General features: G+C 34.8%; 55 protein-coding genes and 1 riboswitch (2 of these 56 running past the window's edge). Of the genes, 39 read left to right on the forward strand and 16 right to left on the reverse strand.

Annotation, left to right across the window (positions count from 1 at the left end):
- A protein-coding gene (locus EKM63_RS00845; protein ID WP_125702773.1) for an AraC family transcriptional regulator crosses the window boundary here: on the reverse strand, positions 1-778 show its 5' portion. 191 nt of this gene lie to the left of the window's left edge; 778 of the gene's 969 nt are visible here — the first part of the coding sequence; it begins with the start codon at positions 776-778; the stop codon falls past the left edge of the window.
- Positions 779-1,200: 422 nt separating this feature from the next.
- Here EKM63_RS00845 and EKM63_RS00850 point away from each other — a divergent pair, with 422 nt between their 5' ends.
- The 17 genes from EKM63_RS00850 (at position 1,201) to EKM63_RS00930 (ending at position 16,293) form a co-directional block, all read left to right on the forward strand.
- The gene (locus tag EKM63_RS00850; protein WP_125702775.1) at positions 1,201-2,064 is read left to right on the forward strand and encodes a CvfB family protein; all 864 of its coding nucleotides are present in this window, start codon (positions 1,201-1,203) and stop codon (positions 2,062-2,064) included.
- A gap of 48 nt (positions 2,065-2,112) precedes the next feature.
- Entirely contained in the window at positions 2,113-3,000 is an 888-nt protein-coding gene (gene xerD / locus EKM63_RS00855) for a site-specific tyrosine recombinase XerD (RefSeq protein WP_125703436.1), read from the forward strand.
- Between the two features lie 9 nt (positions 3,001-3,009).
- On the forward strand, positions 3,010-3,390 hold the full coding sequence (locus EKM63_RS00860) for a RibT protein (RefSeq protein ID WP_125702777.1): 381 nt from the start codon (positions 3,010-3,012) through the stop codon (positions 3,388-3,390).
- On the forward strand, positions 3,390-4,115 hold the full coding sequence (locus EKM63_RS00865) for a segregation and condensation protein A (RefSeq protein WP_125702779.1): 726 nt from the start codon (positions 3,390-3,392) through the stop codon (positions 4,113-4,115). The genes EKM63_RS00860 and EKM63_RS00865 overlap by 1 nt, the downstream gene beginning before the upstream one ends.
- A gap of 20 nt (positions 4,116-4,135) precedes the next feature.
- A complete protein-coding gene (gene scpB / locus EKM63_RS00870) occupies positions 4,136-4,681 on the forward strand; it encodes an SMC-Scp complex subunit ScpB (RefSeq protein ID WP_125703438.1) in 546 nt (181 codons plus the stop codon).
- The gene (locus EKM63_RS00875; RefSeq protein ID WP_125702781.1) at positions 4,668-5,390 is read left to right on the forward strand and encodes a pseudouridine synthase; all 723 of its coding nucleotides are present in this window, start codon (positions 4,668-4,670) and stop codon (positions 5,388-5,390) included. The genes scpB and EKM63_RS00875 overlap by 14 nt, the downstream gene beginning before the upstream one ends.
- 29 nt (positions 5,391-5,419) lie before the next feature.
- Positions 5,420-5,539: riboswitch (FMN riboswitch) on the forward strand.
- A 71-nt stretch (positions 5,540-5,610) separates the two neighbouring features.
- Positions 5,611-6,162 (forward strand): ECF transporter S component, encoded by a 552-nt coding sequence (locus EKM63_RS00880; protein WP_125702783.1) that lies wholly within the window; start codon positions 5,611-5,613, stop codon positions 6,160-6,162.
- Between the two features lie 93 nt (positions 6,163-6,255).
- On the forward strand, positions 6,256-7,293 hold the full coding sequence (locus EKM63_RS00885; protein WP_125702784.1) for a hypothetical protein: 1,038 nt from the start codon (positions 6,256-6,258) through the stop codon (positions 7,291-7,293).
- A 61-nt stretch (positions 7,294-7,354) separates the two neighbouring features.
- Positions 7,355-8,014 (forward strand): (d)CMP kinase, encoded by a 660-nt coding sequence (cmk, locus tag EKM63_RS00890; protein WP_125702786.1) that lies wholly within the window; start codon positions 7,355-7,357, stop codon positions 8,012-8,014.
- Positions 8,015-8,027: 13 nt separating this feature from the next.
- On the forward strand, positions 8,028-9,341 hold the full coding sequence (der, locus tag EKM63_RS00895) for a ribosome biogenesis GTPase Der (protein WP_125702788.1): 1,314 nt from the start codon (positions 8,028-8,030) through the stop codon (positions 9,339-9,341).
- A 188-nt stretch (positions 9,342-9,529) separates the two neighbouring features.
- Complete coding sequence (locus EKM63_RS00900) at positions 9,530-9,805, forward strand: HU family DNA-binding protein (RefSeq protein WP_010623460.1); 276 nt, start codon at positions 9,530-9,532, stop codon at positions 9,803-9,805.
- 60 nt (positions 9,806-9,865) lie between these two features.
- Positions 9,866-11,113: a tetratricopeptide repeat protein gene (locus EKM63_RS00905; RefSeq protein ID WP_125702791.1), complete on the forward strand. Its 1,248-nt coding sequence runs from the start codon at positions 9,866-9,868 to the stop codon at positions 11,111-11,113.
- Positions 11,114-11,117: 4 nt separating this feature from the next.
- Complete coding sequence (locus EKM63_RS00910; RefSeq protein ID WP_125702793.1) at positions 11,118-12,314, forward strand: CCA tRNA nucleotidyltransferase; 1,197 nt, start codon at positions 11,118-11,120, stop codon at positions 12,312-12,314.
- Positions 12,315-12,374: 60 nt separating this feature from the next.
- Positions 12,375-12,839 (forward strand): hypothetical protein, encoded by a 465-nt coding sequence (locus EKM63_RS00915; RefSeq protein ID WP_125702795.1) that lies wholly within the window; start codon positions 12,375-12,377, stop codon positions 12,837-12,839.
- Between the two features lie 93 nt (positions 12,840-12,932).
- Complete coding sequence (locus tag EKM63_RS00920; RefSeq protein WP_125702797.1) at positions 12,933-14,831, forward strand: ABC-F family ATP-binding cassette domain-containing protein; 1,899 nt, start codon at positions 12,933-12,935, stop codon at positions 14,829-14,831.
- A 9-nt stretch (positions 14,832-14,840) separates the two neighbouring features.
- Positions 14,841-15,791, forward strand: a complete 951-nt coding sequence (locus tag EKM63_RS00925; protein WP_125702799.1) for a thymidylate synthase — start codon at positions 14,841-14,843, stop codon at positions 15,789-15,791.
- Positions 15,792-15,801: 10 nt separating this feature from the next.
- Entirely contained in the window at positions 15,802-16,293 is a 492-nt protein-coding gene (locus EKM63_RS00930; protein ID WP_125702801.1) for a dihydrofolate reductase, read from the forward strand.
- Here EKM63_RS00930 and trhA read toward each other — a convergent pair.
- Complete coding sequence (gene trhA, locus EKM63_RS00935; RefSeq protein WP_125702803.1) at positions 16,286-16,963, reverse strand: PAQR family membrane homeostasis protein TrhA; 678 nt, start codon at positions 16,961-16,963, stop codon at positions 16,286-16,288. The genes EKM63_RS00930 and trhA overlap by 8 nt on opposite strands.
- A gap of 126 nt (positions 16,964-17,089) precedes the next feature.
- Between trhA and EKM63_RS00940 the strand changes: the two genes are divergently transcribed.
- From EKM63_RS00940 to EKM63_RS00995, 12 genes are all read left to right on the forward strand, one after another.
- Positions 17,090-17,932: a DegV family protein gene (locus EKM63_RS00940; protein WP_125702805.1), complete on the forward strand. Its 843-nt coding sequence runs from the start codon at positions 17,090-17,092 to the stop codon at positions 17,930-17,932.
- Between the two features lie 46 nt (positions 17,933-17,978).
- Entirely contained in the window at positions 17,979-18,848 is an 870-nt protein-coding gene (locus tag EKM63_RS00945) for a DUF459 domain-containing protein (protein ID WP_125702807.1), read from the forward strand.
- A 3-nt stretch (positions 18,849-18,851) separates the two neighbouring features.
- Entirely contained in the window at positions 18,852-19,448 is a 597-nt protein-coding gene (locus tag EKM63_RS00950; protein ID WP_125702809.1) for a YpmS family protein, read from the forward strand.
- 10 nt (positions 19,449-19,458) lie between these two features.
- Positions 19,459-19,683 carry a YozE family protein gene (locus tag EKM63_RS00955; protein ID WP_125702811.1) on the forward strand — a complete coding sequence of 75 codons (225 nt, stop codon included), beginning with the start codon at positions 19,459-19,461 and terminating at the stop codon, positions 19,681-19,683.
- Positions 19,684-19,692: 9 nt separating this feature from the next.
- Positions 19,693-20,547, forward strand: coding sequence for a ribosome biogenesis GTPase YlqF (ylqF, locus tag EKM63_RS00960; protein WP_125702813.1), 855 nt, complete (start codon positions 19,693-19,695; stop codon positions 20,545-20,547).
- Positions 20,537-21,307 carry a ribonuclease HII gene (locus tag EKM63_RS00965; RefSeq protein WP_125702815.1) on the forward strand — a complete coding sequence of 257 codons (771 nt, stop codon included), beginning with the start codon at positions 20,537-20,539 and terminating at the stop codon, positions 21,305-21,307. The genes ylqF and EKM63_RS00965 overlap by 11 nt, the downstream gene beginning before the upstream one ends.
- A 40-nt stretch (positions 21,308-21,347) precedes the next feature.
- Positions 21,348-22,166 (forward strand): DNA-processing protein DprA, encoded by an 819-nt coding sequence (gene dprA, locus EKM63_RS00970; protein ID WP_125702817.1) that lies wholly within the window; start codon positions 21,348-21,350, stop codon positions 22,164-22,166.
- A gap of 110 nt (positions 22,167-22,276) precedes the next feature.
- A complete protein-coding gene (gene topA / locus EKM63_RS00975) occupies positions 22,277-24,358 on the forward strand; it encodes a type I DNA topoisomerase (RefSeq protein WP_125702819.1) in 2,082 nt (693 codons plus the stop codon).
- Positions 24,358-25,257, forward strand: a complete 900-nt coding sequence (xerC, locus tag EKM63_RS00980; RefSeq protein WP_125702821.1) for a tyrosine recombinase XerC — start codon at positions 24,358-24,360, stop codon at positions 25,255-25,257. The genes topA and xerC overlap by 1 nt, the downstream gene beginning before the upstream one ends.
- Before the next feature lie 15 nt (positions 25,258-25,272).
- Positions 25,273-25,797, forward strand: a complete 525-nt coding sequence (gene hslV / locus EKM63_RS00985) for an ATP-dependent protease subunit HslV (protein ID WP_125702823.1) — start codon at positions 25,273-25,275, stop codon at positions 25,795-25,797.
- Positions 25,798-25,812: 15 nt separating this feature from the next.
- Positions 25,813-27,252 carry an ATP-dependent protease ATPase subunit HslU gene (hslU, locus tag EKM63_RS00990; RefSeq protein ID WP_125702825.1) on the forward strand — a complete coding sequence of 480 codons (1,440 nt, stop codon included), beginning with the start codon at positions 25,813-25,815 and terminating at the stop codon, positions 27,250-27,252.
- A gap of 11 nt (positions 27,253-27,263) precedes the next feature.
- Complete coding sequence (locus EKM63_RS00995) at positions 27,264-28,139, forward strand: aldose 1-epimerase family protein (RefSeq protein WP_125702827.1); 876 nt, start codon at positions 27,264-27,266, stop codon at positions 28,137-28,139.
- 21 nt (positions 28,140-28,160) lie between these two features.
- Here EKM63_RS00995 and plsY read toward each other — a convergent pair whose 3' ends face one another.
- Complete coding sequence (plsY, locus tag EKM63_RS01000) at positions 28,161-28,802, reverse strand: glycerol-3-phosphate 1-O-acyltransferase PlsY (RefSeq protein WP_125702828.1); 642 nt, start codon at positions 28,800-28,802, stop codon at positions 28,161-28,163.
- 216 nt (positions 28,803-29,018) lie between these two features.
- Here plsY and parE point away from each other — a divergent pair, with 216 nt between their 5' ends.
- From parE to rbsU, 5 genes are all read left to right on the forward strand, one after another.
- Positions 29,019-31,019: a DNA topoisomerase IV subunit B gene (gene parE, locus EKM63_RS01005; RefSeq protein ID WP_125702830.1), complete on the forward strand. Its 2,001-nt coding sequence runs from the start codon at positions 29,019-29,021 to the stop codon at positions 31,017-31,019.
- A 10-nt stretch (positions 31,020-31,029) separates the two neighbouring features.
- A complete protein-coding gene (parC, locus tag EKM63_RS01010) occupies positions 31,030-33,492 on the forward strand; it encodes a DNA topoisomerase IV subunit A (protein WP_125702832.1) in 2,463 nt (820 codons plus the stop codon).
- A 78-nt stretch (positions 33,493-33,570) separates the two neighbouring features.
- Positions 33,571-34,524, forward strand: coding sequence for a LysR family transcriptional regulator (locus EKM63_RS01015; protein WP_125702834.1), 954 nt, complete (start codon positions 33,571-33,573; stop codon positions 34,522-34,524).
- 25 nt (positions 34,525-34,549) lie between these two features.
- A complete protein-coding gene (locus EKM63_RS01020) occupies positions 34,550-35,485 on the forward strand; it encodes a manganese-dependent inorganic pyrophosphatase (RefSeq protein ID WP_125702836.1) in 936 nt (311 codons plus the stop codon).
- A 165-nt stretch (positions 35,486-35,650) separates the two neighbouring features.
- Entirely contained in the window at positions 35,651-36,544 is an 894-nt protein-coding gene (gene rbsU, locus EKM63_RS01025; protein ID WP_125702838.1) for a ribose/proton symporter RbsU, read from the forward strand.
- Between the two features lie 224 nt (positions 36,545-36,768).
- Here the strand turns inward: rbsU and EKM63_RS01030 are convergent, their stop codons facing one another.
- The 9 genes from EKM63_RS01030 to EKM63_RS01070 all read right to left on the reverse strand — a co-directional run bounded on the left by EKM63_RS01030 (position 36,769) and on the right by EKM63_RS01070 (position 45,200).
- On the reverse strand, positions 36,769-37,341 hold the full coding sequence (locus EKM63_RS01030; RefSeq protein ID WP_125702840.1) for an LOG family protein: 573 nt from the start codon (positions 37,339-37,341) through the stop codon (positions 36,769-36,771).
- A gap of 106 nt (positions 37,342-37,447) precedes the next feature.
- The gene (locus EKM63_RS01035) at positions 37,448-38,332 is read right to left on the reverse strand and encodes a hypothetical protein (protein ID WP_125702842.1); all 885 of its coding nucleotides are present in this window, start codon (positions 38,330-38,332) and stop codon (positions 37,448-37,450) included.
- Between the two features lie 85 nt (positions 38,333-38,417).
- Positions 38,418-39,248 carry a phage integrase N-terminal SAM-like domain-containing protein gene (locus tag EKM63_RS01040; RefSeq protein ID WP_125702844.1) on the reverse strand — a complete coding sequence of 277 codons (831 nt, stop codon included), beginning with the start codon at positions 39,246-39,248 and terminating at the stop codon, positions 38,418-38,420.
- Positions 39,249-39,373: 125 nt separating this feature from the next.
- A complete protein-coding gene (locus EKM63_RS01045) occupies positions 39,374-39,853 on the reverse strand; it encodes a PTS sugar transporter subunit IIA (RefSeq protein ID WP_125702846.1) in 480 nt (159 codons plus the stop codon).
- The gene (locus EKM63_RS01050) at positions 39,853-40,710 is read right to left on the reverse strand and encodes a MurR/RpiR family transcriptional regulator (protein WP_125702848.1); all 858 of its coding nucleotides are present in this window, start codon (positions 40,708-40,710) and stop codon (positions 39,853-39,855) included. Before EKM63_RS01050 ends, EKM63_RS01045 begins: the two co-directional genes overlap by 1 nt.
- Positions 40,710-42,194, reverse strand: a complete 1,485-nt coding sequence (locus EKM63_RS01055; protein ID WP_125702850.1) for a PTS transporter subunit EIIC — start codon at positions 42,192-42,194, stop codon at positions 40,710-40,712. The genes EKM63_RS01050 and EKM63_RS01055 overlap by 1 nt, the downstream gene beginning before the upstream one ends.
- Before the next feature lie 4 nt (positions 42,195-42,198).
- Entirely contained in the window at positions 42,199-43,095 is an 897-nt protein-coding gene (gene murQ, locus EKM63_RS01060) for an N-acetylmuramic acid 6-phosphate etherase (RefSeq protein ID WP_125702852.1), read from the reverse strand.
- Positions 43,095-44,150 carry a MupG family TIM beta-alpha barrel fold protein gene (locus tag EKM63_RS01065; RefSeq protein WP_125702854.1) on the reverse strand — a complete coding sequence of 352 codons (1,056 nt, stop codon included), beginning with the start codon at positions 44,148-44,150 and terminating at the stop codon, positions 43,095-43,097. The genes murQ and EKM63_RS01065 overlap by 1 nt, the downstream gene beginning before the upstream one ends.
- 144 nt (positions 44,151-44,294) lie before the next feature.
- Positions 44,295-45,200: an L-lactate dehydrogenase gene (locus tag EKM63_RS01070; protein ID WP_125702856.1), complete on the reverse strand. Its 906-nt coding sequence runs from the start codon at positions 45,198-45,200 to the stop codon at positions 44,295-44,297.
- 216 nt (positions 45,201-45,416) lie between these two features.
- Here EKM63_RS01070 and EKM63_RS01075 point away from each other — a divergent pair, with 216 nt between their 5' ends.
- The 3 genes from EKM63_RS01075 to EKM63_RS01085 all read left to right on the forward strand — a co-directional run bounded on the left by EKM63_RS01075 (position 45,417) and on the right by EKM63_RS01085 (position 49,007).
- Positions 45,417-46,199 carry a Cof-type HAD-IIB family hydrolase gene (locus EKM63_RS01075; protein WP_125702858.1) on the forward strand — a complete coding sequence of 261 codons (783 nt, stop codon included), beginning with the start codon at positions 45,417-45,419 and terminating at the stop codon, positions 46,197-46,199.
- Between the two features lie 82 nt (positions 46,200-46,281).
- Entirely contained in the window at positions 46,282-48,066 is a 1,785-nt protein-coding gene (gene recQ, locus EKM63_RS01080) for a DNA helicase RecQ (RefSeq protein ID WP_125702860.1), read from the forward strand.
- Positions 48,067-48,140: 74 nt separating this feature from the next.
- The gene (locus EKM63_RS01085) at positions 48,141-49,007 is read left to right on the forward strand and encodes a metallophosphoesterase family protein (RefSeq protein WP_164504875.1); all 867 of its coding nucleotides are present in this window, start codon (positions 48,141-48,143) and stop codon (positions 49,005-49,007) included.
- Positions 49,008-49,647: 640 nt separating this feature from the next.
- Here the strand turns inward: EKM63_RS01085 and EKM63_RS01090 are convergent.
- Together EKM63_RS01090 and EKM63_RS01095 are read right to left on the reverse strand one after the other, a co-directional pair.
- Entirely contained in the window at positions 49,648-51,420 is a 1,773-nt protein-coding gene (locus EKM63_RS01090) for a DUF2207 domain-containing protein (RefSeq protein WP_125702863.1), read from the reverse strand.
- 105 nt (positions 51,421-51,525) lie between these two features.
- Positions 51,526-52,005 (reverse strand): hypothetical protein, encoded by a 480-nt coding sequence (locus EKM63_RS01095; protein WP_125702865.1) that lies wholly within the window; start codon positions 52,003-52,005, stop codon positions 51,526-51,528.
- Positions 52,006-52,428: 423 nt separating this feature from the next.
- On the opposite strand from EKM63_RS01095, the gene EKM63_RS01100 reads away from it, so the two are divergent.
- Entirely contained in the window at positions 52,429-55,098 is a 2,670-nt protein-coding gene (locus tag EKM63_RS01100) for a DEAD/DEAH box helicase family protein (protein ID WP_125702867.1), read from the forward strand.
- A gap of 187 nt (positions 55,099-55,285) precedes the next feature.
- On the forward strand, positions 55,286-55,684 hold the full coding sequence (locus EKM63_RS01105) for a hypothetical protein (RefSeq protein ID WP_125702869.1): 399 nt from the start codon (positions 55,286-55,288) through the stop codon (positions 55,682-55,684).
- A 641-nt stretch (positions 55,685-56,325) separates the two neighbouring features.
- Here the strand turns inward: EKM63_RS01105 and EKM63_RS01110 are convergent.
- Complete coding sequence (locus EKM63_RS01110) at positions 56,326-56,868, reverse strand: hypothetical protein (RefSeq protein ID WP_125702871.1); 543 nt, start codon at positions 56,866-56,868, stop codon at positions 56,326-56,328.
- 270 nt (positions 56,869-57,138) lie between these two features.
- On the reverse strand, positions 57,139-57,671 hold the 3' portion of the coding sequence (locus tag EKM63_RS01115) for a DUF2207 family protein (protein ID WP_125702873.1). It continues 349 nt past the right edge of the window; the window shows 533 of its 882 coding nt (coding positions 350-882); its start codon lies off the right edge, out of view; its stop codon occupies positions 57,139-57,141.

Here is a 57,671-nt window from a genome sequence, read left to right on the forward strand (position 1 = left end):
TAATAAAATTACTTAAATAGTTTTTGTTATAACCATATTTTTTGGCCAAATCTACCAGATGAATATTTTTATAATTCTCAGAAATATCCTTGATGATTTGAATCATGAGCCGTTGTTGAGGACTCTTTTTGTCAGTCGAGACATGATAGTGACGAACTAGTTTGGTCAATAAAATTGAAAGGTAGTTTTCAATGATCACATCCGAGAATTCTAACTTTGAGTAGTATTCTGTAATTATTTGTTCCATTGTCACAGAGATGTCTGAGTCAACGTTATTAGAGAAAACCAGATATTTGATTGTATTGTGTTCACCTGAAGCACTGTTCAATAAAAAGTCATACAGAACAGAATTACTACGGCGCATGTCATCTAGAAAATTGATACTAATAGATTGATCTCTAAATAACAAGTTGATTAGAATATCGTTTTCATTTAGTTTGCTGATGGAGTGCGTACACCCAACATCTAGTAATAATAAGTCACCTTTATTTAAATGAATTTCTTTACCATCGACGAGCTGATCACACGAACCCTCGAGCATGTAGTTCATTTCTAAAAATTGGTGTGTATGCGGTGGGTAGGGTGCAAATCGGTCATGTTTACTGATATATACATTTCGATTTCGGAAGAAATAATTATTTAAGACTGTAAGATCATTTCGTGAACTTTGTTTATTTATAGCCTTTAGTGGTAAATCTTCAACATGATTTCCACTCTTAAGTTGTTCAGTTTCTATGACTCCATGTTCTTTTAGACGATCCATGATTTGTGAATCCATTAACACATCTCCTGTAAATATGTTACTAAACATCTGTTTATTTGCTATTGTATCATTATTATGAAAACGGTTATATTTATCTTGCAAACGTTGGTAACGTTTTCTTCAAAAATGTAACCACGAGGTGTTGTATTTCAATTCGATACAAATATGTGCAAAGTGTTTTCATTATGGGAGCAGTATGACCAAATTCAATTAAGCATGATTTTTTGTTGTAATTTGATCATTTATTCATCCCAATGAAATCTAACTTTTTAGTTTTAAAAAATTCGATAAATATATTATAGAAGAAAGTAAATGAATCTAATTTTACTTTCTTCTTTTTTTGTTTCTTAACATAGTTAAAACATTTGCTCAAATTTGTGAAATGTCGGCAGTTTACTGGTAAAATAAAGAAGCAAATTAAAGAAAATTGGTGAAATATGGAAACTTCAAGTATGTACGGTCAAGTGCTAGAAGGCACAGTTACCGACTTAAATAAGACTGAAGCATTTGTTCAAATCGAAGGTGTTACCTTTGCTTTGGATTTAAGTGAATTAGAAGATCTCCCTGAATTAGGGGACGAAATTGCTGGTTTTGTTTACGAAACTCAAAATCACAAAAATAAAATTACTACTGTTATGCCTAACATTATGCCTGGTATTTGGGACTTTGCCGAAGTTAAAGATACTCGCTCAGACTTAGGTGTCTTTGTCGACGTGGGATTGGCAGAAAAGGATGTTGTCGTATCACTAGATGATCTACCACTAGAACATTCAGAATGGCCTAAAAAAGGTGACAGTGTCATGGTCAAACTTGATGTTGATCACAAAGGAAGACTTTGGGGTAAATTGGCTGACCTTAATCTTTACATGCAAATTGCTAGAAGTGCTAGTGATGAAGAGAAAAATCGTGACGAAGAATGTACAGTTATTGCTATCAGAGATTCAGGTACGTTCGTTCTAACGGAAAGTTATTATCTTGGATTTATTCATACAAATGAGCAAGATGGTCCTTTGCGTATTGGTCAACATGTTAAAGCTCGTGTAATTGGTTCAAGTCATAGACGTCTGAACTTGTCGATGCGTCCTCGTGCCTTTGAAGAAATAACCCCTGATGCAGAAATGATCATGGCAGTTTTGGAACACGCAAGAGATGGTAAAATTCCATATACCGATAAAAGTGATCCTGATGATATCAAAGAATATTTTGGTATCAGTAAGGGTAGTTTTAAGCGTGCTTTAGGTAATTTGATGAAACAACGTAAAATCGAACAGCGAGACGGGTACACGTATTTGAAGAAGTAGCTAGGGGTGTTTTAGTTGAGCGAGAAAGTACAAGTAAATTGCCAGTTCATGATCGATACGATCGATGACTATTCCAGATATTTGAGGCTAGATAGAGGATTATCAAAAAATACGATTCTGTCATATCGACAGGATCTTTTAGAATTCAGCCATTATCTAGAAAAGAATAAAATGGAACAATACCCTGATGATCATTTTCAAATTACTAACTTCTTTGCTTTTCAAGAGTCAGTTGGTAAATCCAAAACCAGTCAAATTCGTATTTTTTCAACTTTGAAGAAGTTTTATCAATGGTTAGAACTTGTTGATAAAATTAGCTCTAACCCAATGAATGAACTTGATGCCCCCAAAAAGGCTCAACATTTACCAGTGGTTCTTTCAATGAAGGAAGTCGTTTCATTGATCGAGTCACCTGATGTAAGCACACCTTTAGGAGTTCGTGATCGAGCTATTTTTGAAGTGATGTATGCGACTGGTTTACGTGTCAGCGAATTAGTGGGTCTATCCTTAGATGATCTGCATCTAGATTTAGGTTTGATCAAGACCATCGGTAAGGGTGATAAAGAACGATTATTGCCGATTGGTCAGACTGCAATTTCTTGGATCAATAAATATTTTGATACTACACGCAAAGAGTTGGTATCAAAATACGGTGAAAAGAGTGCTGTGTTTTTGAATTTTCGAGGGCAACATTTAACACGACAATCTATTTGGCGAATGATCAAAAAATACATTAACCAAGTAGGAATTAAAAAGGACGTTACGCCGCATACTTTGAGACACTCGTTTGCCACAAACCTGTTGGAAAATGGAGCTGACCTTCGAGTTGTCCAGGAATTGCTGGGGCATTCAGATATTTCGACAACACAGATCTATACGCATATTAATCAAACACATATGAAACAAGTGTATGAGGATGCCCATCCGAGAGCATAGGAGGTAGAAATGCTTTATAAATATAATCGTGATGAAAATCAGAAAATAGCTATGGGATTTCTATCTTATATCTCAGATTTAAAAGACATGTCTAACTTAGAGCAAGAGCTGAAATTGTACGATGAAGACGAAAATCGTCAACTTTATTTATGGAAAAGTAAAGTTGAGGATTTTTCGGGTATAGTGGCACTTTCGTTTACTAAAAAAACAGTTTTTATCGAATATATTTCGCTTAACCCTTCATATCGCTCACAGACGAACACATTTAGAATTTTTGATGATATTCAAAGAAAGTTTCCTGAGTATAAAATATTGGGGAGCTTTGGAATAGTTGATCAGTTGAGAAAATGGTATGAACAACGTAACAAAGAAAAAACGGAATCTAAATAATGGAAAAATTAAAATTAGTTTTGACCGATTTTCAAGGTCCAATCGATTTATTACTACATTTGATCAAAGAGGCAAAAATTGATATCTACGATATCCCGATTGCCCAAATAACCCAACAATATCTGGATTATTTAAATAGTATGAAAGTTTTACAATTGGATATTGCCGGTGATTACCTGGTAATGGCATCAACGTTGATGTCGATCAAAAGTAAGCTGTTGCTTCCAAAGGCACCTGATGAAATTGACGAAGATATCGATGACGAAGATCCACGTGATGAATTAGTTTCACAATTGCTAACATATCAGACTTTTAAACACGTTTCGTCTTATTTTGAGGAAAAGGAAAAAGCCCGAAATTTGTCGTATGATAAAGAGCCGAGTGTTCCTAAAACACAAATAGATCAATTCTTACTACCTGGCTCGGTCGGTTTGGAAGACTTGAGTACTACTTTTACAGAAATCCTGCGTAATCAAGTCGCCAGACAACCAAAAACCGAAATGATCGAAAATGAGACTATTTCAATTGAAACGGCTCAAACAGAAATTCTAGAAAAACTTGAGAAATTGAAAAAAATCACATTCAAGTCATTACTCAAAGTCAATCACAGTATTGAAGAAGTCGTGACAGACTTCATGGCTATTTTAGAGATGGTCAGAAATCAACAAGTTAATGCATATCAAGAAAGTCTCGAAAGCGACTTATTTATTGAATTGAGGAATTAAAATTGTTTCAAGCAGAAATCATGGCCTTATTGTTTGTTGCCGGTGACCAGGGAGTTTCAGAATCTGACCTTGCTTCATTGATTGGCATCGATAAATCAGCATTACGACAAAATGTCGAGCAATTGCAGATCGAGTTGGCATCAAATAAAAATTCAGGTATCAAATTAGTAAAATATAATAGTACATTCAAGCTAGTCACCAAAGAGGAATACAATGAGCTACTTACCAAATTTTTTAAATCTGGACTCGGGACTAAGCTAAGTCAAGCCGCTTTAGAAGTTTTGTCGATCGTAGCCTATCGACAACCAATCACAAGGGTAGAAATTGACGGGATTCGTGGCGTTCAAAGTTCAGGTAGTGTGAATACATTGGTGGCAAGAAAACTCATAAAAGAAAATGGAAAAAAGGATGTCCCCGGTCATCCTAACTTATATGTTGTAACTGACTATTTCTTTGATTACTTTGGAATTAAAAGTTTAGATGAATTACCAAAAATTGAAAATTTTGAAACACCACAAAATGGCAATATAGACTTATTTGAAGGAGTAACATATGGAAAAAATTAGATTACAAAAAGCAATGGCAGATGCAGGAGTAGCTTCAAGACGTAAGTCAGAAGAACTTATTGCAAAAGGCCACGTTACCGTAGATGGTAAAACTGTTACTGAAATGGGTATTAAGGTCGATAATCATAATAAAATTGAGGTCGACGGCATGCCTTTAAAGCATGAGAAAAAACGTTATATTTTAATGTATAAACCTCGTGGAGTGATTTCTGCGGTCAAAGATGATAAGGATCGCAAAGTAATCACGGACTTCTTGAAAGAAGATGTTGAAGAGCGTGTTTACCCAATCGGTAGACTCGACTACGATACTTCTGGTTTGATTTTGATGACAAATGATGGAGAATTTGCCAATTTATTAATGCATCCCAGATATCATGTTGAGAAGACTTATATTGCAAAAGTTCAGGGATTCTTGAGTACCGAAGAGATAAAGAAGCTTGAAAAAGGTATTCAATTCAAGGATTACAAATCTTCTCCAGCAAAAGTTAAGGTTATGTCTAAAGATACTAAGAAGAATACTTCATTAGTAAGAATGACAATTCATGAAGGTCATAATCATCAGGTCAAGAATATGTTTGCTGCTGTGAAACATCCAGTAACCAAATTATCTAGAGAAAAGTATGGTTTTTTGACTCTAGATGGCCTAGTTTCAGGAAAATATCGTGATTTGACTCGACAAGAGGTAGCACTATTGAAGGAAAGAAAATAATTTGATATAGTTTAATTATAAATTTAATAGTTGGTTTTCAGGGCAGGGTGAGATTCCCGACCGGCGGTACAGTCCGCTACCCAGCATTGCTGGTTGATTGGGTGAAATTCCCAAACCGATAGTTAAAGTCTAGATGGAAGAAAACAGAGAGAGATCTGTTCTGGCGCGCCCAAAATAGGTCTCTTTTTCTTCGGGAATCAACGAGAAAGGTTGATTTGTTATGGGAAGAAGTACAGTTAAATTTCACGCATTGATAGGGGTTTCAATTTTTTCAGCTTTGGCAGCTATTCTGATGTTTTTTGAGTTTCCAGTATTATTCTGGCTACCATTTTTGAAAGTTGATTTTAGTGATGTCGTTACGTTAATTGGTTCATTAGTTTTTGGACCAATTGGGGGAACTGCAATTGCCTTCATAAAAGCTTTAGTTCACTTGCTGATCACCGGATCAGGTGTGGCTGGAGTTATCGGAGACTTTTCTAACTTTGTCGGTGGTGTGAGTTTGTTACTCCCATTCACATACTTCTGGCAAAAAGGTAAAAAATTCATGGCAGTACTTACTGGTATGATCACTATGACCGTGGTAATGTCTGTTTTGAATTACTTTGTTGTTATGCCACTTTATATGAATGTGGTAGGGATGCAATTAAATATGAGCTTGTCGAAATATGTTGCTACAGTAGTAATTCCATTTAATATTGTAAAATCATTGATCACTAGTTTAGGTGTAATAATCATTTACCCTAGATTAGAGGGTCATTTCACACTGAAATAGGTTAATCTTTGTGGGTTTTTATGAATCTTTTAAGAAAAAATTTAAATTAATATGCTATTCTTATAGGGATAGAAATTAGGAGGTTGGTTTTTAATGCCTGAGAATAACAATAATAATACTTCCGGTTCAAGAATTCCTGAATCAACGGAAGGTTTGAGTCGAAAGGGTTCAGTTACCCCAGAAGATTTAAGAAAATACAATTTAGTACCATCAAACGAAGACGAAGCAACACCTTCAAATACTGATAGTGTAGTTGGACAAGATGTTGGAACAAGTTCAGATTTTGTAAATAATGTTCCAAGATCTACTCCAAATTCTGAACCAACTGAGACACCAAATACTTTCAACAATGACGATAGCGTCGATCATCTACAAGCAAGTAAAGCAAATGATGAGAGTGCTAAAGTTGCTGCAGGTGTTGGTGCCGGTATGGCTGCTGGATCAGCTATGCGCGAAAACGAAACTACAAAAGCCGATGGAACTAGTGATAATACTAGTGAAGAAAAGCCATGGGAAAACAGTTTTGATTCTGACACTGATGAAGAAGGTCATGTTTCACGTGCAGTTAGTAAAAGCAAGCAACGTGGTAATCATACCTTGGTTACTATCTTGGTCGTAATTTTGATTGCTCTAATGTTTATTCCTGTTATCTATACTTTTGTAAAAGGTGACAGTAGTAATAACTTAGACAACAACCAAACTGAACAATCTGTTGAAAAACAAGATAAAGATTCATCCAAGAAATCTAATTCTAAAAAATCTTCAACTAAGAAGAAGTCAACTACAAAGAAAAAGACTACAACTCCAAAAAAGAAGAAGAGTTCAAAATCTGATTCCGATTCAAATGCCAACATGGGAACTGTAGATGAGAATACAAATTCTAACGCTGGTAGTGACACAACTACAGGAACTGATACAACAACTGCTAACCAAGGCAACACTGGTGGTACAACAGATAATTCAGCTTCACAATCAGCTGGTCAAACAACTGGTGGCGGAACTTACACTGTTAAACAAGGTGAAGGTTGGTATAGAGCTGCTGTAAATAGTGGTATGACTACTGCTCAGTTACAAGCTTTGAATCCAAATGTAAGTACTTTATCTCCAGGTACACAATTACGTACAAAATAAGGTAAAATAAAAGACAGGTCAGTTCCTGTCTTTTTTTATTTTTAGAAATGGGTGTAAATTAATGCAAATAGCAATTGATGGACCAGCTTCAGCTGGTAAGAGTACGATCGCTAAATTGATCGCTAAAAATCTTAAATTCGTATACTGCGATACTGGTGCAATGTATCGTACTGTAACTTTACTTGCCAAAAACAACAATGTAGGCTATGGTAATGTCTCTGGAATATTAAATTTAATGAATTCACATGAAATCAAATTCCTAAATACTGAAAATGGTCAAGATGTTCTTCTTGATGGTAAAAACGTTTCTGACGAAATCAGGAGTGAAGAAATCACCAATAATGTTTCTCAAGTTTCAGCTATCAAAGAGGTCCGTGAAAAATTAGTTGAGATGCAACGTAATTTGGCAAATGATACTGATATTGTGATGGACGGTAGAGATATCGGTACAACAGTTCTACCAAAGGCAGAAGTAAAAATTTTCTTAATTGCCAGCGTTAAAGTTAGAGCTGAACGACGTTACAAAGAGAACGTTGAACGTGGCATTGATACGCCTCTAAAAACTTTAGAGGATGAAATTGCTGCACGCGACTATAAAGATTCACATCGAGAAATTTCTCCATTGAGAAAAGCAGACGATGCCGTTGAATTAGATAGTTCAGATATGAGTATTCAAGAAGTAGTAGATAAAGTTACTGAAATAGTTAATTCTCACAAATAAGGAGGTAGTGCATATGGCAGTACCAGTAGTAGCATTAGTAGGTCGACCAAATGTTGGTAAGTCAACGATTTTTAATCGAATTATCAATGAAAGACTATCTATTGTTGAAGATACTCCCGGTGTAACGAGAGATCGAATTTATGCTAGAGCTAGTTGGCTTGGACGTGAATTTAGATTGATCGATACAGGTGGTATTGATATGAGTGACGAGCCACTGACGGTTCAAATCAAAAACCAAGCTGAAATCGCTATTGATGAAGCAGATGTAATTGTATTTATCGTTAATGGTCAAAATAGTGTCACTAAAGAAGATGAAGATGTCGCTAAGATTCTTTATCGTACAAAAAAACCAGTTATTTTGGCTGTAAATAAGGCTGATAATCCAGAACAACGTCAAAATATTTATGATTTCTACACATTGGGCTTTGGTGATCCAAATCCCGTTTCCGGTTCACAAGGAACTGGTCTAGGTGATTTGTTGGATGAAGTTGTTAAAGCATTTCCAAACGAAGATAATCATGAAAAAGATGAGTCAATCAAATTTAGTTTTATAGGACGTCCAAATGTTGGTAAATCATCACTAGTTAACGCTATTTTAAAAGATGATCGTGTTATTGTTTCCAACATGGAAGGTACTACTAGAGATGCCATTGATACGAAATATTATGATGAAACTCTGGAAAAAGAATTTACCATGATCGATACAGCTGGTATCAGAAAACGTGGAAAAGTTTATGAAAACACTGAAAAGTATTCAGTATTGAGAGCACTGAGTGCCATAGATAAATCTGACGTTGTTTGTGTTGTTCTGAATGCTGAAGAAGGTATCCGTGAACAAGATAAACGTGTTGCTGGATATGCCCACAATGCTGGTAAAGGTGTGATCATTGTTGTTAACAAATGGGATGCTTTGAAAAAAGATACTCATACAATGAAGGACTTTGAAAATCAGATACGAGTTGAATTCCAGTACTTATCTTATGCACCGATCCTTTTCACTTCCGCAGTGAAAGGACAGAGATTGGATAAGATTCCTGAATTAGTTTCACGTGTCTTTGATAATAGACACCGTCGTATTCAATCAGCAATGCTAAATGATCTATTGTTGCGTGCAACTTCAATTGCACCAACACCTGTCGTAAACGGTAAAAGGTTGAGAATTTATTACATGACTCAAGTTGCGATCCAACCACCAACATTTGTTGTTTTTGTTAACGACAATGAATTACTTCACTTTTCATATGAAAGATTTTTAATCAACCAATTGAGAGATACTTTTGATTTTGAAGGTACTCCGATCAAAATCTTGCCAAGAAAGCGAAAGTAACGGTATTTACCTGACATTATGAAAAAAGTATCAATTTTTTTATAAAAAACGTTTATTTATTGGAATTTGGACCTTAAACGCTTGCTACATCCCCATTGCTATGGTATTTTTGTAGTTGGAATGATGAACACAAACGTCAATTGTTCATAGTTTCTAAAAAATTTTTTTATCTCCGGAGGTTATTACACATGGCAAACAAAGCAGAACTTATCGATAGTGTTGCTAGCAAAACAGGATTAACAAAGAAAGATGCAACTTCAGCAGTAGATGCTGTTTTTGAATCAATTCAAGAAAACTTATCAGAAGGTAACAAAGTACAACTTATTGGCTTTGGTAACTTCGAAGTACGTCAACGTGCAGCTCGTAAGGGTCGTAACCCACAAACAGGTGAAGAAATTAAGATTCCAGCAAGCAAAGTACCTGCATTCAAACCAGGTAAAGCTTTGAAGGATTCAGTTAAATAGTTTTATTTCTTGGGGGCGGTCTTTAGACCGCTTTTTTAATGCAAAAATGGAGGAATAAATTTGAGTAAAGCAGACGAAGTTATTGAAACAATTGACGCGGGTGATTTCACAGATGTGGATGGTTTGATCCAAGAATCGCTTGAACAAGATGATGATCAAACAAAATTCTCTCTAGCCGAAACTTTACTAAGTCGAGGTTTGTCAGTACAAGCTAAAACCATCTATGAACATCTATTAGAACTTTATCCAGATGAAGGACAAATTTTATCAAGATTGGCCGAAATTGCAGTTTCTGATGGTGATACCGATCAAGCTCTAAGCTATATTTCTGAAATTGGGCCTGATTCTCCATCGTATGCCGAAAATTTACTGGTTTCAGCTGATATTTATCAATCGCAAGGAATGTATGAAGTAAGTGAGCAAAAGCTATTAGAGGGCGTTAGATTGTATCCTGATGAAGACGTCTTTAGATTTGCGATTGCTGAACTGTATTTTGATGAGAATAATTTTAGTAAGGCCTTAGTATTTTATAATTTCTTATTAGATGATGGAATCGATGAGTATTCTGGTATTTCTATCAAATTGCGTAAAGCTAGTTCATTATCTGGTAATGGTCAATACGAGGAAGCAATTTCAGAGTTTGAAAATCTGAATGCCATCGAACTAAATGAAGATGCACAATATCAACTAGGATTTTTATACAACCAGGTCAAGAATTACAACAAATCAATTTCGACCTTAGAACAGTTGTTGGAGATCAATCACGATTATCCAACAGCTTATGTTGTATTAGCTGACGATTATTTGAATATCAAGGATAATCAACAATCGTTCAAATATGCTCAATTAGGACTTAATATCAATGAGTTAGACGAAAAACTATATGAAATCGCATTTGATGCCGGAGTTTCTGAAGATGCTGACAATGCAATCAAGATTATCAAAAAAGGTATCGGTACTGTAGAGACACCGCTACCATTAGTAATTAGATTAAGTGATTTTTACATTACCCATGGGCAATACAAGAATAACCTAGATCTACTTGCTGATTTCGACACAAATAATAATCCAAAACTTATTTGGAATCTGGCAAAGTCATACTTTGAAACAGATGACATTCAAAAAGCTCAAGAAAATATTGGTTTAGCATTTGAAGAATATAAAGATAATATTGACTTCTTGAGTGACATGATAGAAATTTTACGTAGTTCTGGAGATTCTCCGGCACTAAAAGCAGCATTACAACTATACTTGCGTAAAAATCCTGACAATGAGGATATGCAAGAATTATTAGATCAAATGAGGTAAATTTATGCAGATCAAACAACTACCAACAGACTTTCAGCAAGCGCTACCGATATTAGAAATGATTGAAACAGCTGGATTTGAAGCCTATTTCGTTGGGGGTAGTGTGCGCGATCACATATTAGGTTTGCCGATCCATGATGTGGATATTGCAACGAGTGCTTATCCTGAAGAAATCAAGTCAATTTTTAAACATACTGTCGATACCGGAATCAAGCATGGTACCGTGACTGTTTTGATGAACGATAACTCTTATGAAATAACCACTTTTAGAACAGAATCAGGTTATCAAGATTATCGTCGTCCGGATAAAGTTACTTTTGTCAGGTCATTGGAAGACGATTTGAAACGTCGAGATTTTACGATCAATGCACTTGCAGTCGATAGAAATGGTAATGTCGTAGACAAATTTGATGGACTGACCGATTTGGATAATCAAATTATCAGAGCTGTTGGCGTCCCTGAAGAAAGATTTCATGAGGATGCGCTCAGAATGATGCGCGCAGTCAGATTTCAATCACAGCTAGATTTCACCATTGAGCCAGAGACAGCTGCTGCAATCGAAGACAATGCTCCATTGTTGGAAAAAATAGCAGTTGAGCGTATTCGAGAAGAGTTTATAAAAATGATGATCGGACGTGCTTGGAAGATTGGATTCAAAGAATTTTTGAATTTAAATCTATCTGAGTATTGTCCTGAATTTGCTGGTCAAGCCAGCAAACTAAATAATTTATTATCGACTGAAGATTTTCAAATGGTAGATGATGAAATGGCTTGGACTGCTATCGGATTTGTATTGGAACACTCGGAAGAAAAATTAAGCAAATTTCTTCGTGATTGGAAAGTATCTAATAAGTCACGCGAAGCCTGTGTTTCGACGATGAGAATACTAAAGTTGATCCAGTCGAATAGCCTAGAGATCTGGGATTATTATAAAGATGGTCTGGATAATGTTTCTAGAGCTGAGAAACTTGCTGAGCTTTTCGATATCAAATTTGACCGGGAAAAGCTTGATAAATTGATCGATGCCATCCCGATAAATAGTTCACATGATTTGAAAATAAGCGGTAATGATGTCATTAAAACATTAAATATCAAGCCAGGTCCTGAAATCGGTTTCTTTATGAATAAACTGGAGAAAGCCGTCGTTACGCAAACGGTTACAAATTCTTACGAAGATTTACAAAGATATTTGTTAAAATAATAACAACCGTGGTATTATTACCTTAGTAAGTATTTTAGTATTCGAAAGGGTGGTAACAACATGAGCAAGCATGTTTTTAAAGAATTAAAATTTTATTTCAGAAATGGCGATACATGGACGGTCGATCACGGTGAAATGAGTGATGTATGGATCTCACGTGTTACAACCAGTTTTGGTCGTATCGAAGGTGGCCGTATGCAAGAAATCCACCCATGTAAGAGATTTAGAATTGAGATTCTTCCTGAAGCTGACTATATCAAGGATACTGATGTGTCAACTGCTGCAATGGCAGATGGTATGTTCAACCGTATCATTAAATACCAAGATATCGAAAAACTTGATATTGAATTTGGTCCTGATGAAAATAAGGAACCAATGGAAATTTACTTGCCATTCAAGCAAAAAGATGCTGAAGGCCTAGATAACGTTTATCAATCATCAGCTATTTCAAAACAAAACGGTAACTTATATGTCGCTGTTGATGAAGATCATTCAGTATACGATCTTTACAAAGACAGATTGTAAGATTTATTTTGAAGTCCTATTTCAGATAGGGCTTTTTTTAATGCTCAATTTCGACTAAAATATTAACTAACTCTAGAATATGTGGTGAATTACTTGAAAACACTTAATATATCAAATGCCTCAAAGACATTTGGCGAAAGAACCATGTTTAAAAATGTAACTTTTACAATCAATGAAAACGATCGAATCGGGTTGTTAGGCCTTAATGGTGTTGGTAAAACGACGCTACTTGATGGTCTAGTGAATAATAATGACTTAAATACGATTGACGTTGAAAAACCAAAGAATTATAAAATCTCATATTTAAAACAGCAACCAGAACTAGATGAAGAATTGTCTGTTGTGGATGCTGTTTTTGCTGGCGAAAATGAACAGTTTAAATTGATCAGAAAATATGAAGCCAGCTTGATCAATTTCAATAAGAACTCTGATGATAAAAAAATCCAGTCTGAGTTTTTCAAGCTTCAGGAAAGAATGAACGCTGCAGATGCTTGGCAAATGGAATCTGATGTTAAAGCAATATTAAATAAACTGGGCATCACAGAATTGGATAAAAAAATATCAGAATTATCTGGTGGCCAACAACGCCGTGTTGCTTTGGCACAGACATTGATCTCTGATGCTGACTTGTTGATCCTGGATGAGCCAACTAACCATTTGGACTATCAAGCAATTGACTGGCTAGAAGGCTATTTAAACAAGTTTAAGGGATCGGTAATGTTTGTTACTCATGATCGTTATTTCTTGAATAAAGTTGCCAACAGAATTTTTGAACTTGAGAACCGTAATGTGACCGAATATGACGGTAACTACGAAAAATATCTTTCTCAAAAAGCAGCTAATGAAGCTACAAATGCTGCAGTTCAACAACATAAAACACAAATGTACAAGAAAGAATTGGACTGGATGCGTGCAGGTGTCAAGGCTCGTGGAACAAAACAGCAAGCACGTATTGATAGATTCAATGATTTAAAAGATGATCTATCTGACAAACCAGCCGCTGAAAAAGAAATGTCGATCGACATTGCCCAACAAAGACTGGGAAATGACGTGTTCGATATCAAAGATGCAAGTTTGCAGTTTGATAATCAAACAATAATTGATGATTTCAGTTATCTGGTTTCAAAAGGTGATCGGATCGGGATCACCGGATCTAATGGATCAGGAAAGACCACATTTTTAAATGTTTTGGCAGATAAAATCAAATTAACATCAGGTACTGTGAAAACAGGTCAAACTGTTAATCTGGGTTATTACACGCAATACACTCAAGATATGGACCCTGAGAAGCGAGTTATCAGATACCTCGAAGGAATAGGTCAAGGTGTTCGAAATGAAGATGGTGAGCGTATGTCCGCCTCTCAGCTATTGGATACATTTAAATTTGACCATCAAATGCAAGGAGCATTTATTCGAGAGTTATCGGGTGGTGAAAAACGCCGACTTTATTTATTAGCAATCTTGATCAAACAACCCAATGTTCTTCTTTTGGATGAGCCAACTAATAATTTGGATATTGAAACTTTGACGATTCTTGAAGATTATCTGGAAAGATTCAAGGGAACTGTTTTGGCAGTATCTCATGATAGATACTTCTTAGATAAAGTGGCAAGTAAGTTATTGATTTTTAAAGGCCAAGGTCAAATTGAAGAGAGCTATGATTCATATTCTGGTTATCTTGAAAAAATGAACCAGCAAGAAGTTGAAAAACATCAACAAAATAAAGAGAAAAAAGCTGAAGAGAAATCTGAAGAATCAGGTACTAAAACTGCAGAAAAAACTAAATTAACGTATGCTGAACAAATGGAATTAAATAAACTTGAGCCTGAAATTGAAAAATTAGACGATGAGATATCTAATTTGAAAGCCCAATTGAATGATGATTCGAATGATTATCAGAAATTGATGGATTTTCAGCGTGAGCTAGATGAAGCCAACAAAAAAGCCGATACAATGATGGAACGTTGGGAATATCTTAGTCAATTTGAGTAGGAGACAAATATGGATAATGAACAGCAATATTTGAATTTATTGAAGTATGTTTTAGAAAATGGTCACCAAAAGGGTGATCGTACTGGAACTGGTACAATAAGCACTTTTGGATATCAAATTCGATTTGATCTTTCCAAATCATTTCCACTATTGACGACAAAAAAAGTTCCCTTTGGATTGATCAAAAGTGAACTTTTGTGGTTCATGCATGGTGATACTAATATTAGGTATTTATTGCAACATAAGAATCATATTTGGGACGAGTGGGCTTTCAAAAAGTATATAGAAGATGACATTTATACTGGTCCTGATATGACTGATTTTGGTCGTCGCAGTCTCGTTGATGATGATTTCAATCAAGAGTATAAAAAACAAAAAAAGATCTTCGAAGAAAAAATCTTGAATGATGATGATTTTTCCAAAAAATTTGGTGATTTAGGTTTTGTGTACGGTGCACAGTGGAGACATTGGCAAAAACGTGATGGTGGAGTTATCGATCAAATCAAAAACGTTATCGATCAAATTAAAAATACACCTGATTCTCGTCGAATGATCGTAAGTGCATGGAATCCAGAAGATGTTCCAACTATGGCATTACCTCCGTGTCACACACTGTTCCAATTTTATGTGAATGATGGCAAATTGTCATGCCAATTGTATCAACGCAGTGCTGATCTATTTTTAGGAGTTCCATTCAATATTGCTAGTTATGCATTGTTAACACATCTGATCGCTAGAGAAACTGGCTTAGAAGTTGGAGATTTTGTCCATACTTTTGGGGATGCTCATATTTATTTGAACCACCTAGATCAAGTAAAAGAACAATTAAGCAGGACTCCACATGCTGGACCTCAACTTGAGATTAAAGGTAACAAAAGTATCTTTGATTTAGACGTTGCTGATATTGTTGTAACCGGTTATGACCCAGAACCTGCAATTAAGGCACCAGTTGCCGTTTAGGAGGAAATACATGATAAGTTTTGTGTGGGCAGAAGATGCCGATAAGATAATCGGACAAAATGGTTCCTTACCGTGGAAACTTCCGAACGATATGAAAAGATTCAAAGATTTAACAACAGGTAATACGATTGTCATGGGACGTCGGACCTACGAAAGTTTTCCAAATGGTCCTTTACCAAACCGTCGAAATATTGTTATTTCTCGTAATAATGAGTATCAAGTTAAGTCTCCAGCTGAATTGATCAATTCAAAAGAAGAATTGTCTAAGGTTACCAAATCTGATGAAGATATTATGGTAATAGGTGGCAAAACTATTTTTCAAATGTTTCTTGACGATGTTGATATTCTTTATGTCACAAAGATCCACCACGAATTTGTTGGTGACACGAAAATGGTTGATATAGATTACAATAAATTTAAATTGACCGAAAAAAAAGAAGGTACCATGGACGAAAAAAATATCTATCCATATACCTTCGAGACTTACAAAAAAATTAATTAACATATAAATATACTGAGAAGTACATCAACGCCGTACCGATCATTACGAAAATGTGAAAGATCACATGAGCAAATTTTAAGTTCTTGATCAAGTAAACACCGGCACCTAACGTAAAGGCAATCCCACCGAATATCAATAACCAAGTTCCGGTGGCACCGATGGCTGCAAATAGTGGTTTCATGGCAATTATTATTGCCCAGCCCATTAAAACGTAAAGGAAAGTTTCAAAATACTTGAATTTACCAACATTAAATATTTTATAGAGAATTCCGCCGATTGCTAATACCCAAATTACTGCCAAGAGTGCGATGGCAAAGGCGGAACTTTTTAATGCAATCAAACAATATGGTGTGTAAGTTCCAGCAATCATAAGGAAAATTGAACTGTGGTCAAATATCTGAAAGACACCTTTTGCTCTAGTAAAGTACAAGCTATGAAATAAAGTTGAACTGAGATATAAGAAGAATAATGTAAATGCGTAAATGAAATAAGAAGTTATTTCAAGCGGATTTCCACTTTTGAATCCCTTAATAAGTAAGAAGACCGATCCAATAATAGCTAAAATGATTCCGATACCATGAGTTACAGCACTAAATATTTCGTTAAGTATCAGATACGTGCGAGAAAACTTTTTGGTTTGCTTATTTTTTAAATCAGAATTTTTTTCCAAATCGTAAACCAACTTTCAATTTGTTTAAGTACAGTATAATACTTTATACTAAAGTTAATACATTGATAACAAATCTGGTATAATTTAAACAATTAATCAATCGAAACCCTATGAAAGAGGGAGAATATGAGCAAGGTAAAAATTATCACTGACTCTTCAGTTCAATTGACAGAAGAGGAAATCAAAGAAAATGACATCAGTGTGGTTCCATTGACCATTGAAATTGATGGTAATACGTATGTAGATGGTGTTGACATCTCTCGTGAAGAATTTGTAAAAGAAATGGATGCGTCAAAGGATCTACCCAAAACATCGCAACCATCACTAGGAACATTCATGGAAGTAATTGATTCAATTCCTGAGGATTATACTGATATTCTGTCGTTGAATATGACTGTTGCTATCAGTGGTACAGTTAATGCCGCTAAACAGGTAAGTGAAATGACTGATAGAAACTATGAAGCAATCGATACTGAATTTACTGATCGTGGATTGGCATTTCAAGTTTTAAAAGCTGCAAAGCTTGCCAAAGAAGGCAAATCAGTTGACGAAATCAAGACTGCCATTAATAATGTTCGTGATCACACATATCTATACATGGGTGTGACAAGTATTGAGAATATTCTACGTGGAGGAAGATTAAGCAGATTCGCAGGAACTTTATCAACATTGCTTAATCTTAATCTAGTTCTCACATTGAAGAACAATAGTTTAGATGTTGCCAAGCGTGGACGTGGTCGAAAGACAATTGAAAAGTATATGAACAATGTAATGGATGAAATCAAATCACTTAAAAATATTAAGGCGATTGGGATTTCATACGTTGATAAACTTGATTATGTAAATGAGCTTAAGGAAAAGTTGCAGGAGATCGTTCCTGAAGTACCACTTTTGATTCGAGTTACAAGTCCTGTAATTGCAACTCATGCTGGATCAGGTGCATTCGCAATAGAATTTTATACAGAGTAGGAGCTGATGGTTTATTCATCAGCTTTTTTTGAAAGATGGATTTTAGATGAAGAAAAAAACATTATGGATATTATTATCTACTGTAATCGTGTTACTTTTGGTTGGTGGAGGAGCTGGATATTATTTTTATCAAAATAATGAACAGAGTACCCAATCAGAACAAACTACGCATAAGAAAAGCATTAAAAATATAATTAAAAAGAAAAAAGTCATTCCCAAAAAGAAATCGATAAAAATCGTTGCGATCGGTGATTCGTTGACTGAAGGTATTGGTGATTCAAAGTCGATCGGTGGTGGATATGTTACACGTCTTTCAAACAAAGTTAAGGAAGACGATAAGGTAAAAGTTAGTTCTGATAACTTTGGTGTATCCGGTAACACAAGTAGTCAAATAATAGATAGGATTTCGTTCGACCAAAAAATTCATAAATCGTTACCTAAAGCTGATATAATTACTGTTACAGTCGGCGGCAATGACTTCATGCATTTACTCAAGAAAAAGGGTATGGATCTTACTGAAAAAAACATTTCTGACGAACAAGTTAAATTTGACCGTCGATTGGGAGTTTTACTTGCTGATATTAGGCATTATAATGGCCATGCTCCAATTTATTTGGTCGGTATATATAATCCTTTCAGCATCTATTTAGCAAACGTGACGGACGCTAAAACTGCTTTCGTCAAATGGGGCCAGGCCTCAGAGGAAGTTGCCGATTCCGTGAATAATACTTACTACGTAGATATCAATAATTTGTATGAAACTAAATATGTAGATAAGAAGGCTAAAAAGACTGGTACTAACCCTTATCTTTCTGATCAAGATCATTTTCACCCTAATGCCAAGGGTTATGATATGATGACAGAAAAAATTTATGATCAAGTGAAGAATACCAAGAAAGAGTGGCTTTACAAGTAATATATGAAAAATAAAAATTATTGGAAATATGCTTTTATTGCATTACTAGCAGTTATACTAGTTTTTGGTGGGATCTTGGGTTCAAAAGTATTTAGCGCTCCCAATGAAACCTATAAAGTTTCCTCAAAAATTGAATCTCAAAATGAACAAATATTTACCGTCAACATGAATAAAGACCAAGCTAATGAAATGGCTCAGTATTATTTGGAACATACGTTGAATAATGGTAAGGCAGAGTACCAACTCAAATTAAAAAAGGATGCTGAACTTACTGGCGAAGTAAAATTTCTAGGAGCAAAAATCCATTTTAATTTGATAATGACGCCTTATGCCAAAACTAATGGGGATGTCTTGTTGAAGGCTAAGCAGATAAAGGTTGGAGCATTATCACTTCCAATTAAATTTGTCATGAATTATGCTAAAAACAGTTTCAAGATTCCTGATTGGGTAGACGTAAATAGCAAGGATAAGACAATTCTTTTAAAATTTACTAAGTATAGAACCAAAGAGGGATATAGCATTCGTGCTAAGAAACTAGATTTAAAGAATGATAAACTTGTTTTTGATGTAATGAATACAAAAATCACAGATAATCAATAGAGGAGAATTTATGAAGAGAAGCTTTTATGCATACTTAATGACTCTCCGTAATCCTGAAAGTGTGGAACCTGATGCTGAATTCGCAAATAATGCGTTTCATGATCAATCGTTTCCGAAACAAGAGCAGGATTACGATAAAATATCTGACTATTTGGAATTAAATGCTGGATATTTACCAAGTATGACGATTTTTGACGAAATTTACCAAAAATATAAAGACGTAGACAGAAAATAGGTGATAAATATGGCTTTTCAGTGGTATCCCGGTCACATGAACAAAGCAAAAAACCAAGTTCAAGACCGTTTGAAAATGGTTGATATTGTTTTAGAAATTGTTGATGCTAGACTTCCATACTCATCTAGAAACCCAGTCTTGGAAGATATCATCAATCAAAAGAAACATATAATAATTTTGAACAAGTCTGATTTGGCAGATCCCAAATTGACAGCAGATTGGAAGCTGAATTTTGAACAAGAAGGTACAGCCTCAATTGAGTCAGATGCCAAACATGATAATAAATTATCGAATTTGAATACTCTGATACGAGCTGAACTTTCTCAAAAGATTGCAAAATATGAGAATGCTGGCGTTAAAAATTATCAGATAAAAGCAATGTGTATTGGAATTCCTAATGTTGGTAAGTCTACTATTTTGAATAAGATGGTCGGAAAAAATGTCGCTGTAACAGGTAATAAGCCAGGTGTTACGAAGAATCAAAATTGGCTCAAGACTAATTATGGAATCGACCTATTGGATACACCTGGAATTCTTTGGCCAAAGATCAATGATCCTAAAGTTGGAATGAAATTGGCTCTTTCTGGTGCTATTAAAGATAAGATTTATCCGCCGGATGATGTCGCTATTTTTGCGCTTAACTTTTTGCAGGCCCATTATTTGAAACGTCTGACTGATGTCTATAACTTGGATAGTGCTGATATGTTGAACCATACTACTGGTGAATTATTGATGCATTTGACGGAACAGTTTGGATACAAAGAAGACTATGACCGTGCTGCCAGAAAAGTTATCATGGATGTACGTAATTTGAGATTTGGAAGAGTTACCTTTGATGTTCCTGGGGAATTCTATGAAGAATAGTTATACTATTAAGGAAGTCAAAGATCTTTTAGATCATACCGCTGATGACGAATTGATTTCTGAGCTTATGACAGATTCCAGATCTGGAGTTCAAAAGTTATTAGAAAAATATAATCGTCGTCAAGAAAAACAACGTGAATTGTTAGTTAAATTTCATAAGAAAGAAACTTTGGAAATACCATTTTGGAATCAAGAAAAAATGGTTGCTGGTGTCGATGAAGTTGGACGTGGACCACTTGCTGGTCCAGTCGTAACAGCCGCAGTTATTTTGCCTAGTGACAATACTCTCTATGAGGTTGACGATTCAAAGAAATTAAGTGCCAAAAAACGATCGGAATTGTATATTCAAATTTGCAATCAGGCCATTGATATCAGTGTGGCTGTCGGATCACCAGAATTGATTGATAAAGAAAATATTTATCATGCAACAGAACTTACAATGGCTGATTCTATAAATAATTTGTATGCTAAACCCGATCAGATATTGGTTGATGCAATGACTATACCAGTGGATATTCCACAAATTAAATTGATCAAGGGTGATGCCAAATCAATTACGATTGGCGCCGCCAGTATAGTAGCTAAGGTTGCTCGAGATAGATTGATGTCAGTATATGATCGAATGTATCCTGAATTTGGCTTTTTGAGAAATGATGGGTATGGTACCAGAGAACATTTGGACGCCTTAGCCAAATATGGCAAGACCAATATCCATCGTGAAAGTTTTTCACCTGTAAAGAATATTTCGAAATTATATTAAACACCACTTGCGTAATTTATTATGAAAGTGGTGTTTTTATATGGAAAAATTAAACGAATTTTTAGTACAGTGTCGAATGACAAGAATGGTTTCAAATCAAATGCTTTTGAAAATAATAAGTATATTTATTGATAATCCAAATTTCGAAATGGATTCTTTAAAGATGCTCAAATTAAAACTTGGTCCAGAGAAATATAACGAGTTTCTTCTATTATTAAGGCGACCGGTAAAAAAAGATATTCAAGTGATAAATTATTTAGAAGATTCGTATCCAAATCAGTTGAGGGAAATTTATAATCCACCGGCAATGATGTTTTACAAAGGAAATAAAAATTTGCTTTTAGACAATTGTTTAGCTATTGTTGGAGCAAGACAAGCAACCGAATATAGCTATCGTTGCATTAGCGGACTTGTTCCAAAAGTGATTGACCGCTATACTGTTGTAAGCGGTCTAGCTCAAGGAGTAGACGCTTGGTCTCATCAAGTGACTCTAAATAATTACGGTAAAACTATTGCTGTGATTGGTAGTTCTCTTGATAAATATTATCCAAAACAGAACAGACAATTACAGGATGATATCGCTACTCATGGATTGTTACTTAGTGAATATCCACCAGGAAGCGAAATCAATCGTTGGCATTTTCCCCAGCGTAATCGTATAATCGCTGGTCTGAGCCAAAAAGTTGTCGTTACGGAAGCAAAAATTAGGAGTGGCGCATTGATCACTGCTGAATTAGCACTTGATTCAAATCGGGAGGTTATTTCAATACCTGGACCGATTGATTCAAGCTTATCAGCAGGTTGCAATAAGTTGATCCAACAAGGGGCAACACCACTGATAAATTTTAATGATATTTAGCAAACGCTTTCGCATTTTTGAAAATATATGTATTATTTTATTGACAAAACAAAAATTGATATTTAATATAAGTTCAGTTTTTAATCGAGTTACGAAAGGAGCACGGTTACGTGCCATCATCAAAAAATCTGGTGATTGTAGAGTCACCATCTAAAGCCAAAACCATTGAAAAGTATTTAGGTAGAAATTACCATGTTGTTGCCAGTTTGGGACATGTTAGAGATTTACCAAAGAGTCAAATGGGTGTCGATATTGAACATGATTACGAACCAAAATACATTTCTATTCGTGGTAAAGGTCCCGTAATAAAGGATTTAAAAAAAGAAGCAAAGAAAGCTAAAAGAGTTTATCTCGCAGCCGATCCGGATCGTGAAGGAGAAGCCATTGCATGGCATGTTTCTCATTTATTAGGTCTAGACGTCGATGGAAAAAACCGTGTCGTCTTTAATGAAATTACTAAAGATACCGTTAAACAAGCATTTAAATCACCTCGTAGCATTGACATGAATTTAGTAGATGCTCAACAAGCACGTAGAATTCTTGATAGATTAGTTGGATATTCAATTTCACCTATTTTATGGGCTAAAGTTAAAAAGGGATTGAGTGCTGGTCGTGTTCAATCAATTGCTCTTAAATTAGTAATTGAACGTGAAAATGAAATTAAAAAGTTTGTTCCAGAAGAATACTGGACGATCGAATCGATTTTTAAGCATAAGAAAGACAAATTTAGTGCTAACTTCTATGGTGTAAATCATAAAAAAGTTGATTTGAAAAACAATGAAAAAGTGCAAGAGATTCTTGGACAAATCGATAAGAAATCCGATTTTGATGTCGAAAAAGTAACCAAGAAAGAACGTAAGAGATTTCCTGCAGCACCATTTACAACTAGTTCACTTCAACAAGAAGCTAACCGTAAGTTGAACTTTAAAACTAGAAAAACAATGATGATTGCACAACAACTATATGAAGGAATCAATCTTGGTAGAAAAGAAGGTACCGTAGGTTTAATTACTTATATGCGTACTGATTCCAAGCGTATTTCCAAAGTTGCTCAAGCAGAAGCATCAAAATTTATTCATGAAGAATATGGTGAACCATTTGCAGCTGTTAAGATGCGTAATGATAAAAACCAAGAAGGTGCTCAAGACGCCCATGAGGCTATTCGCCCTTCTTCAGTTTTCCGTACTCCAAAATCAATGAAAGAATTATTGACACGTGATCAATATCGTCTTTATGAATTGATCTGGTCGAGATTTACAGCAAGTCAAATGACACCTGCTGTTTTCGATACTATGGCCGTTGATATCAGTCAAAACAATGTCAACTTTAGAGCTAACGGTTCAAAGATGAAGTTTGAAGGTTATCGCAAGGTTTACCAAAGCACTTCTGAGTCAGGTAAAAAAGATAATATTCTGCCTGATTTAAATGAAGGTGACAAGGTACAACTTCAGTCAAATGACCCTGCACAACATTTTACTCAACCACCTGCTAGATTTTCTGAAGCTTCACTAGTTAAAGCACTGGAAGAAAATGGTGTTGGACGTCCTTCAACTTATGCACCAACTATTGATACTATTCAAAGAAGATACTATGTAAAGCTGAACGGTAAAAGTTTTGAACCCACTGAGTTGGGTGAAATCGTTGATAATCTGATCCAGGATTATTTCCCTGATATCGTTAATGTTGATTTTACTGCGAACCTAGAAGATGAACTTGATCATATTGAAGAGGGTAAAGAGGATTGGGTCAAAGTAGTTGATAGATACTACAAACCATTCGAAAAAGAACTTGAATCCGCCGAAGATAAAATTGAAAAAGTTCAAATCAAAGATGAGCCTGCAGGTATCGATTGTGATATCTGTGGCGCCCCAATGGTTATCAAATTGGGTCGTTATGGTAAATTCTATGCTTGTTCAAGATTCCCTGATTGCCGTAACACCAAGCCAATTGTTAAAGAAATTGGTGTAACTTGTCCTAAGTGTAAAAAGGGCCAAGTTATTGAACGTAAATCCAAGAAGAACCGTATTTTCTACGGCTGTTCAAGATATCCAGATTGTGACTTTGTAACTTGGGACAAACCAATTGGTAGAAATTGCCCAAAAGATCAACATTATTTGGTTGAGAAAAAGGTCAAGGGTGGCCGTCAGGTTATTTGTCCAAATGGAGATTACGAAGAGGCAATTCAGAAATAATGATCGAACAAGATTTCGTCGACAAATTTGTCGAATATTTAGTTATTAATCGCCACTATTCAGACGATACGAAGAAGTCTTATTTGGAAGACATTCATAATTTTGTTGAAGCTTTAGATAATAGTGGTGGTTTCAAGGGTTTTACAGTCGTAAATCAAATAGATGTTGAAACCTATTTGACTTTTATGGACGAAAAAAATTACTCTGATGGAACTATTTCAAGACGAATTTCAACGCTCCGTTCTTTTTACAATTTTTTAGTTCGAAATGGTTTTGTTACCAAAAATCCGTTTGAACTGGTGCAATTACGTAGAAAGGGTCGTCGATTACCTAGGTTCTTCTATGAAAAAGAAATGGAAACTTTATTTGAAGCTGTAAAAGGCGATGATTTACTATCTGAACGTAATTCCGCATTATTGGAACTTCTGTATGCAACTGGTATGCGTGTTAGCGAGTGTGCTAATTTGACGCTTGAACAACTAGATTTTACAAATGGAATCGTATTGATTCATGGTAAAGGTGATAAGGATCGTTATGTTCCATTTGGCGAGTATGCTCAAGAGGCATTAAATAAGTATATCAGTGGCGCTAGAACCAAAATAATGAGAAAATATGGTCAGGAACATGATTTTGTTTTTATTAATAATCGAGGTAAGCAAATTACCAGCCGAGGAATTGAATATATTCTTGATCAAGTGATAAAAAAGACTAGTTTGACAGCAGATATTCATCCCCATATGATCAGGCATACTTTTGCGACACATATGTTGGACAACGGAGCTGATTTAAGAACTGTTCAGGAAATGCTAGGGCATTCCAGTTTATCAACTACTCAAATTTATACTCATGTAACTATGGAACATTTGCAAAAAGATTATAAAAAATATTTTCCGAGATAGAGAGGGTTTATTTTTATGACAACAATCGTAGCTGTAAAGCACAATGGAAAGACTGCCATCGCTGGTGACGGACAAGTTACTTTAAGTGAAAAATTCATTATGAAGGGATCTGCCCACAAAGTTAGAAGAATCTTTGATGATCAAGTTATCATTGGATTCGCCGGTGGTGTTGCAGATGCATTTACCTTACAAGATTGGTTTGAAAAGAAATTAAAAGCTTATTCAGGTAATTTAAAGAGAGCAGCCGTTGAGTTAGCTCAAGATTGGCGTAAGGATCCACAATTGCAAAAACTAGAAGCAATGTTGATTGCTTTGGATAAAAATGACTTACTGTTGATTTCAGGTAGTGGAGAAGTTATTGAACCTGATGAAGATGTAATTGCAATCGGTTCGGGTGGTAATTTTGCCCAAGCTGCCGCTATTGCAATGTGCAGACATGCTGAGGATATGTCTGCTGAAGATATTGCCCGTGAAGGAATTCAAATTGCTTCAGGTATCGATATTTTCACTAACAACAATATTATTTCTGATAAATTTTAGAGGAGATTTTAATCAATGGAAAATTTAACTCCAAAGCAAATTGTTGAAAAATTGGACAAATATATCATCGGACAAGATGATGCTAAGAAGTCTGTGGCTATTGCACTTTACAACCGTTATCGTCGTATGCAAGTCCCAGACAAGATGCAACAAGAGATCACACCAAAGAATTTACTTATGATCGGACCTACAGGTGTTGGTAAAACTGAAATTGCTAGACGTTTAGCTAAAGTTGTTAAGGCACCTTTTGTTAAAGTTGAAGCAACCAAGTTTACTGAAGTAGGTTACGTAGGTAGAGATGTAGAATCAATGGTTCGTGATTTGATGGATGTTGCTGTAACAATGGAAGAAAATGAAAAGTATGAAGAAATTCGTCCAGAAGTAAGACGTAAAGTTGATAAGAAACTTGTTAAATTACTTGTGCCTGGTGTCAAGAAGGAACAAAAACAAGAAAATGGTATGAATGACTTCATGTCAATGCTTTCAAATATGAGTCAAGCAAGCAATCTTGGCGATATGCTAAATAATAACAATAATGATACTGATGAAGATCCCGATGAAAACCGTGATGTTACTGATGATGTACGTGATAAACGTTTATCGATCAAAGAGCAATTGGACAAAGGGCTTCTAGAAGATCATGAAGTTACTATCACTGTTCAAGAATCACGTAAAGTTGGTCCAATGAATGATCAAATGGCCAATATGGGTGTTGATATGAGTGGCATGATGGATCAACTAATGCCAAAGAAAATGATTTCTAGAACACTTCCAGTTAAAGAAGCACGTGAAGTTTTGATTCAAGAAGAATCCGCTAAACGTGTAGATCATGATGAAATTTATCAAGGTGCGATCGACAGAACTCAAAACAACGGAATTATTTTCATTGATGAGTTTGATAAGATCACTGCCGGAGATAAAAGAAATTCTGGTGAAGTTTCTCGTGAGGGTGTTCAAAGGGATATTTTACCTATTGTTGAAGGTTCACAAGTTAATACAAAATATGGTGCTGTCCGCACTGATCACATTTTGTTTATTGCTTCAGGTGCTTTCGCTGATAGTAAGCCAAGCGATTTGATTGCTGAATTGCAAGGTCGTTTTCCAATTCGAGTTGAGTTGCAAGACTTGACTGAAGATGATTTCATCCAAATTTTGACTAAGCCTGACAATGCCCTTACTAAGCAATATGTTGCATTAACAAAAGCTGATGGGATCAATTTGGTATTTACTAAAGAATCAATTGAAGAAATAGCCAAGGTTGCATTTGATTTGAATAATACAAATCAAAATATCGGTGCCAGAAGACTTTCAACAGTTCTTGAAAAAATTCTTGCTGAAATTCTTTATGAAGGTCCAGATATGCAAATGGGCGATATCACAATCACTCGTGAATATGTTAAGGAACAAGTCGGTAAGATTGTTTCTGATAAAGATCTTTCACGTTATATCCTTTAGAGGTGTAAACCATGGAAATATACAGTATTAAAAATGATTATTTGACTGTACAAGTTAAATCAGTAGGCGCAGAAATTATTAGTGTTAAAGATAACGCCGATAATGAGTTTATTTGGCAAGCCGACCCCGAGATCTGGAATCGACGCGCTCCTGTTTTATTTCCAATCGTGGGCCGTTTAAAAGGAGATCATTATTATTACAATGATCACGAATATGAAATGTCACAACATGGGTTTGCAAGGGATGAAGAATTTTCGTTAGCCTCGCAGACTGATGCTAAACTAGTGTTTAGTTTAGTAGATAGTGATAGGACTTTAAGAGTCTATCCATTCCATTTCAAGCTACAAATTGTTTACCAATTGGTCAAAGATACTTTGCAGATCAGTTATTTGGTTGATAATACTGATGCTGAAAATGATATGTATTTTGCTATTGGTGCGCATCCTGGATTTTCAGTTCCTTTTGAAAAAGGTCTGGAATACGAGGATTTTGGGATCAAGGTCGAACCAAAGCAAACCAGATCACGTATTTCGTTAAAAGACAGCAATATCGACCTTAGTCACGAAGAAAAAGTTGAAGATCAAGACTTTACCTTGAATCATGACAAGTTTGCTGACGATGCAATTATTTACCGATTGAATGATCCAGCTGTTATTACCATTGAGAGTGCCAAGACAGATAGAAGTTTGACTTTGGATACCGGAAATGCCAAGTTTGTTGGAATTTGGTCACAGTATCCGGAGACTGGTAATTTTGTATGTATTGAACCTTGGTGGGGTATTGCTGACAAAGTAGATACCGATAACAAGTTTGAAAGTAAATATGGTATTAATCTGCTTGAACCTAAACAACAGTTTGATGCGTATTATAGTATTTCATTTAAATAGACAAATAAAAAAGCAATCAACTTAATGATTGCTTTTTTGTTGCTCTTCTTCTTTACGTTTCTGTTGACGTTTGTACGCCAGTCCGATAGGGACTAAATTCTCTTTACCTTTTAATAATCGTTTGATATTAGGGATGTGACGCACATAGATTATGATTAAAATTACAAACGCAATTGCTGTCAAAATCCAGTCATGCATGAATAAAGTTGAAATTGCGAAAACTAAAATAGTGACTAAGCTTCCGACACTGACCATACTAGTAACGTAGACAATGATTGCTAAGCATGCAAAGCAGATTGCGAATAATGAAGGACTATATGCTAGTAATATTCCCGCGCTTGTTGCGACGGCTTTACCACCACGGAATTTTAAGAAAATCGAGAAAACATGTCCTAATACTGCAAAGACACCGACAAACAGCATCCAGCGGTGGTCGAGTCCAAAGAAGACCGGCATTAGTGCACCCAAAGTCCCTTTCAAGATATCAACAACAAGTACTACAGTACCTGCTACTGGACCAAAGACCCGATAAGCGTTGGTTGTACCAACATTTCCACTACCATAATCGAAAATGTTTTTGTGGAAGAATACCTTCCCAACAATATATGCTGTTGGGAACGATCCAATCAGGTATGCTAAAATTACACAATAAAAGAGTTTCATAAAATCACGCTCTCAAAATTTATTTTGACTAAATTGTATCTCAAGTACAGTAATTTAACCATTACTTCACCATATTACCTTAATTTTTAGGTACAATTAGTGTTATCGGTCAATATTAATAAATTCTCATAAAACATATGTTTGCTTTTTTTTTGAATTTAAATGCTATAATAAGTCATTGTTGTACTAAAGCTAATTTATAAAGGAATGATTTAAATGCCTAAATCATCTTATGATGATTCATCAATTCAAATCCTAGAAGGTTTGGAAGCCGTTCGTAAACGTCCAGGTATGTACATTGGATCCACAGATACTCGTGGTCTACATCATCTAGTTTACGAAATCGTCGACAATGCTGTCGATGAAGCGTTATCTGGATTTGGTAAAGAAATCAATGTATCAATTAATCACGATGGCAGTATTACTGTTGTCGATCATGGTAGGGGTATGCCAACAGGTATGCACTCTTCCGGTAAACCAACTATCGAAGTTATCTTAACTGTATTACATGCTGGTGGTAAATTCTCAGAGAATAGTTATAAGACATCTGGTGGACTCCATGGTGTTGGTTCCTCTGTAGTTAATGCACTTTCGGAATGGATGACAGTTAGAGTAGTTCGTGAACACAAGGTTTATGAAGAACGATTCGAAAATGGTGGACATCCAGTTGGTACCCTCAAAATGACTGGTAAAACACGTGAGGATAATGGAACGACTATCAGTTTCAAACCTGATGCATCTATTTTCCAAACAACTAAATTCAACTTTGAAACGTTATCAGAGCGTTTGCGTGAGTCAGCATTCCTGTTGAAGGGTGTTAAATTCACTATTACAGATAAACGTGGCGATGAAGACAAGGAAGAAGTTTTCCATTTTGAAGACGGTATTCAATCTTTTGTTAAGTATTTGAACGAAGACAAAGATACATTAGGTGGAATCTTCTATGTTGAAGGTACTAATTCGGGTATGGAGATCGAATTCTCTGGTCAATATAATGATGGATACTCTGAAAATATTATTTCCTTCGTAAATAACGTCAGAACCGCTGATGGTGGGACTCACGAGTCTGGAATGAAATCTGGATTGACCAAAGCTTTTAACGATTATGCTAGAAAAGTTGGCCTTTTGAAGGAAAATAGTAAGAATCTTGAGGGTAGTGATGTCCGAGAGGGGCTCTCAGCGATCATTTCAGTCCGTATACCTGAAGAGATACTTCAATTCGAAGGTCAGACTAAGGGCAAGCTAGGAACACCTCAAGCTCGTTCTGCGGTTGATCAATTGATTTATGAACAAATGAGTTTCTACTTGATGGAAAATGGTGAACAAGCCCAGACTCTTGTTAAAAAGGCACTTAAAGCTCGTGAAGCAAGAAATGCTGCTAGAAAAGCTCGTGAATCAACCAGAAATGGTAAAAAGAACAAAAAGACTGATGGATTACTATCAGGAAAATTAACTCCAGCTCAATCTAAAGATTCATCTAAGAATGAATTATTCCTCGTCGAGGGTGATTCTGCCGGTGGTTCAGCTAAACAAGGTCGAGATCGTAAATTCCAAGCAATTTTACCTTTACGTGGTAAAGTTTTGAATACACAAAAAGCAAAACTTGAAGATATCTTCAAAAATGAAGAGATCAATACCATGATTTATACCATTGGTGCCGGTGTTGGTGCTGACTTTAAATTAGAAGACAGAAATTACGATAAAGTAATTATTATGACCGATGCTGATGATGATGGTTCTCATATTCAGATTCTATTATTGACATTTTTCTATCGTTACATGCGTCCGTTGGTTGAATCTGGTCATGTGTATATTGCATTACCACCACTCTATAAGTTACAAAAAGGTAAAGGTGCCAAAACAAAGATGAAATATTGTTGGACACCTGACGAGTTAGCTTCATCCATTAAGGAAATGGGTAAAGGTTATGACTTACAAAGATTTAAAGGTTTGGGAGAAATGAATGCCGATCAATTGTGGCAAACTACTATGGATCCTGAAAGTCGAATCTTGATCAGAGTAAATATCGATGATACTGCTTTGGCAGAACGTCGAGTTACAACTTTGATGGGTGACAAGGTAAAACCTCGTCGTGATTGGATCGAAAAAAACGTTCGTTTCAACGGTACTGAAGAAGGGGACAATATCCTCGAAAAAGTTGACGATACTGATCATATTGATAGTAAAGTCGTTGATGATTTATTGAATAAGGAATAGGTGATTTATTTTGGCTAACAATTCTCCTAAAATTCAAGATATCCCATTAGAAAAAATCATGGGAGATCGTTTTGAGAGATATTCTAAATCTATTATTCAGGAAAGAGCCTTGCCAGATATTAGGGATGGTTTAAAACCTGTACAGAGAAGAATTTTATACTCAATGTTTTTAGACGGAAACACCTATGATAAAGGTTTTAGAAAATCTGCCAAAGGTGTTGGTAACGTCATGGGTAATTTTCATCCCCATGGTGATTCATCGATTTACGAAGCTATGGTCCGTTTATCACAAGACTGGAAGTTACGTGCACCGTTGATAGAAATGCACGGTAATAATGGTTCAATGGACGGTGATCCACCTGCTGCCATGCGTTATACCGAAGCAAGATTGAGTAAAATTTCAACAGAAATGCTGCGTGACATCAATAAAGACACAGTTGATGAAGAATGGAATTTTGATGATACAGAAAAGGAACCAAAAGTTCTTCCTGCTAGGTTTCCTAATCTTTTAGTCAATGGTGCCACCGGAATTTCAGCTGGTTATGCTACGGAAATTCCACCACATAATTTGGCTGAGGTCATTGAGGCTACGATCAAACTCATTGATGATCCTGATGCAACATTGGATGATCTAATGAAAATAGTTAAGGGTCCTGATTTCCCAACCGGAGGAATTTTGCAAGGAGCAAGTGGTATACGTGAAGCTTATGAAACTGGTCGTGGAAAAGTATTTTTGAGATCCAAGACTTCTATTGAGAATTTACGTGGTCACAAATCTCAAATTATTATTACTGAAATTCCATATGAAGTTAATAAGGCTGTTCTGGTCAAGAAGATGGATGAAGTTCGTGTCCTTAAAAAAGTTGAAGGTATTGCGGAAGTCCGTGATGAAAGTGATCGACAAGGACTTTCAATCGTTGTTGAACTAAAGCGTGACGTTGATGCACAAGGAATTCTTAATTACTTATTGAAGAATACTGATCTTCAAATTTCGTATAACTTTAACATGGTTGCAATTGCTGATATGAGACCACAACAAGTTGGTCTTGTACAAATGTTAACTGAATACGTTCATCATCAAGAAGAAGTCGTATTGCGTCGTTCGAAGTTCGACTTGGACAAAGCAAAGAAACGTCTTCATATTGTTGAAGGTTTGATCAAAGCTCTTTCGATATTGGACAAAGTTATTAAGACAATTCGTGCAAGTAAAAATAAATCCGATGCTAAGAATAATTTAGTTAAAGAATATAAATTTACAGAACCACAAGCAGAAGCTATCGTTTCTTTACAACTTTATCGTTTGACTAATACCGACGTTACTGAGTTGGAAAAAGAAGATAAAGAACTCAAAGACCAAATCGAAAAATTGAACAAAATTATCAATAACCACGATACATTAATGAATGTTATCAAAACGGAATTACAAGAAGTTCACGATACATATGGTGATAAGAGACGTACCAAGATCGAAGCAAAAGTTGCTGAAATCGAAGTTGACACTCGTGTCATGGTTGCTAGTGAAGATGTTCGAGTATTAGTCAGTCATGATGGCTATGTAAAACGTTCAAGTTTAAGATCTTATCAAGCCTCAGATCCAAGTGATAATGGACTTAAGGATGAAGATTATCCAATCTTAGATGTGGAAGCTAATACTTTGAATCATATCTTTATTTTTACCGATAAAGGTAACCTGATCTATCGTCAAATTTTTGAATTAGATGATAATCGATGGAAAGATACAGGCTCGCATTTGTCGCAAGATATTGGTTTAGCTAATGACGAATCTATTTTGAAAGCGTTCGTCTTTGAAAGTTTGAAGAATGACGGAACTTTCGTTATGGGTACAGACGATAATTATGTTAAACAAGTATCATTTGAAGACCTATTGCCTGGTCGAACATATAAATCTAGAGCCAGTCGATATATTAAATTGAAGGCGTCAACTGATAACGTTATTAATATCGAGTACTTCCCAACTAGTGTTGCAGAGAACAAATTGATGTATGTCTTTACGACTCATTCATATGCGTCTGCGTTCCCACTTTCAGAAATCCCAATTGTTGGAAGTAAAGCTGTCGGAGTTAAATTTGTCAGTTTGAAATCTGATGATGAAATCGCAGGCTACTTTATTGAAGACAAGAACAATACTGATGATCGAATTGCTTTATTGACCCAACGTGGTTCATACAAGCAAATGAAATTATCAGAGATTCCGATTACAAGTCGTGCTAGACGTGGTGTATTGACATTGCGTGAACTCAAGACTTCGCCACATCGTATTAAATTAGTAACTGATATTACCGGTAAAGAACAACTTGTTGTTGTTACGGATACCAATAATGAATTGATTATTGATCAAAAAGGTCACCAAGACGCTGACAGGTATTCAAATGGATCATTTATTTTAGACCCTGAAACTGACGGTATACCAGTACGGTTTGAGAAAAAAGATATAACAAATCCGGAATCATAATGATATTGGGGTAATTTTTATAGTATGATTACTTATAGAAATGATAATATCTTTTTGTAACTGGAAGGAGTGATTTTTTTGTTGGATGAAAAGGCAAGACGTGTATTTAGTTCAAAGGCTTTGAATTACTTTGATGAGCTTTCAAAGAACATGAGTTATACAAAAACGGCTCAGTCATTAGGTATTACGCAACCAGCTCTGACGCAACAAATCAAAAAAATTGAGAAGGTCGTTGGTGCACCATTATTTTATAGTGTCGGTAAAAAGATCTATTTGACCGATGCAGGTACTTCTTTGTTAAGTGCAACACATGAAATATTTAATGTCATCAATACAGTGACCGATCAAATTCAACAAAATTCCTCTGACAGTTCCGGAACCATTAGTATTGGAATACTTGCAACTGTGGAATCCAAAGTAATTGAGGATTTTATTGTTGAGTTCAATCGCATCAATCCAAATATTGAAATTGATTTGATTCTCCTGAATAGACGTGAGATTTGGGATGAAATTGAAAATAACAAGATTGATTTGGCTATTATGTATTTACCAGATAATATTATTAAAAACTGGAAATCGTATAAGTCAAAGAAGATCATTAATGATAACATTATGTTGATACATAATAATGAAAAGATATTCAAGAAGGGTAAAGCAACTTACAAAGAAGCTATTTCCAATCCTTGGGTAGCATATCTAAGAGGTTATTACTTTACTGACTTGATGATAGAGAAGTTCAAGAACTCACTTGTAGATCCACCAAAAGTGGTTGCAAGATTCTCATCACCATATCAGTTACTAAAATTTGTTCAAGATTCAGATGGTATATTTACCGGATTACCACTAAGTTTTTGTTTAGCTCATGAATCTATGATCAAATATCACCAAACACCTCTAGAACCAGCTATTTCTAGTGAATTGACTTTTGTCTTCAGAGAAGATAAAGATAAAATTCCACGTATCAAGGAATTCTTCGCAGAATGGGATAGTTTCTTGAGTAAGACAAGCTATATCGATAGATTGAAATCTTAGTGATAAAGAGAGGGAGACTTTTAACATGGCAAAAGAAAAAGAATTAGTTTTTGGTCACAAAAATCCAGATACAGATGCTGTCGTTGCAGCAATTTCATACTCACATTATCAAAATGAATTAGGTTTTAATACTGAAGCTGTTGCTTTAGGCGAACCTAATGAAGAAACAAAATTTGTTTTTGATAAATTTGATTACAAATATCCACGAGTAATTAGTGCTGCAAATGGTGAAGTCAAAAAAGTTATGTTAGTTGACCATAACGAAAGTCAACAAAGTCTTGATGACATTGCTGATTTGGAAGTTACTCATGTTGTTGATCATCATAGAATTGCTAACTTCACTACTGATTTACCACTATATTACCGTGCTGAACCACTTGGTTGTACAAGTACAATTTTGTGGAAGATGTACAATGAACAAAAACTTGAAATTCCTGGAAATCTTGCTGGTTTAATGGCATCTGCAATTATTTCAGATACTCTCTTATTAAAATCACCAACTACAACTGACCAAGATAAAGCAGCATTGAAGAGTCTTGCTGAAACTGCTGGAATTGATTACGAATCATATGGTTTGGACATGCTAAAAGCTGGAACAAACTTAGATAGTAAATCAACTAAAGAATTGATTGATATGGATGCCAAGAGTTTTGAAATGAATGGCAAGAATGTTCGTATTGCTCAAGTAAATACTGTTGATGTCGACGATACTTTGAAACGTGAATCTGAATTTGTTAAAGAAATTACTTCTGAAAACAAAGATAACAATTACAGCTTATTTGTATTATTGATTACAAATATCCTTACAAGTGATACAACTGGTTTGATTATTGGTGAAGATGATGCTGTTGCCAAGTTTGAAAAAGCATTAGATACAAAAGTTTCAGATAATAAGGCTGCATTACCTGGCGTTGTTTCACGTAAGAAGCAAGTTGTACCACCATTGAACGAAGCTTTTTAGTAAAAATTTAGTTTAACATTAGTAAATTTATTTTATAAAGTTAACCGTTTACATTGAAAACGCTAACTTGCTCTTGTATAATATCTTTATCATCAAAACTGCTGGGTGTTTTGACCCAGCAGTTTTTATGTTGTTATTCTTGTTAAATATAAAAGGGGTTATACAATGAGTGCTATAAATATTTTGATCGGCTTAATGCCGATGATAGGTTGGGGTGTCTTCCCCGTCCTAACTGGTTATTTTGGTGGAAAGCCAGTTAACCAAATTATTGGTGCCACATATGGTACCTTGATAGCTGCTATTCTTGTGGCATTATTCCGTCAAACACCAATGTTAGGTGGAAAGGCCTTTCTTTACACATTCTTATCCGGTGCCTGTTGGTCTATTGGGCAAATTCTTGTTTTCTATGCGTTTACTGAAATGGGAGTTTCTCGTACGATGCCTATATCAACTGGATTCCAGTTGATTGGTGCATCTTTATGGGGTGTCTTTGTTCTTGGAGAATGGTCATCAGCTACTGCTAAGATGTTAGGCTTCTTCGCAATCTTACTTATTATTGTTGGTGTTTACTTTACGACTTATACAGAAAATAAGTCACAAAATAAGGGTGGATCAAACGCCTTAAAAGGAGTTCTTCTTGTACTTTGTGCTGAAGCTGGTTATTTAGGATATTCAGCTTTTCCGCAAATTAAAAGTATCAAGATTGATGGATTCCAAGCCTTCTTGCCACAAGCTTTAGGTATGGCAGTTGTCGCTACTATCTTTGCTATTGCTACTAAAGGTAATCGCCAATCTAAACCATTTAGAACTAAGAGTTCATATACAAACATCATCAGTGGTTTCTTCTTCGCTTTTGCTGCTTTGACATACTTGATCTCAGCTCGTCCAGAAGTTAACGGACTAGCAACTGGTTTTACACTTTCACAAATGAACGTTATTCTAGCAACACTTGGTGGAATTTACGTACTACATGAAAGCAAAACTAGAAAAGAAATGGTTGCCGTATTATCTGGACTTGCCTTAGTTGTTGTCGCAGGTGTAATTACAGCATTCTTATAAAATAAAAATAGAATATAACATTAAAAAAGGCCGGCAGATAAAATCTGTCAGCCTTTTTACTTCTATCCAATAATGTGGGGGATTTCATCTTCGACATGTTAGTGATGAGTCTAACAATTGAATGAAGAAGAAATCTAAGGAGTGTCAAATAGGGAAATCACCAATACCTATCTGACACCATAATAATAATTCCATTGTAGATTGGTGTAAATTTTTTTGCATATTTATTTATTTGTATATTCACGTCGCTCAGGAACAACATAAGATTCGATGAAATGTCCAATTTCAGCCAGAGAATCTGAAAATAGTAATGTGTCCTTTGCACTTTGATCCATAAAACCTTCAGTTATCATTTGGTTGTACATCGCTTCTAGCGAATCATAATAATGGTTAACATTAAAGTATGCACATGCATTATCATTTTCACCGATACGAGTCCATGAGAAGGCATCTGACATTTCCTCAAGAGTTCCTGGTCCACCAGGAAGGGCGATACTTGCAAACGAATCCGCCAGCATTTCTTCTTTTCTAATATCTATATTATCAACGATATCGATTTTTGAAATTCGTTCATGTGTTAATTCTCGATCCGCCAAATCTTTGGTGATAATCCCATGAACATACCCACCATCATCGATGACCGTATCTGCAATTACTCCCATGAGTCCATATTTTCCACCACCATAAGTTAGTCCATATCCATTCTTAACTATCCAGTGACCTAGATCTTCAGCTGACTTTTGGTAAATATCTTTATTTCCAGTGGATGCTCCACAATAAACTGCAATATTTTTCATTCGTTTGAATCCAACTTTCGTGGTTAATACTTACTATTTTAATACAAAATAATATATATGGAGCAACAAAAAAAGCATATCTGAAATATGCTTTTGATGAGATAAATTATTTAACATTGATGGTTCTAGTTAGGATCAATCGTCCGCCAGAGTATCTAATATTGGCATCACCATTGTTCCCAACGATTTTCTTATTGTTGGCAAAGTCACCAAGTTGAGCTTGGCTCATACCAGCAACTTTGAAGTAAATACTTTGTGTGTATGTACCAGCAGCTAGTTGTCCTCTAAGTGAACTAATTTCAGTTTTCTTACCGTCTAAGTAAACACTACTTACAGGATCCAAATCTGTTGCTTGATAAGTTGCACCTGTAGTTTCGTCTTTGATTGAGATACTAGGAAGTAGGTAAGAGTTAGTGAATGCATTTGAGGTAACAGGTGTGCTGTAATTTGTTGTAGCATTATAGTTTACGCTTAATTGTTCTGAAGGAGCTGGGACGTGAATAGTGATAGGTTGTTCTCTAAGGACTTGTCCACTGTTAAATACATTCAATACTTGAAGTTTAAGATTGGCTGTACCACCATTTTTCTTCAAATCAGGAATTACTGTATATTGAAGATTACCAAAATCATCATCGGCAGGGCTCAATCTGTATAGAAAGTATCCTGTTAGCCATGAATTTCTGGCACTTTTGGCATATGCAACGTTTGCTGCACCAAGCCATGTTGTCATATCACGAGACATGAATTGGTCATATGTACGATAGTATCCATCTGTTTCAGCAGGTAGGTCATAATTTGGAATAGTGATATCTGATTTCAGTCCAGCCAAATATTGGTCTGCGTAGTCTACTGGGAACATTTGATTGGTTGAGTCGCCATTGTTATTCGAAGTTGTAGCAGCATTGGCACTATTGAAAGGAATAGCACTTATGGCAACTAATGATATACCTAATAAAACAGTAATTTTTTTAATGATATTTTTCTTAAACATCGTAATATAACCCCTCTATGATTATTAATAGTAATATTATAATTCAAATTCAATAATATTTCTTTGTAGATAACATAATAACATATTACATTTTGAAGTCAGACTCTCTTAAAACTCGTCGGTAGTAAAGTAGTGAAGATGTACTCATGTTATTAATAAATTTTAATTGAAAGTCAGATGGTTCCTGCGCACTTAAAGTAATTAATACAAATGTTGTATAAAGTTTTTTCGGTGTCAGATCTAACTTCAATATTTCACTATCATTTTTAAGATTTCGATGGAGTGCAGAAACACTCAAAAGTGGAGATTTAGCACCTTTGTTTCGACTTAAAAACAAATTTCCATTATTCCAAAAATCCGCGTATGGTTTGATAAAAGTGTGATAGATTGAAATGAACTTTCGCTCATCAGTTGAGAAGGATAGGTTTTGAAATTCTGAATAAAAGCCTTCTGATAATGCCTCTTGATAAGTGTATCCCTTTGATATGATCAATATCAGTAGTAGTGTATAAACGTTCAAATCTTCATCGGATAAATATTTCGGAAGATTTTCAAATACTTCTGTTGGAAAATTTTCCTGAGCCTTGACCGTTAAACTATTGACGTTCATTGTAGGAATTTCCAGATTCTTTTTGACTGAGAAGAGATATTTAAAATATACGTTCAAATTACTCAAAACTTTGTTGATGGTACTAGGACTAAGCTGAAGGTTACTATCGAGAAAATTCTTAAATGATCGGATATCTTCTTCATGGATTTCTTTCACATCTTCAGAAACCTTAAAATCAGCATTATGTTCGATCATATAATCGAAAAAGTCATGCAGTGAATTTAAGTATTCAGTATGAGCTCGGTCGGAAATTTTTCTAGTTTTTAAATAGGCATTAAAACCTGTAATATAAGGTATTTTTGTCATATTTTCCTCACTTTGTAACATTTACAGTATACAGTATGTCAAAGTTATCTAATCACTAGTCGTATAAGTTTATAAATATTGTAAACATTAAAAAGCACACTTCTGCTAAAGAAGTGTGCTTCTCTTTATAGAATTGCTGTTTGAACTGTATCACCTGAATTGACCGTCTTGGTATCTACTGGTGACATCTTTGAAACAGAATCCATATTAGAAACAATCGTGATTACTGTGGTCTTTTTACCACTATTGACGATTTCGTCTAGATCCATGTTTCCTAAGCTTTGTCCGGATTCGATTGAGTCTCCTTCATTTACCGTGATCTCAAATGGTTTGCCATTTAATTCAACTGTATCTAAACCTAGATGCAGCATGATTTCAAGTCCATTCTTTGTTGAAATCATCAGGGCGTGTTTAGTTGGAAAAACTGATTCGACTTTTCCGGATACAGGAGAAACAATCTTCCCATCAGAAGGTTCGACAGCAAATCCATCTCCCATCATTTTTTGTGAGAAAACTTGATCATCCACCTTTTCTAGAGGTATAAGTTTGCCATTAACTGGCGCTACTAGTTCATCTGATTTATGCTTTTTTGAAAATAATCCCATTATTGATCCTTCTTAAAATTATTTGAAATATATTTTTGTGACAAAGAAATTTGTTTAACATTTTCTGTGAAATGTAATGAGAAGTAACTGTAATATAAAATATCGATCGCATAAAGCTGAGAAATTAGTGATGTGGTCGCAGCACTTCTCAAACGGGCGTTCTCTGAGCTGTCATCATTTTTTAAGACTATATCAGACTCGTAGCCCAAGCTACTAGATTCGTTCTGTGTGAGCGAAATTACGGGCACATTGTTTTCATGGGCGATTTTAGCAAATTTGATGATTTCTTTCGTCTCACCAGAATTAGAAATCAACACTAAGACAGTCTCATTCTTTTTTGCCAACAATAATGTTGTTAATAGGTGCAAATCAATATTTGTAACTACTGTTTTTCCAACTCGTAACAGCTTTTGCTGTAAATCTTGTGCAGCTATCATTGAGGCTCCGATACCATATGCAATTATGGTGTTTTTCTCATTGAATAGATTTATAGCAGCTTTTAATCTTTCTTCAGACAAGAGTGAATTAGTTTTTGTCAAAGTTTGATCAACACGAAATGATAATTTCTTCTTCATATCATCAATCGAGTCTGATGGTGACAGTTCTTCATATAAAGCTGTGTCAACGTCAGACTCAGCTGACAAACGTAGTTTCAAATCAGAATAACCGCCATTACCACAAAGTCTCTGGCTAAATCTTACGATTGAGGCTGGACTTGTGGGAATCTTTGGAGCTAATTCCTGCACGCTAGTTTTGATAACTTCGTGAGGATTTTTCAATATATATTCGGCAATACTTTGCTCAGTCTTAGTCAAATTATCCTTAGACTGCTTGATTGTTAAAAGAATACTGTCCATTAACCTAATTCAGTTGCCTTTCTGGCATCCTTTGGAACACCGAAGAAGTAAGTTACGACAAATCCACCAGCATACGCTGCCAACAATCCGAATATATAACCTAAAACGTGTCCATTTGTGATCAATGGAATTAATGCAAGACCAGAAGGTCCGATGGCGATTGCTCCAACATTTCCGAAGGCACCAACCACGGCACCACCGATACCACCACCGATACAGGCAGTAATGAATGGTCTACCTAGAGGTAAAGTAACACCGTATATCAAAGGTTCACCGATTCCAAGGAATCCAACTGGAAGTGCACCCTTGATCATATTAGTAAGTTTTTTGTTTTTACGACAACGAACCCATAATGCTAAGGCTGCACCAACTTGACCAGCACCGGCCATAGCTAAAATTGGTAAGAGGAGAGTAGAACCTGTTTTGTCGATCATCTCGATATGGATAGGTGTCAAAATTTGATGCAATCCCAACATAACCATAGGCAAGAAGAACAGACCTAAAATAAATCCTGAGAAGGCTCCACCAACTTTCAATACCCACATGATAGATCCAACTAATGAGTTTGAAACGACTCCGGCAATAGGCATAACGATAAATATTGTGAAGACACCAATGATTAATAGTGTCAAAAAGGGTGTAACGATTATATCGATGGAATCTGGGATGATTTTGTGTAATCTTTTTTCAACGATCGATAAGATCCAAACAGCAAAGATTACACCGATAATACCACCTTGACCTGATGTCAAAGCTTGTCCATCAAAGATGTTTTGTAATGGTGCTTTAGGGTCGACACCACCAAGTAGGGTAACAGCACCAATAATTCCACCAAGTCCTGGTGTTGCACCAAATTCAGATGCAGTGTTGGTACCAACGTAAACTGAAAGATACAAGAATAGTCCATTTTTGATTACATTTAGGACTGTGATGAATTGTGACCAGTTATTACCGATGGTTCCCGCAACCATTAAGTTTGAAAGAACGGCTGCAATACCACCAATAAGACCGGCACCAACAAAGGCAGGTATCAAAGGTACAAAGATATTAGAAATTGATTTTAAAACTGCTTTTGTTTTTGAAGGTTTAATGTTCTTTTTATGTTCAGCCTTAACTTCGGCTGCTTTTTTTGTGACTTCATCCTTAGCTTTTTGATGTTCAGATTTTTCAGATTCGGTTGAGTCAGATGATACAGTTTCAATATTTTCTGGAAAATCTTCGCCGAGTTTAACGCCAACTTGATCAATCATTACTTGGGCAACTTTATTGACGATACCAGGTCCAACAACAACTTGAAGGGTATCTTCCTCAACGACTCCTAAAACGCCGTCAATGGCTTTTAATTTATCCATATCGACTTTGTCATTGTCTCGAATCGTCATTCTTACTCTGGTCATACAATGAATTAGTTTTTGAACGTTTTGTGGTCCACCAACGGCAGCATAGATTTCTCTAGCTAGTCTTTGTTCTTTTGATTCTGACATTTTGTTATTCCCCCTCGATTGCCTTTCTGACAAATCCTCTATTTTGTTTCAATTTTGATTTTGCATCTTCGACTGTCGAACCGGTCAATATCATGATAATGGCTGTTTTAACGTCACTGTTTGTCTGCTCGAGAGTGTCAGAAGCTAGTTGATAATCACAATCAGTAGCAGTCATAATGATTCTTCGTGCCCGTTCAACCAATTTATCATTGGTTGGCTTAACATCGATCATCAAGTTTTCATATGCTTTTCCTGTTTTGATCATGGATGCGGTAGATAACATATTCAAGATCAATTTCTGTGTAGTACCAGCCTTTAGTCTCGTAGATCCCGTTAGAATTTCTGGACCTGATTCAACTTCAATTGGATACTTTGCTAATTTTGATATTTCTGAATCTTTGTTGCACGCAATACTGATGGTAGTGGCACAAATCTCATTAGCGTATTTTAATCCCCCAATAACATATGGAGTTCTGCCACTAGCAGCAATTCCAACAACGGTATCTTTGCTAGTCAAATTTATTTTTTCTAAGTCTTCTTGAGCCAAGGTAAGCGAATCTTCGGCGCCTTCAACAGCAACTGTCATTGCTTTTGAGCCACCAGCAATCAAACCTTGGACCATTTCTGGATCTGTTCCAAAAGTAGGTACGCATTCAGCAGCATCTAGTACGCCGAGTCGTCCACTAGTTCCTGCACCGATGTAGATCAATCTTCCATCCAATGTAAAACTATGGATTATCTGTTCAACTGCTGCGTTTATCTGAGGTAGAGCTTGACGAATACGTTGAGGAACTAAATGGTCTTGTTGATTCATCAACTGCAATATTTCAGAAGTCGACATCATATCCAAGTTCATTGATTTGGGATTTCTAGTCTCGGTCGTAAGTTTCGTTAGATCCATTAATCTTTTTCCTCCTGATCACTAAAATAAAATAATCCGCTAGATCCAATTGAGTTTAGTAAGCACAAGTCTGATTGAACTACTTGCGCGATAACATTAACTTTAGGATCCTCAGGCAACTCTGTTTTGACAATTTGAAGTTCACCTTCATATCGTCCATAGTCTGAGTTATCGACTGTTACGGAACCTGGAGATCTTATTTTGCTGCTAATGGGTGTAGTGTCGATAACAGAATCCTTAATGATCTGTCGGCTGCCATTAACTCGTATGACGTCTCGAGCAACATCTGGCCGATTTTCCATGATTGAATTACAAATGACTGATTTTACTGATTCGTCAGAAAAACTTTCAAGATGTAATTTGATCATTTTCCGTTGTACGTAGTCATGTAATGCGGACTGCATATCGGTACTTAATGCAGGGTCACCAATAACAACTGTGTCAGTAGCAAGCTTTTTTAATTCTATATATGATGCTAATAAGTTTTGGTGACGTTGAGACTCAAGGGTAGGGAGGCCATCATGAAGAGGACCTCTTAAATTCATATCCCCAGGAATGAATGCTTGAGTTTTGAAACCAATCGAATGTAGCCATTCATTCTTTTGTTTTAGCCAAGCAGCGTCTAGTCCAGTTTCAGGACGTGGATAATAATTATGCCATGCTTGAACATTGGCTTGATTGAAATTTTGTTTTACCAATTCGTTGTACAATTGTTTGTTTAAAGTGCTGGCATTGAGAGCCAACGGAATATTTTGTGATAATTCTGAGATATCAATTGGTGAAAATCCATCGTCCAGTCTTAAACCTGAGCCTGGAAAAATATTTTTGGGTAAATACTTCATCGAATCACGATCGGTATCGATCATCAATTGTAAATTGTATTTCTGTGTTAACTCGTATAACTGAAGTATCTTTGATGAAGTCTGTGAATGATTCTCTTCAGGTATATGAGCAGAAGTGAAAACTAGTTTAAATCCATTTTCAGACATATTCATAAAATAATTTTCGGCTTTGTCATCAAGTGGATCCGTTAAATAAAATGAAAATCCTAACATTCAAACACCCTCTTTGTGTAAGCGTTTTAACAATCAAAGAATATACTCTATGAAACATTATTTCAAATAATATTTAAAAATAAGTAAAGGAATGAAATATGGCAACAAAAAAGCCGTTAGATTAAACTAACGACTTGCTAAAAATTAAATTGCATCGTACATTTCTTGAATGCTTTTAACGGATGCATCCCATTTCTTCTGCTCATTTTCGGCAAGATCTAGTGGGAATATTTTTTCAACTCCATCACGTCCGATGAGAGCTGGTTCACCAATATACAATCCTTCTTTTTCATTAAAGCAGGATACTGGCATGATCTTTTTACTGTCACTAAGTACTGTTTGAACGATCAAAGCAGCTTGGTTAGCGATACCGTAACTAGTAAAGCCTTTACCGAAGAAGATATCGACACCATTTTGTTTGGCTTGTTTTTCTAATGCGTCTTGTTCTTCATTATCAAGACGGTCACTCAAGATAGTGTTTTCAACTCTAACACTTGTCCATGGAACAAATTGTGATTCACCATGTTCACCAAGAACGTATCCGTGAACACTATTTGGATGGATACCTAATTTGTCACTGACTGCTTGCTTCATACGAGCAGTATCGAGGGATGTACCAGTTCCGAATACATGATTCTTAGGTAGACCTGATAATTCCTGCAAGTGTCTAGTGATAACATCACAAGGATTAGTAATATCGATCAAGATACCATTAAATCCTGCCTCTTTAAGCTTTGGACCCCATTCCTCAGCAACTTTTTTTGTATAGTTCAACTCATCAAAACGATTTCCTGATCCATGTTGTACAGAAATTTTTCCGGCAGAAAAAATAATGATATCTGTATCTTTTAATTCAGAAATGGAAGGGCGCATGACTTTAACATGTGAGTTCAAACCCACTTGTCCATCTTTCAAATCTTTATATTGAGATGTAACAATCTTCTCATGTTTATCAAATAAAACTAGTTCATCTACTAAATCTCGGCTAACCAAAGTGTAAGCTGTGGTAGCACCAACATGACCTAAACCAATAATCGCAACTTTACTCATATATTTCGCTCCCTCAATCATATATTTCTAAAATAATTATAGAATGTTAAAAATATAATCATCCAATTTTAATAAAAAGTCAACAGTATTAGGCAAAAACTAATTTTTTACTTAGTGATTTTCAAAATATTTTGTTGCAGTTAATATATAATAAAATTAATTGATTATCGCGTAATTTTAACTATGGAGTAGCGGGGTAAGAAGGAGTAATGTGGAATGATGTCTAATTTTAAAATTGCATTTTTTGATATTGATGGGACTTTAGCAGCACATAATGCTGGAGATGAATCATCCATATTGGATCGAATTCCCGATACGACTAGATTGGCCTTGAAAGAGTTAAAAGGAAATGGGATTGAGCCTGTAATTGCAACAGGTCGAAATCGAGGGATGATCTCTGATCTTCTAAAAGATTTGAAAATAGATAGCTATATCGCTAATAACGGAAGATTTGTTAGTTTTAAAGGTAAAACCATTATGCACGATGTATTTTCAGCTGAACAACTTAAAATGGCAGTTTCTCAGTTGAATGATCAAGGAATCTCTTTTTGTTATGAAACCGCAGATGTTTTGTACAAAAATAAAAGTTCGAAGTTCATCGGCGATAGTTCCATGGTCGTTAAGTCGATTCCTGATGATAAAGTCCCTGAAGACGCTATTCAATTGATCATTAAATTAAATAACCAAAAAGAACAACTGAATTTTAACGTTCCTGAGATCAAAACCGTAAAAGTAGCAAAACTTGTATATGACGTGACTTTAAAGGGTTCCAATAAAGCTGTCGGAATAAAAAAGATTTTAGAATCAACTGGAGTTTCCGCTAAAGACACAATTGCCTTTGGTGACGAAGAGAATGATTTAGAAATGTTTGATGCTGTTGGATATACTGTTGCGATGGGTAATGCAAATCCAATCGTAAAAAATCGAGCAGATTTTATCACCACTGATGTAAATAATGATGGCATCAAAAATGCAGTTGAAGAATTACAATTGATATAAATAGTTAAATCGACTGACGGGCGAATTCTTATCAGTAATGATATTCTATTAAGAGAAGTTTTTTGTAAATTAAGGAGTTTTCATGATCAGTCCACAAGCAATATTAAAAGATACATTTGGCTACGACGAATTTCGACCTGGTCAACTTAAAATTATTGAAGATGTTTTAGATAACAAAAGAACACTTGGTATCATGCCTACCGGTGGTGGAAAGTCAGTTTGTTATCAAATACCAGCGTTGATGTTATCTGGATTGACTTTAGTAGTTTCACCACTTATCTCGTTAATGAAAGATCAGGTAGATAGTCTCAATGAAATGAATATTCCTTCTACTTTTATCAATAGTACTTTAAATTATCGTGAAGCCAATGAACGAATGAGATATATTGAATCCGGTGCTGTAAAATTGTTGTATGTAGCACCTGAGCGAATCGAAAATGATGATTTCTATAATTGGTTGTCGCATCTGCCAATTGATTTAATAGCCATTGATGAAGCACATGTTTTGTCCTCCTGGGGGCATGACTTTCGACCAAGTTATCTGAATGTAATTGGTCCGTTAAATAGTTTACCCACACATCCAAATATTCTTGCTTTGACTGCAACAGCGACAAATAGAGTTCAAGATGACTTGACGGATATTTTAGGTATCGCTGATGAGAATGTTATTAAGACTGGTTTTGAACGCAATAACCTAGCTCTAAAAATTGAACGTGGTGTCAACAAACCTCGATATGTCCTTGAGTATGTACAGTCCCATGTTAATGAGTCAGGAATCATTTATGCAGGAAAAAGAAAAGATGTTGAGAAAATTTATGAGGATTTGAAAGAACATGGGATCAAGGTCGGAAAATATCATGCTGGTCTGGATGATGAAGAACGTCATCAGATGCAGGAAGATTTTCTTTTCGATGAAATAGATGTCATGGTTGCTACCAATGCTTTTGGAATGGGAATAAACAAGACTAATGTTAGGTTCGTCATTCATTATTCTCTTCCTGGAACGATTGAAAGTTATTATCAGGAAGTAGGTAGGGCAGGGCGTGATGGATTAGCTGCTGAGGCCGTCTTATTGTATTCACCTGGTGATTTAAGATTGCATAGATTTTTTATTGAACAGTCAGAAGCAGATGAAGAATATAAGCAAAGTTTGACTGAAAAACTCCGTGAAATGAATCAATACGCCAAAACTGATATGTGTTTGATGAATTATATTCTTAAATATTTTGGTGAAGTCAAAACTACTCCATGTGGTAGATGTTCTAACTGTTTGGATGAGCGTCCAGTAGTTGACGTTACTTCTGATGCACAAAAGGTTTTGAGCTGTGTCGTTAGAATGAACCAGAAATATGGTCGTAGCACAGTAGCAAAAGTTCTGAAAGGGACTGCAAGTTTTGCCAACGATTGGCGTGAATTCGGGAAACTTTCTACATTTGGCTTGATGCATGATCAAACTTTGAAGTTCATTGAACAATTTATTGATTACTTAACTGCCAATGACTTTTTACAAACGACTAATGGACAGTATCCATTATTAAGATTGACCAGTCGTGGTTTAAAAACAATCAAAGGCGAACTTAAAGTTAATCGTCATGAAACCAATATTACTAAGATCAATCGACCAATCGTTGCTGACGGGCAATTTGATGAAGACTTATTTGAACGTCTACGTAAGCTAAGATTAGATTTGGCTCATGCGCAAGACGTTCCACCATTTGTAATATTCTCAGACCGTTCGCTTAAAGATATGTCACAGATTATGCCAACAAATAGTCAAGAATTCTTATCTGTAAATGGTGTTGGACATGCTAAATTAGAACGATATGGTGACAAGTTTATTCATGAGATCAAAGAGTATCAAAAGTAATTTATTTTAAAATAAATGTTTTACGAAAACATCTTATTAAAAGTACAAAACATATAACTAGGGAGATATTGATGATGAGACATAAAATAGCAATTTTATCTGATATACATGGAAATTTGACCGCCCTACGACACGTTTTGAAAGATGCAAAGGCAGAACATGCAACAGAATACTGGTTTTTAGGTGATTTAATGACACCCGGACCTGGAACAAATACATTATTTAAGCGGATAAATAGTTTAAATTTAAAAGTATTTATCCGCGGAAACTGGGATGATTTAGTTTTAACTATTCTAAATGGTGATACAAAATATTTGAACTATGACAGTCCTGGATACATTCACGTAGCAAAGATGGATCAGTATATATCACAATCACTGGCCGAACCTTATTTTGAACAACTTCAGCAAAGCAAGATGAGTCAATTTCTTGAGATAAATGGCTTAAAGATTCAGATTACTCATAATGTACTTGAAAAGAACTTTGGTCATCAATTGCTGCCATATGAGGATCAGCATAATTTTGATGACCTGATCGTTGATCCTAACGTTGATATTGCTGTCTATGGTCATACACACCATCAACTGATGCGTACAACACGCAAAGAACAGATCATCATAAATCCTGGAGCAATTGGACAACCATATACAGAATGGAAGAAATTTGCAAATGATCTGCGTGCAGAATACGCATTACTAGATATAGATGATAAAGGATATGCGAACGTGTCGTTTAAACGCGTCTCATACGATATCAAAGATGAATTGAATTTGGCTAAGATTAATCACTTACCATATTACGAATTGTATGATGAGCTATTACATACAGGAATCGCACGTACACATGAATTTGATATCTTAAAGAAGTACAACGATATGTATAATTATCGGGATCAAGTAATTGAATTCGTAGAAAAAGTAAATGCAGAGAAATTAACATAGTCAAAATGGCTATGTTTTTTATTTTGCTAATGAGAGACCGATAAAAGTCTTAAATGCATTACTTCGTATAATATATATTATGTAACCTTGATTATCAATTTGAGCAATATCGGTAAAAAACTAGCCCTAACTCCCTATTTTGGATTCTTGAATGCATTTTGATATTAATTACAAATTGCGATGGGAAAAAACATAATAAATTTATTTGCTGACATTCTTAAAGATAAGATTATTGATTAAAATTCAGTGTGAGAAAATCAGACTTTGATGTAAGAGCAATTACTCGTTGATTGCCATCTTCTAATTCTGTAAAATACTATAAATAGTTAAAGCCAGGATTAAGGAGAAAAATATTGAGGTTTGCGTTTCAACTCGTTGTGTTAATTGGAAAATTACTTTTGTTCATACCATATTTGATGATTCAGTACGATTTTATTGAAAGTGCTAGAAAGCTTGTATTTTATCTTTCTATTACTACGATTTTTATTTTTCCTCCGTTTGGAGCTGTGTGTTTCTTGATCTGGATTGGATTATGGATCTGGACATTGTTTCTATTGCTGATTTTAGACTGACGACTTGCAATTTTGATAATTCATTAGAGAAAAAAACATCAAATCTAAAATAGATTTGATGTTTTTATTTAGAATGCTCCCCCACCGGAACCTCCACTGGCACCACCATCGCCACCAGTGAATCCTCCACCAGAAGGGCCACTATATTCGCCGAATCCATCTCCGTTGCTAGGAATATTATTAACGAAACTCATGCCGCCAAATAGCGCAACTGAGTATAAAACTGAAAAGTTGGGATCTAATGAGATTTTATCACCAAAAACAGTTCTTAATTGTGAAAGAACATTCTGTGAAATACCTAATGCTACTGCATATGGCAGAATATCTTGCCACAAAGTTAAATCGTCGACCTTTGCAATTTCGATATCATTGATTGAAGTTAAAGTTTGTTTGAAAGTTAGTAACTCGGAAACTACAGCGTTTCCTTTCTCTGTGTACGGAGAAATGTGCTTCTTGCCGTATATGTATATTGACCAGCTAAAAATGATTGCAACCAAAGCAATTATAGTTGCTGTCATTAGACCTTTGCCGTTATACCAAGCTGTTAGTCCAAATAATGCCAAACCAAGCACAGAAGTAATTACAGCAAAGTTTTTAAGCATATCGATCAACTTCGTATTAGCAGAACTTAAATACTTGTCTCTATCTTTAGCGACACGAACGCTCCATTCGACAAATTTATAAAATAAGTCTTCTCCTGGATACTCATTGATTTGTTTAATTGAAACCTTTTTTCCATTTCCAACATGTTTGAATAAGAATTGAAAGAAATCGTCATGAATAAATTTTATTTCTTCAATTTCATAAGTATCCTCGGATCTAGTGATCTTAACATTGCCTTTATTTTGCTGAACTAATAATTCAGCCACGAAACTTTGTGCATCAGCACGATCAGCTTGGTCTAGTAAAATCTTTGCCATGCTTGGAGAGACTTCAGGTAGTTTGAATAGATCTTTGGATTTAGATGGTTCTGGAATATGAGATTCTGGTTGCTTACGCCATTTAATAAACACAAATAAATACAACATAATGATGATTATCATGAAAATTGCAAGGTAAACGTAACTCGTAACTATGCTTTTTTGCCTTTGTTTATTAACGATTGCTGCCAATTTATCTTCTTTTTTGATGGTCGAATCTCGTTTATTTTTATTGACAGTATAGGTATTATCAGGAGTTACAGATTTTGGAAATATTGTAACTAGCCTCAATGGTTTATTGTGAGAAATGCTATCTAATTTGATATTAACTGTTCCATTTTTGCTGCTTACATTATTTGTATAATCAGTTGTTCCATGAACCCAGGAATGAAAATCATTGATATGTCTTTGAGGTAAAGAGATTTGGATATCAACATCATGGAGTAAAACGTCCCAACCTCGCCCAATCGGAGTCCAATTAATTTCTGAAATGTCGTTGTAATTGGTTACTAATCCATCAATCTTATAGCGATAAATAAAAGTTACTTTTTTATTTGACACTCGATGATAGACATCGGTATATTTTTCATCATTTGAGGTTGATGTGTAAAAAGTGTTGTCATTTTTACTATTATTTTTAGTCAGAGAAATAGTTTTGTCATTCTCGATCACTGATACATCTGGATCAGATATTCCACCCATATCTCCTAATTGCTCGCGAAATTCAACTCCATGGAAATCACCTTTAAAATTATAGGTGATTCTACGAGTAACAGCTGCATCACCGTTTTTTTGAACATTCACATTAGCTTTGAAACTAGTAATTTCATATGAATTACTTGCTTTTACATTTGTTTGAGTTAAATATACAGTGAAAAAAATAGAGAATATCAAACAAAAACTTAATACGTATTTCTTCATAATATTGACCTAATCCCTCATATGTATTAGCTACAGTATAACGTAATCGTTTACATTATGAGATGAATATACAAATAAAAAGTAAAAAACCAGCAAAAGATTAGTTTATCTTTTGCTAGTTTTTTCATTACCTAAATAATTCTTGATTCTCGGCATCTCCAACGAAGTGAATAGCAATGAGAATAAACCTCCGATAATAAATACAACAATGATATTGATCAAAAAACTGAAATCTACCGGTTCATGACCCTGTGAAGGAATGGCCAGCAATGTTATCACAAATCCCCATATTCCGGCATTCCATAAATTATATTTCCATGGTTGTAATTGATTATCTTTATTTACTAAAACATTTTTAACAAAAAGGTATTTAAGATATACCCAAACAAATCCGCTTATTAAAATAAAGATTGTTTTTACTAAACTAAAAAATGAAAAAGTCCCAAAAAAGAGATCCATCAATAATGGAAATGCGAGGAAGAATGCTAATAACCATTTATTTGCGTAAAAGTAGTCTTTGATGTGCTTATTCAGTCTGAATTTTGTGACTGATTTTTGTATGTAATCATCAAAAATTTCATTCAAATTCTCACCCTCTAACTATCTATTAATATCTTATCAAGTTTTACAAAATAAGTTAACTGTATAAATAAAAAAGACTTAAAGATGTTAAAACCTTTAAGTCTAAAAAGTGATAATATAACTTTATTTTACAGTAGCCATGTCAGTGACGTCTGTACCCTTTTAGCCAAGCATTAGTACCAATTCTGTAATATTTAACATTAGCTGTCAAATTGACAGAACGACGGTCAGTTTGCCATTCAGATAAAGTGCTGACATATCTATTAGTTGGATTTCCATAATTCTAGTGAGTTACAGATTATTATCAGAGTCGTTGATGACGTCATACTTATTTATAAGCTTTATTTCGATTGTTTAACCTTTTATAATTAAATTGGATAGTATGTGACAAACTGTTCAATCTAATTATTGGAATGGAGAAAAATTATGGGTAGATTCAATTTTCAATCGGGGACAAATTTTGAATATGCTTCCCCACAGTCAATGTACAGTGATTATAAACAAAAAAAGATTCGTGGTATTTTAGACTATCAAGCAAACATTTTAGATCAATATATTAAAACTAAAAATGAAAATAGAGATGTTACCTTAGAACTTCCTACAGGAAGTGGTAAGACATTGGTAGCATTGATTCTCGGTGAATATTTAAGAAGAAAGAATCAACAAAAAGTGGTTTATGTATGTCTCAATAATCTATTGGTTGAACAAGTTGCAAGAGAAGCCGAAGAAAAATATGGAATTAACTGTCACACCTTTGTTGGGAAATTCAGCGAATACAAGGATGATGAATTTATGGATTATAATAATGCTGAATCAATTGCAATAACAAGTTATAGTGTGATTTTCAATAAATACAGTAGATTCAAAGATGCTAATGTATTGTTCTTTGACGACGCACATAATGCATCACCATATGTTATCAGTAATTGGACATTAAAAATTGAAAAATCCAGTTATCAAGGTCTATTTGAAGAATTAGTTGATATTTTAAAAAATACTATTAATACTGACACCTATTCTCATCTAATGGGCACAATAAGGCCAGATCCCCACTGGGTCGATATGTTGCCGTTACCTTCATTTGATAAAGTCGCTTCAAAATTATTGGGTACTATTTCAGCATCTAATGAAATAACAAATAACAGTGCAAATCATTTCGCCTTAGATAATATTCAGGATCATTTTTCAGCATGCAATTTATTCATGAATGAGCACAGTATTGAGATTTCTCCACAAATTGCGCCTTGCGACACAATCGCAAGCTTTCACAATGCGGAACGAAGAATTTATCTCTCAGCAACTATAGGTCAAAGTGGTGAAATTGAAAGAACATTTGGAATTCATGATGCCACTCAAATTAAACTAAATCCTGATGAGATTCCAAGGATAGGAAGAAGGATGTTTGTATTCCCCAACCTTAAGTGGAGTAAACTAAATACACAAGAAGAATTATTTAACAACCTGCACCTTGAGAACAAAAGATCTGTTGCACTAGTTAAGTCAAAAAAAGAGGAAAACCATCTTCAGACTATCCTTGAGAAAAACAATCCCAGCTTAACCTCTTTCGACGGACTTAAATTACAAAAGAATATACGAGATTTTGCGGTTAAAGAAAATGTAATTGCCATTTTAGCGAACAGATATGATGGAATAGATTTTCCAGATAATATGAGTCATTTACTTCTACTAAAAGATTTACCAAGATATAAAAACTTACAAGAAATTTTTTTCTCAAGTAAATTAAAAGCTGCTCCTTTACTAGATGAGGCATTAAAAAATAAAATAACTCAAGCAGTTGGAAGATGTACTAGAGGGACAAATGATTTCTCTGTCGTTGTTGTCGAGGGAAGAGACTTGGAAAGTATATTATCTGATATTAATAAACGAAAGTTATTCTCTCCTGAGCTTCAGGCCGAAATTTCTATTGGAATGCAAGTCTCAACTCAAGCAGATGATTTTAATGATTTAATTGGAATATCCAAAGATCTAATGAATCCAAAAAGTAAAATATGGTATGAGGTCAATGAAGGTATTATTGAACTCAGGAACAAAAAACTAAATGATATTAAAGACGATGCTGACACTTTAATTTTAAAAAAAATCTCAAAAAATGAAGTTAAATTTCAATATTGCTTATGGAATGGTGCTACAAAAAAAGCATATGAAATTAGTAAATCTATTATTTTAGACCTGAAGAAATGTCAAAATGAGACATTGGAAGGTTTGCAAATGTATTGGAGATATTTAAATATTGCAATGTTGTATAGGATTGAAAATAATCATTTCAAGGGTAATTTAATTACTCAACAAATTAATAATTTGTTAGAAGATTCATATTTACTGCCCTGGTTTAAGTCGCTCCAGTACAGTTTTAATGTAAATGAAACACAATCAATTGATTCATTTAATGATTTGCGTATCGCAGATATGATAAATAATATTGAAAAAAATATTTCTAGTTCCGATTATGGTTCCAATTCATCCAGTCGTAGTAAAGCCTTTGAAAAGCAATGTGCTGAGATAACTTCGGGATTATCTCTATCAAACTACGATCAACAAGAAAAAGTAAAAGATCGAGGTATCAAATTTGAAAAGGCACTTACAAATCTTGGAAATGTGCTTGGATTCTTGACAAAGAATTCTACAAATTCAGCTGCACCTGATCCATGGTTCTATCTGGATGGAGGCACAATTGTTGTTTCTGAAGTAAAGTTATATGCAAATTACAAGCCAATCCCAGTGAAACATATTCGAGAATCCAGGGACCATCCTCAATGGCTCGCAAAAAACGAAATCGTTAGTTCAACAAGAATAATCAATGTATTGATATCTAATACCTTAAGTATCGAACCAAGTGCTAAACAATTGGTTAGCTCTTCTATAAAATATATTAATACGGAACAATTGCAAAAATTTGCAAAACTTGCGCTATCAACAATCAAGGAAATAAATGAGTTATATACAACAGAGGGAGATATTAGCTGGAATAAAAAAGCATCCTCCATAATTAGCAATAGCGTTATTAATCCAGCATCACTGGAGGAAAAAATAAAGAATTTACCACTTGTTAAAAACTTATCAACTGGATCTAACTAAAAATTTTACATACTGATTCCACTGATAATATTAACCACTTCCAGTATCGTGAATTTAAGAGCACGAAGTATTTTCATTCAAACATTTCATGTTTTAATCTAATATTATTATGGAATTTGCTAACAAAAGTTTACTTTAATGGAAAATACATTTATAATTAAATTTATAACAAATAAGGGGGTAAATTATGAAGAAACTAAATATTTCATTACTCGTTGCAGTAATAGCATTGTCATTTGGTGCGAGTAATCTTGCAGTATCACACGCTTCTACTATGGATACTGCAGATTTGAGTTATGTTTCATCCATCAGTAATATTAATGAAACTAAATATAACAATGAAGGTAATATTTCCAACGGTTCAATTCTCCGCATAAAAGATGACTCGCCAGTATATGCTTTAAAAGATGGTCGATTTGTATTAACAAATAGAGTCATATCCAGTGGTACAGATTGGTCTGTCGGCAGTACAGTTGAGACTTCCGCCAAATACCAATATTTTCAAATATCTAACAATGAATTTGTGAAAAATGGCATTAATATTGATTTGATTCAATTTTCAACTCTATTTCAAACACAAAGTTAGTATTCCATTTTGTTTAAAAATTGATTCGATTATTGGTTTTCATTTATCTACAATCTTTTCATGACTTTAGTTCATGTAAATTCATTGATTCAATAACAAGTTTCTTAATTTATTCATCGAGGTATAATGATTACAGCTATCGTCAGCCCTCTTTGTATCAGATACTTGACACTACGTAATATACTGTACTCTGCAAATCAATTGGTTATTTAAGTTTTGTATTTGAATCTAACTGTTAATATGTTCATCGTATATGAATTTAAATTATTAAAATTTATCGATATTTTGTCACATCATTCTGATGTGACATTTTTTAGCTATTATTGAGAGTGTTCTTATTTTATTATTAATGCATCTAATTTGACTTCCAGTCATATTACATTGATACTCAAACATTCGTGACAATTTGCAGATGGGTATCAAAAATTATTGAAATCATTTAGATCATTGTCCAATGTTGTTATGCTACGAGTACAACTCATACTATTAGTCTGAAATTACTAATTCAATAAATTATAATTTGATCTGTGAAATTTAAAGTGTAAGAGAAATAATTTCACAAATATTTTTAAAATATTGAACAATAAAAAAACTCTTATACTGTTATCATGTAGCAACAGTATAAGAGTTCGTCAACGTAATTATCTTATAGTATATGAACATGTGGCTGTAAATTCATTTAATGCAGCATATGGACTAACAGGGAATACATATCCCCTTAAGACGCCAACGTAGTTTCCTTTTCCACCAGCTAAGAATGTTTTGTCGTAAGATATTGAACCGCCAGTTTGACGATAACTATCTAACTTAACCCCATTCATGATGACATCAAGATTTACTCCCATTGGAATACTTGAATTTATTACATAAAATCTATATTCAACAGTATTGTTGCCAATATAGTACACATAGAATTTGTAAGAGAAAACTCCAGCTGGAATTGTGTTTCCTCCTTGTGTTGAAGATCCGTAATTGGGAGCTGAATGTGACTGTGAGCTTCCAGAACCAGAACCATCATTACGACGATTTGTAAAAATCAATGAAGATGTTCCCGTCTTGCTTGCAAGGAGCTTACCTCCGCCATTACTTGCAGACTGAACATCTGTCGTATATGATGCATTGTTAGCAACATAGTTCTCGGTTGGGTTAATGTCAGCCTTTACATTTAATCCACCAATTGTCAAAAATAACAACACGGTACTAAAAACGGTTGCGAATAATATCGAAAAAATTTTTTCATAACTTTCCCCTCTTTAAATATAATTTTTTTAATACATTGTTATCATATCATAAATTAATTTTATATTAAATATTTATTTTCTGACAATGCTGTATCGTTGAGTACATAATATTTTTGTTTGGAAGACAAAAATACTTCAATAATAAACCCAATTGTATTAAAAAATTATAAATGTAAACCATTAACAATGGTTAGTCCAAATCGGTAAGATAATCTAATTGAATCCCGGACTTTTTAAGAACGCAGCATACAAAGCCGATGCAAACTCAAAGTAGTGGTTCAAATTACTAGTATGAGATATTGTGTAAAAACTATAACTACTTGGATTTATTTCAAGTGAGATGGAAAAAGGAATCAGACTTTTCCAAAGATCGTAATTTGTACTCATTAGTTTTTTATTATTTAAAGGATCACTAAGGAATGATCTTAATGCTTTTAATTCTGATAATAATTCCTGCCCCAGCGGAGTATAGATTTGAGTACTAAAAGTTATTTTTTTAGTTAAAAGTACGCTGAAAAGACCAAGTGATGAAAGAGCAATTGAAATCCATAATGATTCAGCAAAAAAAATCAACGTAATGGTTACAAGTAAAATGGTAATTATCATCCAAGCAAAGATTGAAACTTTCAACATCCCATGTATTCTCGTTTTATTATTATCTACGTACTTACTTTTTCCAATCGCAACACGATATGTCCACTTAATAAACTCAATTCTTAATTTTTTATCGGGAAATTCAGAAATAT

This window comes from Companilactobacillus mishanensis (genome assembly GCF_003946505.1).
GTDB lineage: Bacteria > Bacillota > Bacilli > Lactobacillales > Lactobacillaceae > Companilactobacillus > Companilactobacillus mishanensis.

What these genes read in the sequence shown, in the direction of transcription:
- EKM63_RS01055 (WP_125702850.1), bottom strand. Translation starts at nt 42,194, where the DNA reads ATGTCAGAATCAAAAGAACAAAGACTAGCTAGAGAAATCTATGCTGCC.
- EKM63_RS01065 (WP_125702854.1), bottom strand. Translation starts at nt 44,150, where the DNA reads ATGTTAGGATTTTCATTTTATTTAACGGATCCACTTGATGACAAAGCC.
- EKM63_RS00880 (WP_125702783.1), top strand. Translation starts at nt 5,611, where the DNA reads ATGGGAAGAAGTACAGTTAAATTTCACGCATTGATAGGGGTTTCAATT.
- EKM63_RS00995 (WP_125702827.1), top strand. Translation starts at nt 27,264, where the DNA reads ATGGAAATATACAGTATTAAAAATGATTATTTGACTGTACAAGTTAAA.
- EKM63_RS01050 (WP_125702848.1), bottom strand. Translation starts at nt 40,710, where the DNA reads ATGGACAGTATTCTTTTAACAATCAAGCAGTCTAAGGATAATTTGACT.
- scpB (WP_125703438.1), top strand. Translation starts at nt 4,136, where the DNA reads ATGGCCTTATTGTTTGTTGCCGGTGACCAGGGAGTTTCAGAATCTGAC.
- xerC (WP_125702821.1), top strand. Translation starts at nt 24,358, where the DNA reads ATGATCGAACAAGATTTCGTCGACAAATTTGTCGAATATTTAGTTATT.
- EKM63_RS00945 (WP_125702807.1), top strand. Translation starts at nt 17,979, where the DNA reads ATGAAGAAAAAAACATTATGGATATTATTATCTACTGTAATCGTGTTA.
- EKM63_RS00850 (WP_125702775.1), top strand. Translation starts at nt 1,201, where the DNA reads ATGGAAACTTCAAGTATGTACGGTCAAGTGCTAGAAGGCACAGTTACC.
- recQ (WP_125702860.1), top strand. Translation starts at nt 46,282, where the DNA reads ATGATCAGTCCACAAGCAATATTAAAAGATACATTTGGCTACGACGAA.
- EKM63_RS00925 (WP_125702799.1), top strand. Translation starts at nt 14,841, where the DNA reads ATGGATAATGAACAGCAATATTTGAATTTATTGAAGTATGTTTTAGAA.
- parE (WP_125702830.1), top strand. Translation starts at nt 29,019, where the DNA reads ATGCCTAAATCATCTTATGATGATTCATCAATTCAAATCCTAGAAGGT.
- EKM63_RS01100 (WP_125702867.1), top strand. Translation starts at nt 52,429, where the DNA reads ATGGGTAGATTCAATTTTCAATCGGGGACAAATTTTGAATATGCTTCC.
- hslU (WP_125702825.1), top strand. Translation starts at nt 25,813, where the DNA reads ATGGAAAATTTAACTCCAAAGCAAATTGTTGAAAAATTGGACAAATAT.
- der (WP_125702788.1), top strand. Translation starts at nt 8,028, where the DNA reads ATGGCAGTACCAGTAGTAGCATTAGTAGGTCGACCAAATGTTGGTAAG.
- xerD (WP_125703436.1), top strand. Translation starts at nt 2,113, where the DNA reads ATGATCGATACGATCGATGACTATTCCAGATATTTGAGGCTAGATAGA.
- hslV (WP_125702823.1), top strand. Translation starts at nt 25,273, where the DNA reads ATGACAACAATCGTAGCTGTAAAGCACAATGGAAAGACTGCCATCGCT.
- EKM63_RS00930 (WP_125702801.1), top strand. Translation starts at nt 15,802, where the DNA reads ATGATAAGTTTTGTGTGGGCAGAAGATGCCGATAAGATAATCGGACAA.
- EKM63_RS01030 (WP_125702840.1), bottom strand. Translation starts at nt 37,341, where the DNA reads ATGAAAAATATTGCAGTTTATTGTGGAGCATCCACTGGAAATAAAGAT.
- EKM63_RS00875 (WP_125702781.1), top strand. Translation starts at nt 4,668, where the DNA reads ATGGAAAAAATTAGATTACAAAAAGCAATGGCAGATGCAGGAGTAGCT.
- EKM63_RS00900 (WP_010623460.1), top strand. Translation starts at nt 9,530, where the DNA reads ATGGCAAACAAAGCAGAACTTATCGATAGTGTTGCTAGCAAAACAGGA.
- EKM63_RS00965 (WP_125702815.1), top strand. Translation starts at nt 20,537, where the DNA reads ATGAAGAATAGTTATACTATTAAGGAAGTCAAAGATCTTTTAGATCAT.
- EKM63_RS01020 (WP_125702836.1), top strand. Translation starts at nt 34,550, where the DNA reads ATGGCAAAAGAAAAAGAATTAGTTTTTGGTCACAAAAATCCAGATACA.
- EKM63_RS01090 (WP_125702863.1), bottom strand. Translation starts at nt 51,420, where the DNA reads ATGAAGAAATACGTATTAAGTTTTTGTTTGATATTCTCTATTTTTTTC.
- EKM63_RS01075 (WP_125702858.1), top strand. Translation starts at nt 45,417, where the DNA reads ATGATGTCTAATTTTAAAATTGCATTTTTTGATATTGATGGGACTTTA.
- EKM63_RS00955 (WP_125702811.1), top strand. Translation starts at nt 19,459, where the DNA reads ATGAAGAGAAGCTTTTATGCATACTTAATGACTCTCCGTAATCCTGAA.
- plsY (WP_125702828.1), bottom strand. Translation starts at nt 28,802, where the DNA reads ATGAAACTCTTTTATTGTGTAATTTTAGCATACCTGATTGGATCGTTC.
- EKM63_RS01035 (WP_125702842.1), bottom strand. Translation starts at nt 38,332, where the DNA reads ATGTTTAAGAAAAATATCATTAAAAAAATTACTGTTTTATTAGGTATA.
- EKM63_RS00910 (WP_125702793.1), top strand. Translation starts at nt 11,118, where the DNA reads ATGCAGATCAAACAACTACCAACAGACTTTCAGCAAGCGCTACCGATA.
- EKM63_RS00865 (WP_125702779.1), top strand. Translation starts at nt 3,390, where the DNA reads ATGGAAAAATTAAAATTAGTTTTGACCGATTTTCAAGGTCCAATCGAT.
- EKM63_RS01070 (WP_125702856.1), bottom strand. Translation starts at nt 45,200, where the DNA reads ATGAGTAAAGTTGCGATTATTGGTTTAGGTCATGTTGGTGCTACCACA.
- EKM63_RS01085 (WP_164504875.1), top strand. Translation starts at nt 48,141, where the DNA reads ATGAGACATAAAATAGCAATTTTATCTGATATACATGGAAATTTGACC.
- dprA (WP_125702817.1), top strand. Translation starts at nt 21,348, where the DNA reads ATGGAAAAATTAAACGAATTTTTAGTACAGTGTCGAATGACAAGAATG.
- murQ (WP_125702852.1), bottom strand. Translation starts at nt 43,095, where the DNA reads ATGGATCTAACGAAACTTACGACCGAGACTAGAAATCCCAAATCAATG.
- EKM63_RS01040 (WP_125702844.1), bottom strand. Translation starts at nt 39,248, where the DNA reads ATGACAAAAATACCTTATATTACAGGTTTTAATGCCTATTTAAAAACT.
- rbsU (WP_125702838.1), top strand. Translation starts at nt 35,651, where the DNA reads ATGAGTGCTATAAATATTTTGATCGGCTTAATGCCGATGATAGGTTGG.
- ylqF (WP_125702813.1), top strand. Translation starts at nt 19,693, where the DNA reads ATGGCTTTTCAGTGGTATCCCGGTCACATGAACAAAGCAAAAAACCAA.
- EKM63_RS01045 (WP_125702846.1), bottom strand. Translation starts at nt 39,853, where the DNA reads ATGGGATTATTTTCAAAAAAGCATAAATCAGATGAACTAGTAGCGCCA.
- EKM63_RS00940 (WP_125702805.1), top strand. Translation starts at nt 17,090, where the DNA reads ATGAGCAAGGTAAAAATTATCACTGACTCTTCAGTTCAATTGACAGAA.
- EKM63_RS00860 (WP_125702777.1), top strand. Translation starts at nt 3,010, where the DNA reads ATGCTTTATAAATATAATCGTGATGAAAATCAGAAAATAGCTATGGGA.
- cmk (WP_125702786.1), top strand. Translation starts at nt 7,355, where the DNA reads ATGCAAATAGCAATTGATGGACCAGCTTCAGCTGGTAAGAGTACGATC.
- EKM63_RS00885 (WP_125702784.1), top strand. Translation starts at nt 6,256, where the DNA reads ATGCCTGAGAATAACAATAATAATACTTCCGGTTCAAGAATTCCTGAA.
- EKM63_RS00950 (WP_125702809.1), top strand. Translation starts at nt 18,852, where the DNA reads ATGAAAAATAAAAATTATTGGAAATATGCTTTTATTGCATTACTAGCA.
- EKM63_RS00915 (WP_125702795.1), top strand. Translation starts at nt 12,375, where the DNA reads ATGAGCAAGCATGTTTTTAAAGAATTAAAATTTTATTTCAGAAATGGC.
- EKM63_RS01105 (WP_125702869.1), top strand. Translation starts at nt 55,286, where the DNA reads ATGAAGAAACTAAATATTTCATTACTCGTTGCAGTAATAGCATTGTCA.